General features: G+C 57.9%; 56 protein-coding genes, 2 tRNA genes and 1 other RNA gene (1 of these 59 running past the window's edge). 43 read left to right on the forward strand and 16 right to left on the reverse strand.

What is annotated here, in order from left to right; all coding sequences use genetic code 11:
• From M5R41_00005 to ettA, 4 genes are all read right to left on the reverse strand, one after another.
• The coding region (locus M5R41_00005) for a family 20 glycosylhydrolase (protein MCZ7554769.1) at positions 1-691 on the reverse strand (691 nt) is incomplete at its 3' end.
• A 1-nt stretch (position 692) separates the two neighbouring features.
• Positions 693-1,871: a carbohydrate-binding family 9-like protein gene (locus M5R41_00010; protein ID MCZ7554770.1), complete on the reverse strand. Its 1,179-nt coding sequence runs from the start codon at positions 1,869-1,871 to the stop codon at positions 693-695.
• 15 nt (positions 1,872-1,886) lie between these two features.
• Entirely contained in the window at positions 1,887-4,937 is a 3,051-nt protein-coding gene (locus tag M5R41_00015) for a GH92 family glycosyl hydrolase (GenBank protein ID MCZ7554771.1), read from the reverse strand.
• A 281-nt stretch (positions 4,938-5,218) separates the two neighbouring features.
• Positions 5,219-6,892: an energy-dependent translational throttle protein EttA gene (gene ettA / locus M5R41_00020; GenBank protein ID MCZ7554772.1), complete on the reverse strand. Its 1,674-nt coding sequence runs from the start codon at positions 6,890-6,892 to the stop codon at positions 5,219-5,221.
• 182 nt (positions 6,893-7,074) lie between these two features.
• On the opposite strand from ettA, the gene M5R41_00025 reads away from it, so the two are divergent.
• Genes M5R41_00025 through M5R41_00040 form a run of 4 tightly spaced genes read left to right on the forward strand, consistent with a single transcriptional unit; the run spans position 7,075 to position 9,833 of the window.
• A complete protein-coding gene (locus M5R41_00025; protein ID MCZ7554773.1) occupies positions 7,075-8,304 on the forward strand; it encodes an NAD(P)/FAD-dependent oxidoreductase in 1,230 nt (409 codons plus the stop codon).
• On the forward strand, positions 8,288-9,028 hold the full coding sequence (locus M5R41_00030) for a DUF1641 domain-containing protein (GenBank protein MCZ7554774.1): 741 nt from the start codon (positions 8,288-8,290) through the stop codon (positions 9,026-9,028). Before M5R41_00025 ends, M5R41_00030 begins: the two co-directional genes overlap by 17 nt.
• A complete protein-coding gene (locus M5R41_00035; protein MCZ7554775.1) occupies positions 9,028-9,345 on the forward strand; it encodes a TusE/DsrC/DsvC family sulfur relay protein in 318 nt (105 codons plus the stop codon). Before M5R41_00030 ends, M5R41_00035 begins: the two co-directional genes overlap by 1 nt.
• 20 nt (positions 9,346-9,365) lie before the next feature.
• Positions 9,366-9,833 (forward strand): DsrE/DsrF/DrsH-like family protein, encoded by a 468-nt coding sequence (locus M5R41_00040; GenBank protein MCZ7554776.1) that lies wholly within the window; start codon positions 9,366-9,368, stop codon positions 9,831-9,833.
• A gap of 272 nt (positions 9,834-10,105) precedes the next feature.
• On the opposite strand, the gene M5R41_00045 is transcribed toward M5R41_00040, so the two are convergent.
• Positions 10,106-11,683: a hypothetical protein gene (locus M5R41_00045; protein ID MCZ7554777.1), complete on the reverse strand. Its 1,578-nt coding sequence runs from the start codon at positions 11,681-11,683 to the stop codon at positions 10,106-10,108.
• 463 nt (positions 11,684-12,146) lie between these two features.
• On the opposite strand from M5R41_00045, the gene M5R41_00050 reads away from it, so the two are divergent.
• The 3 genes from M5R41_00050 (at position 12,147) to M5R41_00060 (ending at position 15,082) form a co-directional block, all read left to right on the forward strand.
• Positions 12,147-13,763 (forward strand): CotH kinase family protein, encoded by a 1,617-nt coding sequence (locus tag M5R41_00050; protein MCZ7554778.1) that lies wholly within the window; start codon positions 12,147-12,149, stop codon positions 13,761-13,763.
• 7 nt (positions 13,764-13,770) lie between these two features.
• Positions 13,771-14,430 carry a hypothetical protein gene (locus tag M5R41_00055; protein ID MCZ7554779.1) on the forward strand — a complete coding sequence of 220 codons (660 nt, stop codon included), beginning with the start codon at positions 13,771-13,773 and terminating at the stop codon, positions 14,428-14,430.
• A 190-nt stretch (positions 14,431-14,620) separates the two neighbouring features.
• On the forward strand, positions 14,621-15,082 hold the full coding sequence (locus M5R41_00060) for a VOC family protein (GenBank protein ID MCZ7554780.1): 462 nt from the start codon (positions 14,621-14,623) through the stop codon (positions 15,080-15,082).
• Positions 15,083-15,226: 144 nt separating this feature from the next.
• Here the strand turns inward: M5R41_00060 and M5R41_00065 are convergent, their stop codons facing one another.
• Positions 15,227-16,819: a DUF1501 domain-containing protein gene (locus M5R41_00065; GenBank protein ID MCZ7554781.1), complete on the reverse strand. Its 1,593-nt coding sequence runs from the start codon at positions 16,817-16,819 to the stop codon at positions 15,227-15,229.
• A gap of 32 nt (positions 16,820-16,851) precedes the next feature.
• Positions 16,852-18,444 carry a DUF1800 domain-containing protein gene (locus tag M5R41_00070; protein ID MCZ7554782.1) on the reverse strand — a complete coding sequence of 531 codons (1,593 nt, stop codon included), beginning with the start codon at positions 18,442-18,444 and terminating at the stop codon, positions 16,852-16,854.
• Between the two features lie 334 nt (positions 18,445-18,778).
• On the opposite strand from M5R41_00070, the gene M5R41_00075 reads away from it, so the two are divergent.
• From M5R41_00075 to M5R41_00185, 23 genes are all read left to right on the forward strand, one after another.
• Entirely contained in the window at positions 18,779-19,942 is a 1,164-nt protein-coding gene (locus tag M5R41_00075; GenBank protein MCZ7554783.1) for a 4-phosphoerythronate dehydrogenase, read from the forward strand.
• 82 nt (positions 19,943-20,024) lie between these two features.
• A complete protein-coding gene (locus tag M5R41_00080) occupies positions 20,025-20,267 on the forward strand; it encodes a DUF1858 domain-containing protein (GenBank protein MCZ7554784.1) in 243 nt (80 codons plus the stop codon).
• Positions 20,264-20,869: a TlpA family protein disulfide reductase gene (locus M5R41_00085; GenBank protein ID MCZ7554785.1), complete on the forward strand. Its 606-nt coding sequence runs from the start codon at positions 20,264-20,266 to the stop codon at positions 20,867-20,869. The genes M5R41_00080 and M5R41_00085 overlap by 4 nt, the downstream gene beginning before the upstream one ends.
• 218 nt (positions 20,870-21,087) lie before the next feature.
• Positions 21,088-22,059, forward strand: a complete 972-nt coding sequence (locus M5R41_00090; GenBank protein MCZ7554786.1) for a pyridoxal-phosphate dependent enzyme — start codon at positions 21,088-21,090, stop codon at positions 22,057-22,059.
• Positions 22,056-22,772, forward strand: coding sequence for a YjjG family noncanonical pyrimidine nucleotidase (locus M5R41_00095; GenBank protein ID MCZ7554787.1), 717 nt, complete (start codon positions 22,056-22,058; stop codon positions 22,770-22,772). Before M5R41_00090 ends, M5R41_00095 begins: the two co-directional genes overlap by 4 nt.
• Positions 22,759-23,526 (forward strand): SDR family NAD(P)-dependent oxidoreductase, encoded by a 768-nt coding sequence (locus M5R41_00100; GenBank protein MCZ7554788.1) that lies wholly within the window; start codon positions 22,759-22,761, stop codon positions 23,524-23,526. Before M5R41_00095 ends, M5R41_00100 begins: the two co-directional genes overlap by 14 nt.
• 164 nt (positions 23,527-23,690) lie before the next feature.
• A tRNA-Ala gene (locus M5R41_00105) sits at positions 23,691-23,763 on the forward strand.
• A 121-nt stretch (positions 23,764-23,884) separates the two neighbouring features.
• Positions 23,885-24,919, forward strand: a complete 1,035-nt coding sequence (locus M5R41_00110; GenBank protein ID MCZ7554789.1) for a Nif3-like dinuclear metal center hexameric protein — start codon at positions 23,885-23,887, stop codon at positions 24,917-24,919.
• A 19-nt stretch (positions 24,920-24,938) separates the two neighbouring features.
• Positions 24,939-25,664, forward strand: coding sequence for a C4-type zinc ribbon domain-containing protein (locus M5R41_00115; protein ID MCZ7554790.1), 726 nt, complete (start codon positions 24,939-24,941; stop codon positions 25,662-25,664).
• 10 nt (positions 25,665-25,674) lie between these two features.
• Positions 25,675-26,061: RNase P RNA component class A (gene rnpB, locus M5R41_00120), an RNA gene on the forward strand.
• 72 nt (positions 26,062-26,133) lie between these two features.
• Entirely contained in the window at positions 26,134-27,903 is a 1,770-nt protein-coding gene (gene recJ / locus M5R41_00125; GenBank protein ID MCZ7554791.1) for a single-stranded-DNA-specific exonuclease RecJ, read from the forward strand.
• 105 nt (positions 27,904-28,008) lie between these two features.
• Positions 28,009-28,752, forward strand: a complete 744-nt coding sequence (locus tag M5R41_00130) for a YebC/PmpR family DNA-binding transcriptional regulator (protein ID MCZ7554792.1) — start codon at positions 28,009-28,011, stop codon at positions 28,750-28,752.
• Positions 28,753-28,758: 6 nt separating this feature from the next.
• Positions 28,759-29,295 (forward strand): crossover junction endodeoxyribonuclease RuvC, encoded by a 537-nt coding sequence (ruvC, locus tag M5R41_00135; protein MCZ7554793.1) that lies wholly within the window; start codon positions 28,759-28,761, stop codon positions 29,293-29,295.
• A complete protein-coding gene (ruvA, locus tag M5R41_00140) occupies positions 29,292-29,882 on the forward strand; it encodes a Holliday junction branch migration protein RuvA (protein ID MCZ7554794.1) in 591 nt (196 codons plus the stop codon). Before ruvC ends, ruvA begins: the two co-directional genes overlap by 4 nt.
• An 838-nt stretch (positions 29,883-30,720) precedes the next feature.
• Complete coding sequence (locus M5R41_00145) at positions 30,721-33,102, forward strand: VWA domain-containing protein (protein MCZ7554795.1); 2,382 nt, start codon at positions 30,721-30,723, stop codon at positions 33,100-33,102.
• A gap of 15 nt (positions 33,103-33,117) precedes the next feature.
• Complete coding sequence (locus M5R41_00150) at positions 33,118-35,151, forward strand: VIT domain-containing protein (protein MCZ7554796.1); 2,034 nt, start codon at positions 33,118-33,120, stop codon at positions 35,149-35,151.
• A gap of 100 nt (positions 35,152-35,251) precedes the next feature.
• Positions 35,252-35,512 carry a hypothetical protein gene (locus M5R41_00155; protein MCZ7554797.1) on the forward strand — a complete coding sequence of 87 codons (261 nt, stop codon included), beginning with the start codon at positions 35,252-35,254 and terminating at the stop codon, positions 35,510-35,512.
• Between the two features lie 87 nt (positions 35,513-35,599).
• The gene (locus M5R41_00160; GenBank protein MCZ7554798.1) at positions 35,600-35,824 is read left to right on the forward strand and encodes a hypothetical protein; all 225 of its coding nucleotides are present in this window, start codon (positions 35,600-35,602) and stop codon (positions 35,822-35,824) included.
• Positions 35,825-36,279: 455 nt separating this feature from the next.
• Complete coding sequence (locus M5R41_00165) at positions 36,280-36,444, forward strand: tyrosine-type recombinase/integrase (GenBank protein ID MCZ7554799.1); 165 nt, start codon at positions 36,280-36,282, stop codon at positions 36,442-36,444.
• 202 nt (positions 36,445-36,646) lie between these two features.
• On the forward strand, positions 36,647-37,036 hold the full coding sequence (locus M5R41_00170; protein MCZ7554800.1) for a hypothetical protein: 390 nt from the start codon (positions 36,647-36,649) through the stop codon (positions 37,034-37,036).
• A gap of 158 nt (positions 37,037-37,194) precedes the next feature.
• Entirely contained in the window at positions 37,195-37,443 is a 249-nt protein-coding gene (locus tag M5R41_00175; protein ID MCZ7554801.1) for a T9SS type A sorting domain-containing protein, read from the forward strand.
• 522 nt (positions 37,444-37,965) lie between these two features.
• Positions 37,966-38,448, forward strand: a complete 483-nt coding sequence (locus tag M5R41_00180; protein ID MCZ7554802.1) for a hypothetical protein — start codon at positions 37,966-37,968, stop codon at positions 38,446-38,448.
• Positions 38,449-38,615: 167 nt separating this feature from the next.
• On the forward strand, positions 38,616-38,852 hold the full coding sequence (locus M5R41_00185) for a hypothetical protein (GenBank protein ID MCZ7554803.1): 237 nt from the start codon (positions 38,616-38,618) through the stop codon (positions 38,850-38,852).
• A 263-nt stretch (positions 38,853-39,115) separates the two neighbouring features.
• Here M5R41_00185 and M5R41_00190 read toward each other — a convergent pair whose 3' ends face one another.
• From M5R41_00190 to M5R41_00200, 3 genes are all read right to left on the reverse strand, one after another.
• On the reverse strand, positions 39,116-39,508 hold the full coding sequence (locus M5R41_00190) for a GNAT family N-acetyltransferase (GenBank protein MCZ7554804.1): 393 nt from the start codon (positions 39,506-39,508) through the stop codon (positions 39,116-39,118).
• Positions 39,509-39,620: 112 nt separating this feature from the next.
• Positions 39,621-39,923, reverse strand: coding sequence for a DUF1778 domain-containing protein (locus tag M5R41_00195; protein MCZ7554805.1), 303 nt, complete (start codon positions 39,921-39,923; stop codon positions 39,621-39,623).
• A 350-nt stretch (positions 39,924-40,273) separates the two neighbouring features.
• A tRNA-Val gene (locus tag M5R41_00200) sits at positions 40,274-40,351 on the reverse strand.
• Positions 40,352-40,623: 272 nt separating this feature from the next.
• Between M5R41_00200 and M5R41_00205 the strand changes: the two genes are divergently transcribed.
• The 12 genes from M5R41_00205 to M5R41_00260 all read left to right on the forward strand — a co-directional run bounded on the left by M5R41_00205 (position 40,624) and on the right by M5R41_00260 (position 52,717).
• On the forward strand, positions 40,624-40,935 hold the full coding sequence (locus M5R41_00205; GenBank protein MCZ7554806.1) for a metalloregulator ArsR/SmtB family transcription factor: 312 nt from the start codon (positions 40,624-40,626) through the stop codon (positions 40,933-40,935).
• Entirely contained in the window at positions 40,935-41,735 is an 801-nt protein-coding gene (locus M5R41_00210; GenBank protein MCZ7554807.1) for a sulfite exporter TauE/SafE family protein, read from the forward strand. The genes M5R41_00205 and M5R41_00210 overlap by 1 nt, the downstream gene beginning before the upstream one ends.
• A 27-nt stretch (positions 41,736-41,762) precedes the next feature.
• Positions 41,763-42,116 (forward strand): rhodanese-like domain-containing protein, encoded by a 354-nt coding sequence (locus tag M5R41_00215; GenBank protein MCZ7554808.1) that lies wholly within the window; start codon positions 41,763-41,765, stop codon positions 42,114-42,116.
• Positions 42,117-42,164: 48 nt separating this feature from the next.
• Entirely contained in the window at positions 42,165-43,583 is a 1,419-nt protein-coding gene (locus tag M5R41_00220) for an MBL fold metallo-hydrolase (GenBank protein MCZ7554809.1), read from the forward strand.
• A gap of 120 nt (positions 43,584-43,703) precedes the next feature.
• Entirely contained in the window at positions 43,704-44,846 is a 1,143-nt protein-coding gene (locus tag M5R41_00225) for a glycoside hydrolase family 3 protein (GenBank protein MCZ7554810.1), read from the forward strand.
• Positions 44,847-45,044: 198 nt separating this feature from the next.
• On the forward strand, positions 45,045-46,913 hold the full coding sequence (locus tag M5R41_00230) for a tetratricopeptide repeat protein (protein MCZ7554811.1): 1,869 nt from the start codon (positions 45,045-45,047) through the stop codon (positions 46,911-46,913).
• The gene (locus M5R41_00235; GenBank protein MCZ7554812.1) at positions 46,913-48,172 is read left to right on the forward strand and encodes an asparagine synthetase B; all 1,260 of its coding nucleotides are present in this window, start codon (positions 46,913-46,915) and stop codon (positions 48,170-48,172) included. The genes M5R41_00230 and M5R41_00235 overlap by 1 nt, the downstream gene beginning before the upstream one ends.
• Positions 48,173-48,748 (forward strand): tRNA-(ms[2]io[6]A)-hydroxylase, encoded by a 576-nt coding sequence (locus tag M5R41_00240; GenBank protein ID MCZ7554813.1) that lies wholly within the window; start codon positions 48,173-48,175, stop codon positions 48,746-48,748. It begins immediately after the preceding gene.
• Between the two features lie 245 nt (positions 48,749-48,993).
• Entirely contained in the window at positions 48,994-49,593 is a 600-nt protein-coding gene (locus M5R41_00245; protein MCZ7554814.1) for a hypothetical protein, read from the forward strand.
• A gap of 324 nt (positions 49,594-49,917) precedes the next feature.
• Complete coding sequence (locus M5R41_00250) at positions 49,918-51,228, forward strand: hypothetical protein (protein ID MCZ7554815.1); 1,311 nt, start codon at positions 49,918-49,920, stop codon at positions 51,226-51,228.
• A 20-nt stretch (positions 51,229-51,248) separates the two neighbouring features.
• Positions 51,249-51,872 carry a hypothetical protein gene (locus M5R41_00255; protein ID MCZ7554816.1) on the forward strand — a complete coding sequence of 208 codons (624 nt, stop codon included), beginning with the start codon at positions 51,249-51,251 and terminating at the stop codon, positions 51,870-51,872.
• A gap of 182 nt (positions 51,873-52,054) precedes the next feature.
• On the forward strand, positions 52,055-52,717 hold the full coding sequence (locus tag M5R41_00260) for a hypothetical protein (GenBank protein ID MCZ7554817.1): 663 nt from the start codon (positions 52,055-52,057) through the stop codon (positions 52,715-52,717).
• Between the two features lie 98 nt (positions 52,718-52,815).
• Here M5R41_00260 and M5R41_00265 read toward each other — a convergent pair whose 3' ends face one another.
• Positions 52,816-53,328, reverse strand: a complete 513-nt coding sequence (locus M5R41_00265; GenBank protein MCZ7554818.1) for a flavin reductase — start codon at positions 53,326-53,328, stop codon at positions 52,816-52,818.
• Positions 53,329-53,331: 3 nt separating this feature from the next.
• The gene (locus tag M5R41_00270; protein MCZ7554819.1) at positions 53,332-53,739 is read right to left on the reverse strand and encodes an iron-sulfur cluster assembly scaffold protein; all 408 of its coding nucleotides are present in this window, start codon (positions 53,737-53,739) and stop codon (positions 53,332-53,334) included.
• A 139-nt stretch (positions 53,740-53,878) separates the two neighbouring features.
• Here M5R41_00270 and sucD point away from each other — a divergent pair, with 139 nt between their 5' ends.
• A complete protein-coding gene (gene sucD / locus M5R41_00275; GenBank protein MCZ7554820.1) occupies positions 53,879-54,793 on the forward strand; it encodes a succinate--CoA ligase subunit alpha in 915 nt (304 codons plus the stop codon).
• 365 nt (positions 54,794-55,158) lie between these two features.
• On the opposite strand, the gene M5R41_00280 is transcribed toward sucD, so the two are convergent.
• The 4 genes from M5R41_00280 to M5R41_00295 all read right to left on the reverse strand — a co-directional run.
• Complete coding sequence (locus tag M5R41_00280) at positions 55,159-55,707, reverse strand: CAP domain-containing protein (GenBank protein MCZ7554821.1); 549 nt, start codon at positions 55,705-55,707, stop codon at positions 55,159-55,161.
• A 152-nt stretch (positions 55,708-55,859) separates the two neighbouring features.
• Entirely contained in the window at positions 55,860-56,336 is a 477-nt protein-coding gene (locus M5R41_00285) for a hypothetical protein (GenBank protein ID MCZ7554822.1), read from the reverse strand.
• A gap of 271 nt (positions 56,337-56,607) precedes the next feature.
• Positions 56,608-56,919: an acetyl-CoA carboxylase biotin carboxyl carrier protein subunit gene (locus M5R41_00290; GenBank protein ID MCZ7554823.1), complete on the reverse strand. Its 312-nt coding sequence runs from the start codon at positions 56,917-56,919 to the stop codon at positions 56,608-56,610.
• 2 nt (positions 56,920-56,921) lie between these two features.
• Positions 56,922-57,671, reverse strand: the end of a protein-coding gene (locus M5R41_00295) for an acyl-CoA carboxylase subunit beta (protein ID MCZ7554824.1). 795 nt of this gene lie beyond the right edge of the window; only the last 750 of its 1,545 coding nucleotides appear in the window; the start codon falls outside the window, past its right edge; it ends in the stop codon at positions 56,922-56,924.

Consider the following 57,671-nt stretch of genomic DNA (forward strand, 5'->3'; position numbering starts at 1 on the left):
CGGACGTCAACGCCGGATATTTCCGTATTTCGATGCGCCAACCCTGATCTTCGGTGAGATGCCAGTGCAGACGGTTCATCTTCAGCAAAGCGAGCATATCGATGGTGCGTTTGATGAAATCCACATCCATGAAATGCCGGCAGCAGTCCAGCAACAGTCCGCGCCAGGGGAAACGAGGAATATCCTGCACTGTAGCCGAGGGGACGGTCCATGCCTTCACGGTGTCCCGACCGGCGGGTGATTCAAAACGCGCCGGCAGGAGCTGGCGCAGCGTCATGACGGCATAGAACGCCCCGGCCTCGGAAGGCGCCGAAATGCGTATGCCGGCGGGGTATACACGCAGTGCGTATGCCTCGGGGGAGACCTCCGCGTTTGCTTCCATGCGCGAGAAGACGATGCTGCCCGGGGCCGCGCTTTCGCGAGGTGCGCGAACGACGGTTGGTCTGAAGGGCGAGACCTGCGCTATCATCCCGGCAAGAAATTCGGCGCTGCTGAGCGGTGCGTGCGCACCGGTATCCACGACGATGACCGTTTTCTCGGTGATGGAAAACGCGCCCGGTTGTATGATGGCCCTCGCCGGCCTCGGTATGAGCGGCGCTTCCGGCGGCGGTGCCGGGGTAGGACCCTGTGCAAGCGCAGCCACGGAAAGCCACAGGAGGACTATTGTACAGGAAAGAGCGTTACGCATCATATCAGCGGACGATTTTATCGAAAGCGATGGAACGTGACAGTTCGGAATCCTGTGTTATCGCGAGCAGTACCCAGGTTTTACTGTCCATACGCTCGTCGGCGAGCACGGAGTATTCGGCTTTCCATCCGTTGTGTGTCGGGGTGAGCACAGGCACCCATTCGTCTATGCGCAGGGAATCCGAGATCATCCCGAGCTCGACGAAGCTCTTCGCCCAACGCTTGTGTTTTTTAAGAAAATCTTTCTGTGCCCAATAGATGCGGTGCAGCGACATGATGTAGGGATATTGCTTGTCGGCGGTGAAATCCGCGCAGTCCTTCGTGCTGTTCACGAAGCGCACCCAGCCCCATTTCTCGGGCCTGTGCATGTCCACGACCCCTTGCGGCGACCACACCCAGTTATCTTCGCTGCTCCCCGGTACTTTTTCGTAGCGACCGCCCTTCACATCGTGCCGCCATTGGACGCGGGAAAAATTCACGCGCCAGGTCTTTCCGGCGAACGACGGTTTTTTCTCTCCGTGGCGATCGAACGCGCTCCAGGGTATAGCCACTTCCGCAGTCCATCCCCGATCGGTATCGGATGGATCGTTTAAAGTCCCCTGCACATGCACCGCGCTGAGCAATCCCTTGATGTCCCAGCTGTTGTCCGCAGGTCCGCCGTCGCGGTAGGGCTTGGGCAGGAAGAGATCCCACACCGTATTCAGGGCGTTCATCTCGAATTCGTAGTAATAATGATTTTTGCCGGAAGGGTTGATGAATATTTCGAAATCATTGTCGTGAAAGATGACGGCGTCCCGCTCGGTCAGGGTCCCCCATACATGCGGCTCGTCCATTTCGGCGAAAAAGTAAAAATAGCTGTCGTCCCACAGCATCTTGACGCGGGTGCGGAATCGCGGCTTCGCTTTGCCCTCGCCCTGGATGTCCACGAAATCCTCGGTCCACGGCGCGGTACCCCAGGCAGCTTCATCCATTTTTCCGTCAACGGTGATTTTCCCGCTCGCTTTCAGACAACAGTAAGTGTGGGGCACGATGGTATAGTAGGGCTCGTCGGGAACGGCGTTGAGCGCGACCAGGGAAATCCGCGGTGCTTGCCGGGGTGTTTCGATGCCGCCCCGCATGGGTGCGGAGTCCGCAACCAGGAATGAAGCAAGCAGGAGATGAAAAAATAATGGGAGCAGAGGCATCGTATTCTCCTGAATTTACTGTTGTGTGCTCCACAAGGACGACGGTTGCGGCCCCATGACAAAATGCAATGTACCACCACGCATGATGTCTTCGTGGCGTATCCAGGGATGCTCCAGGGGATTGCCGTTCAACGTCGCTGCCTGAATATAGACGTTTTCCGGAGTGTTGTTCTCGGCTTCGATGGTAAATACCTTGTCGTCACCCACATCGATGATCACGCGGTCAAGCACGGGACTGCCGATGTCATACACGCCGCCGCAGGGATTGACGGGATAGAAACCCATCGCGCTGAAGACGTACCAGGCGGACATCTGTCCGCAATCTTCATTTCCGATAAGTCCATCCGGTTGATCGTGATACATCTCGCGCATGATGCGGCGGACGAGGCGCTGCGTTTTCCACGGTTGCCCGGCGCGATTGTAGAGATATGCGATGTGATGGCTGGGCTCGTTGCCGTGTGCATACATGCCGATCAGGCCTGTGACGTCACCGGTTGCGCCCGTGCCCTCCAGATCCGAACTCTGCTCGAACAGCGAATCCAGCTTTGCGCAGAATTTTTCCCGTCCGCCCATCAGCCCGATCAGTCCGTCCACGTCGTGCGGAACGAACCAGGTGTACTGCCATGCGTTGCCTTCGGTGTATTCGTGCTGCTTGAGCGTGGAGAAGCGTGGATTGAACGGCGTGCGCCACGACCCGTCGAGATTCCGTCCGCGCATGAAACCGAGATCGGTATCGAACAGAGAGCGGTAGTATTGCGAGCGGTCGGTAAACCGCTGCGCGTCTGCGTGTTGACCAAGCAGGGTCGCGGTTTGTGCGATGCACCAGTCATCGTACGCATACTCAAGAGTTTTCGAAACGGACTCGTTTTCCTTATCGGCAGGAATGTATCGCGGCGTGCTCTGCGGGCGCAGCGTGAAGCGTATCGTTTCGTTTCTTCCTGCATCGTCACGTACTTCAAGGTGTGCGGCACGTTCTTCGCGCGTTGCCTTCATCGGCGTTGTGATGATGTTCAGACCCGGGTACAATGTCGATGTGGCCGTAATGCCGGCATCGCTGGTTACCGTGATCATCGTTGGCTGGCCGAGATGCTCCATGCACACGCGTGCGAACTGCAGCGGCCCGTCCTTGCCTTGCGCCGAACCGACATCGGTGGCCGCAAAGCGACGGCCGGAAAAACTGTGCTTGAACGTCATCACCCAATCCTGGCTTCCTGCGCGTTCGCCCTCGAGCCGGAGCGACAACGGCCGCCCGCTGTCGAACATGCCCTTGGGCAGTATCAGCGTCATGGTACCGAAAAGGTCGCCGAATTCGTCCACCATGTCCGCAGCAAAATGCAGGACGGCGCCGTTCCCCTGCGCGGTCACGACGGAGCTGTCCGCCGTACGCGGTGTGCGGAAAGAAAGAATCTCGCGGCCGTTCACCGACAGGGTGAAGAGATTTCCACCCTTATTGGTGGACATGCCTGCGAGCCAGGCGAGAGCGATGGCACCATCGCCGGCTTCCGCGGGCACGACCGCGCTGCGCCACACAATGGGCATTGCTTCATAAGTCGCTCGGGTCAGGAGGGCCTCATGCGCATCCGGATGGGAGGAATGATAGCCCAGGGTAGCGCCCGATTCCTCCGAAGCGAAACCGCTGATCACTGTGGTGATACCGGTCCAGTCCAGTGTGGAAAGAAGCGTGCGCCTGTTGTTGTTCGAGAGCACGGAGTCCACATCCAGTTCCGATGCCATCGAATAGAATTTCAGGCCGCCTTTCTCCTGCTCCGCGCTGGCTTTCATCGCCTTCAGCGCCTTGTTCGCGTCGATGCCTTCGATCCCTTTGAGTAAAGCATCGGCGATGACGGGCACGGAGTGATAGCCGATCATGCAATTCGTTTCGTTCGCATGCAGCGTCCACACCGGCAACTGACCGCTCTCATCGTAAAAGGCCAGCATGGATCGCACCCAATGCGTGACCAGCCCGGGGTTGAGAATGGTGAACAGCGGATGCAGCGCGCGGAAGGTGTCCCAGAGCGAAAATATCGTGTAATGCTCGTACCCCTCCGCGCTGTGCACACTGTCGTCTCCGCCGCGATAGCGTCCGTCGGTGTCGCTGTACAGCGCCGGAGCGAGCATGCAATGATAGAGCGCCGTCGTGAACGTGCGTCGCATCGCGTCGTCTTCCGCCGCGAAGCTGATTTGAGACAAAGCGTCGTCCCACTGTCGCCGCGCCTGCCAGCGCGCCTGGTCGAAGTCGTCGAAGTAGTCCGCCTCGGCGCGCAGATTTTCCAGGGCGTTTTCCACGCTCACGGACGAGATGCCGACCTTGACGAGCAGGGGATGCTGTGTCGCTGCGCGACCGAACGACAGAACCGCCAGCGCCGAGCGTCCGCTGAATTCATGCGAAGAACTGACGCGCCTGCCGTCCTCGCCATTTGTCACCGCGAGCACAGGCGCCGAAAACTGTGCCGCGAAATACACTCGCTGTAATGGCGCCCAGCCGCTGGAAACACGGTACCCCGTGAGGAGACGATCGTCAACCATCCGCATACCGCTCTCCACCGTACGGTCGTCCTGCCCGTATCCGAGGTCCACGATAATGCGTGCGGAGTCGCTTACGGGAAAGGTATAACGATGGAGCCCGCAGCGACGTGTGGTCGTGAGTTCCACAAGAATGTCATTATCCAGAAGGCGGACCTTGTAGTATCCGGGCGAGGCTTCCTCCCGATCATGAGAAAACGGCGAGCGATAGGTTCTGTCCACACTGCGCCAGGACGTCGTGGGCATGAACAGGATATCTCCGAGATCCGCGCAACCGGTACCGCTCAGATGCGTATGGCTGAAGCCGATGAGTGCCGTGTCGGAATAATGATAGCCCGAGCACCAATCCCACCCTTTTTTACCGGCATCGGGACTGAGCTGCACCATGCCGAAAGGTACAGTGGCGCCGGGATACGTGTGTCCATGCGCTCCCGTGCCGATGAAGGGATTCACGTACTCCACCGCCGACGACTGCGCGGTCAGAAAGAACGTCGGAATGCACAGGAGACTTGCTGTGATAAGGATTGGTCTGAAATATCGCATGCTCACTCGCGGATATGAAGGCCCGAAAAGCGATTTAAAATTGCGAAAATCCGTACAAATAAAATATCACTCGTCAATCTTTACGCTGGACGAAAGGCAAGGATGCGTCGGTGTGAACGGAGCAACTCTCCGTCCATCCCTCGTTCCACGCTCCTCACCTGCGTTGCTCCGATCCCGCGTTCTTACCTTTTCACCGTTTCACCATTTCACCTTTTCACGAAATCACGTCTTCAGCACGATTTTTATGCAACAGAATTCGTAAATCGTAAGTAGTAATTCGTTTACCCTCTTGTCAGGGGTTTGTACTTGATCCGATGCGGCTGATCGGCGGCGATGCCGAGGCGTTCGCGGCGGTTCTGCTCGTACATCTTGTAGTTGCCGTCGAACCACACCGCGGTACTGTCACCCTCGAAGGCGAGAATATGTGTGGCGATGCGGTCGAGGAACCAGCGGTCGTGGGAAATCACCACGGCGCAACCCGCGAAATTCTCCAGGGCGATTTCGAGTGCGCGCAGTGTGTTGACGTCCAGGTCGTTGGTCGGTTCGTCGAGCAGCAGCACGTTGGCGCCTTCCTTGAGCGTCTTGGCCAGATGGACCCGGTTGCGCTCGCCGCCGGAGAGCATGGTCACAAGCTTCTGCTGATCCGCGCCGCTGAAATTGAAGCGTCCGACGTAGGCGCGCGAATTCATCTCGCGATTGCCGAGCCGGACGATGTCATCGCCGCCGGAGATTTCCTGGAATATCGTTTTCTCGGCGTCGAGCGGCCTGCGCTGGTCCACATATCCGAGCCTGACCGTGCTCCCCACGTTGAAGCTGCCGGCGTCCGCTTCGATTTCACCGGTTATCATGCGGAACAACGTCGTCTTGCCCGCGCCGTTGGGACCGATCACTCCCACGATCCCGCCGGGGGGAAGAGAAAATGTCAAATCCTCAAACAGCAGCTTATCACCGAAGGCCTTGCTGACGCCCTGCGCTTCGATCACGACGTCGCCGAGGCGCGGACCGGCGGGGATGAAGATTTCCATCTCCTCATTGCGTTTTTCATGTTCCTCGCTGAGCATTTTCTCATAGGCCGAGATGCGTGCCTTGCTCTTCGCATGGCGGCCTTTGGGATTCATGCGCACCCATTCCAGCTCTTCGGCCAGCGCACGCTGACGCTTGGATTCCTGCTTCTCCTCCAGCGCCAGACGTTCGCGTTTCTGTTCCAGCCAGGATGAGTAGTTGCCCTTGAAGGGAATGCCCTCGCCGCGGTCGAGCTCGAGTATCCAGCCCGCCACGTTGTCGAGGAAATAGCGGTCATGCGTCACGGCGATGACGGTTCCGGGGTATTGCCCGAGATGCTGTTCCAGCCAGGCCACGGACTCGGCGTCAAGGTGGTTGGTCGGCTCGTCGAGCAGCAGCACGTCCGGATGCCGCAGTAGCAGGCGGCACAGCGCTACGCGACGGAGTTCGCCGCCGGACAGCGTGGAAATGGAGGCCTCGGGCGGGGGACAGCGCAACGCGTCCATCGCCATTTCAAGACGCGAATCAAGATCCCAGGCATCGAGCTGATCAATGCGCTCCTGCAGCTTGCCCTGTTTCTCCAAAAGGGCATCGAAATCCGCGTCGGGTTCGGCGAATTGTGCGCTGACCTCTTCGTACGCTTTGAGCAGATCCACGATTTCCTGCACGCCCTCTTCGACGATCTCTCTGACGGTTTTCGCGGGATCGAGCTGGGGCTCCTGCGGCAGATAGCCGAAAGTGATGTCTTTGTTCGAGGTTATCGTGCCGAGATAGTCGTCGTCCTCCCCGGCGATGATGCGCAGCAGTGTGGACTTGCCGGCGCCGTTGAGACCCAGTACGCCAATTTTGGCGCCGTAGAAAAACGAAAGGTAGATATCCTTCAGCACCTGCTTGTTGGGCTTGTGGATTTTCCCTACACCCACCATCGAGAAAATTATTTTATTGTCGCTCATGTACGTGAACCGTTGTTGTGAAAAATGAAAGATACGGCGGCGGACGTGATCGGTGAAAGTGCGGGTTGAGACGAGACGATCCGACGCCTCCCCCATCCCTGTCGGACATTCAGATCGGACTAGCCAGAAAACCGATTTGCTTCGTATCTTGCATTGATATCGGATGAACCGGAGTCCTGGGTATGAAAAAACTTCTCATTCTTGGAGCGGGCACGGCGGGAACGCTGATGCTGAATAAATTGCACGACCTGCTCGATCTCGATCAATGGCAGCTCACCATCGTGGATCAGTTCGAAAGTCATTACTATCAACCGGGGTTTCTCTTTATCCCCTTCGGCGTGTATACACGCAAGGACGTGGTCAAGCCCAAACGTGATTTCTTTCCGCCCGGAGCAGAGGTGATCATGTCGCGCATCGAGCGTATCGAACCGGAGCAGCGACGCGTCCTGCTCTCGAATTCGGTGGTGCTTAATTACGACGTGCTGATCATCGCAACCGGTGCCAGGATAACGCCGGCGGAAACGGAAGGCCTGCTCGGCGATCAATGGTTCAAATCCATTTTCGATTTCTATACGATCGAAGGTGCATGCGCTCTCGCGGACTTCTTCAGGCATTGGGAGGGCGGCAGGCTTGTGGTGAACGTCGCCGAAATGCCCATCAAATGTCCCGTGGCGCCGCTGGAATTTGCTTTCCTCGCGGATTGGTGGTTCACCGAGCGCGGCATGAGGAACAGCGTTGATATACATTTCGTCACTCCGCTCCCCGGCGCCTTCACCAAGCCACGCGCCTCCGCGGTGCTGGGCGACATTCTCGGAAAAAAGAACATCGGTCTGACCACGGAGTTCAACATTGGTCGCGTGGATAACGAGAAGAAAACCATTGTGTCCTGGGACGACACCGAAATTCCTTTCGACGTGCTCGTCAGCATACCTACGAATATGGGTGACGCGGCGATCGAACGGTCAGGGATGGGTGACGAGCTGAATTTCATTCCCACGAACAAAGCCACTCTGCAATCCCTGGAACATGAAAATATTTTCGTCATCGGTGATGCCACGAATCTACCGAGCTCCAAGGCCGGTTCGGTAGCGCATTTTCAGGCGGATATTCTGTGCGAGAATCTTCTGAGCTTCATCGACGAGCGTCCCATGCGCGGGCGCTTCGACGGGCACGCGAATTGCTTCATCGAATCCGGCTTCGGCAAGGGAATACTGATCGATTTCAACTACGACACGGAACCACTTCCCGGAAAATTCCCTCTGCCCGGTATCGGGCCGTTTTCTTTGCTCGAGGAAACGGAGATGAATCATTACGGCAAAATCATGTTCCGCTGGATGTACTGGAATTTCCTGCTGAAAGGCAAGGAACTGCCGATCGAATCGCATATGTCCATGTATGGCAAAAGGCTGTAAGATGGAGGACAACGAACGGCTTCAGCGACAAATCGACGAGGTCAACGGCAAGCTCGACCTCATTCTGGGGGAACTCGCGTTGCAGCGACGGCACCGCCAGGAAATGCAGGATCTTCAGGACGATCTCATGCGCGTCGCGCGCGACATGTATCACGTCACTGTGCGCGAGCTCGAGAATATTCACGATGAAGTGAGCACCGGCGATATCGCCTATCTGCTCAAGAAGCTGCTGCGCAATGTGAACAACATCACCGCGGCCTTCGAACAGATGGAAAGCATCCGCGGGTTTCTTGAGGATTTCGCTCCGGTTTCACGCCAGCTGTCGCTCGACCTTATGCGAAAGCTTCACGAAGTGGAGCAGAAGGGCTACTTCGATTTCATGCGCGAGTTGTTCGCTGTGGCCGAAAGGGTGGTGACCACCTACAATGCCGACGACGTCCGTCGACTCGGTGAGAACATTGTCACGATACTCGACACGGTCAAAAACCTGACGCAGCCGGAAATGCTGCGCGGAGTCAACAACGCCCTGAATGTGTACAGCAACCTCGACATCGTCGTCGCAGAGGATAAATCCCTCCTAAAACTTCTGCGTGAAATCAACACACCGGAAGCCCGCCGCGGCCTGGCGTTCATGATAGAATTTCTCAAAAAACTCACACCCGCCGCCGGGGACCCCTCAACGATTCTTCCACACGACAATACACCCCAACAGCAGGAGCATTGATGGAAACACGTGAATTCGCAGGGAAAGCAATCGCACTCGATGCGGACGGCCACATGGCGAATCGCGCCGAGTGGACCGAAGAAATCGCGGCCGCGATCGCAGCGGACGAAGGCATAGCGGAACTGACGCCGCGTCACTGGCTGGTGATCAATTTCATGCGTAAGGCTTTCGACGAAAAAGGCGACGCGCCGTCCATCCGCCGCCTCACCAAGGAGAGCGGTGTAGACACCAAGGAACTCTACGATCTGTTTCCGAAAGGTCCTGCGAGGAAGGCCGCGAAAATCGCCGGTCTCCCGAAACCCACAGGTTGCATTTAACTATTTCAGGAGCTCAGCACATGGCGGAACCCATTGAAAAAGTATCCATCATCGTTTCGCGCGGCTCGCTCGACGGTGTATATCCTGGCCTGATCATGGCCAACGGCGCCCGTATGGAGGGTATTGAAGCAACCTTGTTCTTTACTTTTTTTGGTCTCGACGCCATCATCAACAAGCGCATGGACAAGATCAAGGTGGCCACAGTCGGGAATCCGGGGATGCATCTGCCGACCATACTCGGCGCCATCCCGGGAATGTCGGCATTTGCCACTGCGCAGATGAAAAAGGAAATGGAAAAACTCGACATTCCCCCGGTCCGTGAGTTCATCGAGATGATTCACGATGCCGGTTGCCGTCTCTACGGCTGCAAGGCTTCCGTTGACATGTTCCATTTGACCAAAGCGGATTTTTGTCCGCAGGTCGACGATATCATTTCCGTGGGACAGTTCTACGAGATGTCTGCCGGAGCCCAGATCATCTTTACCTGATCCGAGTACGCCATTGACGCAAACATGCCGCGGGTAACACCGCGGTTTTTTTTTATCATCCGGAGACGCATGTCTGCTTTCGCCCGAACTCCTTGTTCCTCGCGCGAATCACGTAATGTAAAGCCGTACTTGAGAAGCGTGACGTTCACGTGAAAGCTTCATAGTCTCACCTGTTGGCCACAGCCGCATCCGCGCGATCCGTAGCGGACGCAGCGTTTCGTCCTGATCGGAGTCGCCATGGCGGGATCGTGGTGCCCCGTTTTTCAAACGACTCATCGCGTGCTCTGCAGTTCGTGAATTTTCCTGAACAACAGATCGCGGGCGAACTCGGTGAAACGGCCCGGCTTCCGGAAACCCGATACGAATGGCACATCCGGAACACCCACGGGTGTGTGCAGGATTTCGTAGTGACCGCGGCTATGCAGGAACACACTGCGCTGCATGTCTTCGCGCATTTCGGGGACATCGAACACCAGTTCAGCTTTATCGCCGATGGATTCCATGGTGTGGTACTGGTCATCCGTGGTAAGGAGTGCGCTTCGGACCGGTGTGCCGTCGCCATCATGCGCCTGATGGAGGGGAACGACGGTTTTCTTCAGAACGAGGTCGTTGCCAAAATCGATGGCGACCCAATCCACTTCCCAGAAGTGGCGCCCGAATTCGAGTTTTACCTCGGCATAGCCGTCGGGCGTTGGAGAGACGGGAAGCTCCAGCACATCGTGCCGCATTGCGAGCGGACCGGCAATGTTGAAGTAGTCCCGCAGTTCCCAGCTCTGGTCATTCCGCACAGAAACGGCGATCGGTATGTGCTGATCGCGCGACCAGGCGAGCAATTTTTCCGCTTCGGCCGTTTTCTGCTGTTCGACCCATGCGCCGTACGTGCTGCCGAAATGCTCGTAGAACGCACTCAGAGTATAGTCCAGCCAGAAGCAGTTCTTTGCGCGTATGAGCAGCTTTGCGCGCTGTGCGTCCGCGGGGCAGGGAAAGCGCAGGACCACGCCGTCAACCAGCGGACCATGTTTCTGAATTCTGCTGTCATAGGGCCGCCCGTCCTCGTAGCGCACGAGCCCGAGTACATCTTCACCTTCAAGACTGACGGCGGATGCAGGAGCAACGGGCTCCGCGCTCGCATGGATTTGGCCATACTTGTCGATAAACGTGCGGACGCCTTCGGGATGATCGATGACCCACAGCTCGGCAAGGTTCGTATGCTGAACCTCGCGAACCTCGTTGGTCAGTCGAACGCGGTACTGCTCGTCCACCGCGCGCAGGTGGGGCAGATGCAGGTAGTCGTCCCGTTCAATCGGGGGATATATCGCACCGCTGTAAATTTCTCCCTCGAGCCGCGTACCTGTGCTGTCGTACGCATAGACGAAGGGACAGGACTTTTTCGTTGCGAGTGCGATAGCCGAGACAAGAACCAAAAAACCAAGCAGGCCAAGAAACACGTTTGCTGCGACAGCCCCCGGTCTCGGTTCATCAAATTCCGCTTTGACTATCGCCCGCTGCGGGATGTGCAGCACCTGTTGCGTAGTGTTCAGACCGTACGATGAATCGACATGCACCCTGTAGGTGCGGGTATCGCTCATCCTCTGGTTGTCCTTGTAATACCGTGTCGTTCCGTCGACATTGCGGGTACTCACGCGGGAGAAGAGCAGCGTGTCCCCCCTGATGACCGGGTAGAAGATCGGATACTCTTGACCGCGATAGACCAGTGTCCCGCTGCCTTCGGATATGAGTGTCTCCGGATCGTACTGTACCTCCACGCGGTTATACGTGGAGCAGGCGTGCAGCAGCGCAAGCGAAAGCAGTATGCACCATGCACGCAGATTTTTGTGAGTGAAGAACATATTCGCCTCCATTCTGGCTCTGTTTCGTACCGCCGATGCGCTCCGGCGTTCACGAAATCAGATGTGTGATTCTATCGCATCAGGAGTGCGGAGGCCGCATCGTACGAGTTTGCGAAAATGCGATCTCGCCGCCTCTCGTAGTGCCTGACGGACTGAATCCAGTGAATGTATCTCGATCATGCATGACGCATGAAGAGAGCGCGGTATATTGCCCGTCACCCGGGTGCGGGGGTCAGGAGCGGGAAGATAGGGTCTGGTAATCGAACAACTTCAGTATACCTCTCGATATCGATACGGTCAATGGGTGGTAGCACCTATTTTTATATTTTTCCCTGGTGCTGACCACGCTGAATCCAGGATGACCCCCGCTTCGGTCACATCTGAAATGGTGTGCGCCAGGTAACAGATTGTGCTGCGATGTGTCAATTAACGGTAAACCGAATGTTCGACAGAAGGAAACGGTGTGTCCATCATCAACTCTCGCATTCCTCCTTTCGCAGCGGCCCTCGTGATCGCGATTTGTCCTTGTGGGAATCCGCTGCTCTCACAAACACACGAACCGCTACCCCTGCCGCACGTACGCATTGACACCCATGGCCGGACTATACCCGACGATCCGAAAATCAACGCGCGAATGGAAATCTTTGCCGTGCCTGATTCTTCGATCTCCGGTGGAATCGAGCGCGTGTACGACGGACCGATAGGCATCGAACTGCGCGGGACCTCCTCTTTGGGGTGGCCGAAAAAACAGTATGGCGTCAAAACGCGCGGTGCCGATGGCAAGAGTATCAGCGTTTCGCTCCTCGGTCTCCCGGAAGAGGAAGACTGGATTCTGAGCGCGCCCTACACAGATCGCAGCGCTTTGCGCGACGCGCTCGCCTGTACGCTGGCGCGTGACATGGGATGGTACGCAAGCCGCTTCCGTTACTGCGAACTCACGCTGAATGGCTTGTATCAGGGTGTGTATTTACTGATGGAGAAAATCAAACGCGACGGTAAACGAGTCGACATCGCAAAACTTTCGGCGCAGGACAATGATGGTGATGCCGTGACGGGCGGCTACATCCTGAAATTCGATTACATCGATGCGGACGAGGTAGGATTCTACGGTGCCGCCGATTCCCCGGGCTCCTTTCTCTACATCCATGTCTATCCCGAGGCGACGGACATCACTCCGTCGCAGCGCGGATACATTCAGGATTTCATACGGAGCTTTGAAGCGGTGATGCATTCTCCGCAGGCATCGGACGCACTCAATGGATACGCAACGTATATCGATGTCGCATCCTTCGTGGATTATCTCCTTCTCACGGAACTCACGAACAACATCGACGGCTACATCCGGAGCTGCTACATGCACAAGGACAGGGACAGCAGCGGAGGGAAGCTGACGATGGGGCCGGTGTGGGATTTCAATTATTCGATGGGGGCGGCGCATGAACGCGGCGGGCGCTTCTCCGACGGCTGGCGTATTCATCGCAATCAGGTTCCGTTCTGGTGGCATGTGCTGCTGCGCGACACGGCGTTCGTCGCCCGGCTCGGCGCCCGATGGGCGGAACTCAGGAGTACACTGTTCGACGAACATCGCCTCTTTTCCTGGATCGATTCGGTGACACAGGTCATCCGTCCCGCGTTGACCCGCGATCATGCGCTGTGGCGTTCCTTCGATACCTACATCTGGCTCGATGCCTGGCGCAGCCGCGGCATCGATGAGGAGGCGGATTTCCTGAAATCCTGGCTGCACGACAGACTGCGCTGGATAGATGCACATCTCCCCGGCATAACGCAATGGCGTCCCGCACCGGAAGTCGACGCGCTCCACCGTTTGCTTTCGGTGTACCCGCAACCGTGCGGCGATATCCTGCATTCGGAATTTACTCTTGGCATGTATGGCAATGTCTCACTTTCGGTCGTCGACCTCTTTGGTCGAAAGCGCGTGTCTGCCTCTGCGGGTATACTGGGGATCGGAGGGCATAGCGCCTCGCTGAACCTGAACGGACTTGCCACGGGTGTGTATGTGTTGCGGCTGCATGTCGGGTCGGAAATCGTCGACGCCCGCACCATTACAATAACACGATGAGGTTATTGTGAAGCTCCCGAAGCCCACGATACTTTTTCTTGTCATAGCATGCACCTTGCAGATGATGCCGGACTTGCAGGCACAGTGGATGCTGCGCCTGGATGCGGGACTGCTGCAGGGTAACGCGATCGTCGGACCGGCGTCCGCGGATCTTACCGAAGCAGCCCGCACAGGTGTACTGCTGGGCGGCGGAGTTGAAGTACCGGCTACAACGCGACTTACCGTCTCGTTGGAGGCGGCCTGGAGGGAACGGGGCGTCTACCGCTACTATCGTGAGCAGATGGTGGAGGAGCACCGCTATCGGTGTGTGGACGCTTCCGCGGTGCTGCGCTGGTCGCCGGCGGATGGTGCACTGCGTCCGCATGCGCTGCTGGGAGCGGGACTGAGCTTCATACTCGATGCCCTTGTACAGTTCGGCTTTCATGAGCACTTCAATTTCATTCAGGGAACGGACGGGATACGCACGACCGTGCCCTTCGTCGTGCTTGGAGCCGGATTGCGGTATCAGCTGCCCGGTGCTCCCACCGTGGGAGTCGAGGGCGCCTGGCAGCCCTTCTTGTCGGATATCTACAGAAATGCTGCGGCGGGCGGACATTCGTTCAAGGCGCGCGATGTGCTGGTGTCTTTCTCGATCGCGCTGCCGCTTGGTGTCGAGGATCGGGATTGAGCGGGTGCGTCGCACCGCGAGACCAGCGCGACTGCGAGAGATCGCCCTCCTCCTCCGAAACTCCACGATCATGCCCTACAACCGCTGTCCGTCCACCTTTGTCCGGCCGCCTAGCTCCACAGCATTGAATTCCGTTGATGCGCTGCGTACTTTTTCCTGTTGAATTCCACTCACCCGAAAGGAACACGCAATGACTTCATACATCCCCGAAGGCTGGGGCACGATGTCGCCCTACCTCGTCATGAAAAACGCCGCCGCGGCCATCGATTTCTATGTCGCCGCCTTCGACGCGGAGATACTCTCCCGCATGAACATGCCGGATGGCGGTGTGGGGCACGCCGAACTACAAATCGGTAATTCGAAATTCATGCTCGCGGACGAATTCCCGGATCAGGGATATCTGGGTCCGGAATCCATCGGCGGGACGCCGGTGAGTTTTATGCTGTACGTGCAGAATGTGGATGCCGTGTTCGCGCGCGCCGTCGCCGCCGGAGCCACGGCGCTGCGTCCGGTGGAGGATCAGTTCTACGGCGACCGCGTCGGTTCGGTGAAGGACCCTGCCGGTCACATCTGGTCCATCGCCACGCATATCGAGGATGTGCCCTCGGATGAAATTGACCGGCGATTCAGGGAGATGATGAGCGGGCAGTGAATATGATGCAATGACAAGGATTGCCTCACCGAGCTCCGGAGGCTGAGGGTATCCGCCGAGCCGGTTCGTAGAGTGGCTGCAAAAAAATCGGCGCGGGGTATGTACCCGCGCCGATTCTGATATCCTGCTGCGTAGTATGGTGAGTTACTTCACCACCACCAGACTCCGTGTCTCCACGGCGTTCGAGGTTTGCAGGCGATAGAGATAGGTGCCAGCGGGCAACTGCGAAGCGACGAATTGCGCTTCATGAACACCCGGCGGCAGGGCGCCGTCCACGAGGGTTTTCACAAGCCGCCCCTGAATGTTGTACACGGACAGCTTTGTCTGCCCGCCCGGCACGCTGAAACGGATATTCGTCACAGCACCCGCGGTGAGCGACACGGGATTCGGGTAATTCTGCTCCAGCGCGAATCCCGCCGGCACACCGCCGCGGCTTACGCTCACGGGTGCCTGCACGAACAGCGGCAGGGTTTCCCATTCGCCCTTCAAAATCAGAGCGCTGTCCGAACGCCGCACACCGAACCACTGTTCGAGCACGCTGGCGTAGGTTTGCTTGAAATCATACTGCTGCTTGATGTCGCCGTTGCGGTCCAGATCCGAGAGATTGGGGTTGTCGCCGTAGATACCACCGTGGACCTCCGGTCCGACGAACAACATCGGCGCAGCGGTGCCGTGGTCGGTCCCCGCAGTACCGTTCGCATCCACGCGGCGACCGAACTCGGAAATCGTCATCACCGCTACGCGGTCCTGCACACCGAAGAGCTTCAGATCGTCGAAGAAGGCGGCGATGGCGTTCGAAAGATTGCCCAGCAACTGTGTATGCCGCGGAGTGCTGCCGCTGTCCTGCTGCGCGTGCGTGTCGTAACCCTTCTGCGACACAACGTAAATCGGTGTTTCCAGTCCGCCCGCGATGAGGCGCGCCACGATTTTCAGGCGCTCGGCCACATCGTTGCCGGTCGGATAGACGTTGTTGTTCGTTACCGTGTTCGCGGCATCGCGGACGGGACGCGCGTACTGATTCGCCTCGAGTGCGATGTTGCGGATGTATTCCAACTCGAGCCCCGCGGGAGTGCTTGTATCCGGCGGATCGCCGCCACTGATGTCCGTGCCGGAGATGATGCGGTAGAAGGTCTCGGGATCGTAAATGGCCATGCTCATGCCCATGGCGTGACCCTGCATCATCAGCGACGTTGTGGTGCCGATTTCGATGGCGAGCGGATGCTCGGGTGTGACCGACGGATCGGGATAGCCGGGGAAGCGATGGTCGAGATAGCGGCCGAGCCAGCCGTCTTCCAGAAAGGTGTTCTGATCCACGGGGGAATTGTTGTTGCTTCCGGTGAACCAAATGTCCGTTGAACGGAAATGCGAACGATTGGGATTTGCGTAACCCACATTCTGTACCACGGCAACCTGGCCGTCTTTGTACAGGCGATCAATACCGGTGAGCGCGGGATGGAAGCCCAGCGTGTCGTTGATACGCAGGGAATTGGTGATTGCCAGACTCCCGCGCGCATTGTGGTACAGGCTGTCTTCAAAAGGGACAATGGTGTTCAGTCCGTCGTTGCCGCCATCGAGTTGTATGACGACGAGTACACGCCCGGTGCCGGCGGACATCGCCGCACGGGCAAGCGAAGGTGCGTTTGCATAGGCCTTGACCGCGAAGGGGTCGAACATGCCGATGGTGCTGGTCACCACGCCGGCCGCGATGCCGGTTTTGACGAAGTCTCTGCGTTTCATAACTGTGTCCTCGATTCGTTGTGGTGATGGCTTCAGCAGAGTTGCGACTCGCTCAGGCGCAGGATGGCCTTGAGCAAATCCTTGATGTGTCCGTCCGCGCCGGGAAGGTTGATATTCCACTCATATTCCGGCGCTCCGGCGAGCAGTTTGTCGAGCAGAATTTCGAATTGATTCGTGCTCAGTTTGAGCGGCACCATGTAGGCCAGCAGATCGGATATCATCTGTCGCGCGTTGTTCGGATCGGACAGGGTGGAAACAAAGGCAACCGGGTCAACGCTGAATTTCGGGGTGGGGCGCATGGTGCCGAGTACGAGCTCGTCCGCCACCGACCAGCGGCTCGCGAGACGGCTGGCACTGATCCAGTTGCGATACCCGGGCCAACCCTTGACGTTGGGAGCTTCGAGGAGTTGCAAGCCGAGCGCGGTGCACACCTGATAGATGTAGCGCACGTTCGTCGTGGAAATATTCATCTGCCGGATACTGCCGATGTAATACTCCATGGGCGACGTTACGTGCGCACCGATGTTGGCGGTTTCGAAGAAATGCTCGCTCTTGAGCAGTGTTTCGAGAACCGGACGGATCACCCAGTTGTTTGCGATGAGAATGTCCGCAAGCTGTGTGATGATGGTTTCATCGGCGATTTCATACACGAATTCGCGATACAGTTTGCGACAGATGAACCCCGCCACTTCACGCGGATGCTCTTCGAAAATGATATCCACGATGTCCGCATACCCCCAATTTCCTGTGCGGCCCATGAAGGTTTTGTCCGTGCTGTCGTAACGGTTGGCGATGAAGGCGGCTTCGCTCTGATGGTACTTTTTGGTGCCGACGGGACTGGTGCCGGTTTCTTTCAGTGTCCATCCGGTGAGTGCGCGTGCGGCCTGCTTGATGTCCTCTTCGGTATAACCGTTGCCTTCGCCAAGTGTGTGGAGTTCCATCAACTCGCGCGCATAATTTTCGTTCGGGCGCTGCCGCGTGTTGTACCACCCATCGAGATAGATCAGCATGGCCGGGGAAATGGTCACGTCCTTGACCATTTGTTTGAAATTCCCGAGCATGTTCTTTCTGAACAAATCGATGAACCAGTAGTTGAATTGCGGCTGCCGTACGGTGGTGGATTCCGTGGCCCAATGATCGTGCCAGAACAGCGTTATTTTTTCCCGGATGGAGCGGTCCTGATTCAGGAGCAGTCCCGTCCACCAGTCGCGCATCTCCGCCATGCGTTCGTTGTTCGTTCTGTCGTTGTTGGTGTTGTCGTACCAGTACTCCTCAGTGACCCAGCTGCCCGGTGGGTTCGGTGCGGCTGTGTCGGCGAGCAGGAGGTCCACCATCTGCGCCGGGGTCTTGGTAAGAGCGAAGTCGATGTCGCTCCGCGTCGCACCGAACATGGTTCTGCGCAGGAGGTATCCGGCGCGCTGGCGGTCCCAGGGCTTTTCCGGAGAAGGGGTGTACGGGGTAAGGCCCGCCGTGACAAGACGGGGCAGGGCAAGCGGCTCCGGCAGACCCTTGAGACTGGCGTCGCGTTCGGCGAGCACGCGCGCGTGGACGCGTGCGGCATCGGCGTGCGCCGCCATCCCGCCGCCGGTGCGGCTCTGTGATGGGACACTGGCACGAGGTTCCATAGTGGCTTCCTGATTATTCTGAAATGGCGGCAGGCAATTAATAGCAGACATGATATGTCCGAAAACGGAAATAGTCAAGTGGCTGCATTTGCCAGGTGCGGAACGGTCAAGGTGCGGAGTGGGGTTCGGGGAAAAAAGATGGACAGCGGTACGCTCGAAAATGTTACATCCGTCCTCTCGGCATTCCTCGCGGCACACGCTGCGGCAAAGCCGACGCGGATGCGCACGGGACGGTGCCGCGTGCATCAATAGTAGTTCCCGCCAACGACGCGGGCGCTATTCTCTGAAATCATCGTTACCTTGCATCAGGAAAAACCGACAGGAGTACACCCCCATGCGCATCGCCGCCGACATCAACATTCCATGCATTGAAATAGCCCTCGACGGGGTGGGTGAACTCCGCCGCTTCGACTCCCGCAATCCGGATGAACTGCGTGCTGCGCTCCGCGGCGCGGATGCTCTGCTCTGCCGCTCCACGATCCGTGTCAATGAGGAACTGCTCCGCGACAGTAATGTGCGCTTCGTCGCTACCGCGACGTCCGGAGTGGAGCATCTCGACATCGCGGCGCTGGAAGCCAGAGGAATTACCGTCGCGTCCGCCGCGGGAAGCAACGCGCGTTCCGTGGCTGATTGGCTTACCGCATCGCTCTTTTTCCTTCGAAGTGATTCGTTGCTCATGTTCGAAGGAGCAAGCATCGGCATCGTGGGCGTGGGCCACGTCGGGAAGGCGGTGTACCATGCGGCCAAAGCCCTCGGACTCTCCGTCGTCCTCAATGACCCGCCGAGGGAACAGCGAGGCGAAAAACCCATACCGGGCGAAAATATCGTGTTTTCCTCGTTCGACCGCGCGCTCGACTGCGACATCCTGACCCTGCACGTGCCTCTCGAACGCGGCGGTCCCTTCCCCACGTATCAGATGATGGATATGGCGCAATTCAACCGATTGGGCGACGGCGGCATCTTTATCAATGCCGCACGCGGTGACGTCATGCGTTCCGACGCAGCCCTGCTCTACGCCGACGGGGGAGACATTATCGTGCTGGACGTCTATCCGAATGAACCCGACATCAATCCGGCCTTTCTCAAACAGGGACACATCGTGACCGCGCATATCGCCGGCCACTCCTACGACGCCAAACTCCTCGGCACCCAAATGGTGTACGACGCTCTGTTTGCCTGGATGGGACGCGTCCCGCGCTGGAGGCATGAGGCCCATCTTCCCGACCTGCAACCGGTATCGTTCAGCGGCCGCGATGCCTTCAGTCCTTTCGACGAAGTGTATGACGTCACGCGGCAGATTTACGACATCTTCGATGATTACTCACCGATGTTCGGTATGTACTTCGAGGCACCCGAACACCGCGTTGCGTATTTCGAACGCATCCGCGCCGAGTATCGCGTCCGCAGGGAGTTCCACCGCGCCACGGTGAAAGCCGGCAGTCTGTCGCGCGATGCCTGCGATATACTCGGAGAACTCGGCTTCCGTATCGAGCCGTAGCGCGCACTCCGTCGCTCCGGGCACGCCGCCCGCAACCTTTCCTCCTCCTCGTGCATCCAACGGGTATGTAACGGAGGAACGTATGTCTCTCGAAATAACACACGACACGATAATCGAAGATCTGGTAAGCGCATATCCCAAATCCGTGGTCTACCTCATGGATCACGGCATTCGCTGTCTGCGTTGTGGTGAACCGATCTGGGGTACGCTTGCCTCGGCCATGGAGGAGAAAAACATTCCGGTCGAACGCCAACACGAACTCGTGCAGGGACTTCGGGACTACCTCCTCCAGGCCAGCTCTCAAGACACAGGAAAAGACGCATGAAAAACGTACAAAAAAAGCGCCCATCCTCTTCGCAGAAATCGTCCGGAGGGATAAGCCCCTTCGCCTGGGTGATCACCGGCTTCGCGGTGGTGATCGTCGCGATACTCGTCATCGATAAATTACACGAAGCGGAACCCACGACCATACAGCGGCCCGCGGCTGGTGTACAGCAGGGGCAGCAGGGAGGCATGGGCTCCGCGCCGGCCTTTGAACTCCCGGATATTCGTGGCAAGAAAAAATCGCTCGATGCCTACAAGGGCAAGGTCGTCATGCTGAATTTCTGGGCGACATGGTGCGGACCCTGCAAGCAGGAAATTCCCGATTTCATCGAATTGCAAAAAGAGTACCGGGACCAGGGTTTCGAAATTGTCGGTCTCTCGCTCGATCAGCCCGGACAGGAAGACGTTGTCAAACGCTTCGTCAGGGAAAAGGGCATCAACTATGACGTGCTCTTCGACAATGGCTCTGTCGCTCAGGCCTACGGCGGTGTCCGCAGCATCCCCACCACCTTTCTGATCAACAGGGACGGCGAAATCGTCAGCTCCAAAGTCGGCCTGCAGCCCAAATCCGCCTGGGCCACCGCGATCGAAGCACTGTTATAGCCTGTCCGCCCCAAGCGCATGTGAGTCGCTGAGACGGGATGAACCGTGATCGTGAAGAGGTAAAGGGTGAAGGGTAAAGAGTAAAGAGTAAAGGGATCCTTTTCGTAACCATTTCACCTTTTCACCCTTTCACCCTTTCACCATCCCCCCCGCGATTTGTTCACATCTCTCTCGTCGCTACATTTCCTTCCGAAGCAGATACAACATCCGGGAGCGGTATGGAAGAATTGCTCACACGTGAAGACCTTGAAGCGGCAGCGGAGCGCATCCGTCCCTTCGTTCATCGCACTCCCGTACTGACCTGCTCCGCTATCGATGCGCTGTGTGACGCGTCGCTGTTTTTTAAATGCGAAAACTTCCAGAAAGTGGGTGCTTTCAAGTTTCGCGGAGCGACCAATGCCGTGCGTACACTCGGTGATGCGGAGGCGCGGCACGGTGTCGCCACGCATTCTTCGGGCAATCACGCTGCCGCACTGGCGCTTGCCGCGCGCATGCGGGGAATTCCGGCGTACATTGTCATGCCCGAAAATGCCCCGGCGATAAAGAAGGCCGCCGTCGCGGGCTACGGAGCGCATATCACCTACTGCGCGCCGACCTTGCAGGCCCGCGAGGAAACGCTCGGAGAAGTATTGGCCGCAACCGGCGCGGCAGAAGTCCATCCGTACAACGACCTTCGTGTCATTGCCGGACAGTCCACCGCCGCGTGCGAACTGCTGGAGGACGTTCCGCAGCTCGACACCGTCATGACGCCCGTCGGGGGTGGCGGCCTGCTCAGCGGGAGCGCACTCGCGGCCTTTCATTTTTCCCCTGCCTCCTCCGTGATTGCCGCGGAGCCGGAGGGCGCCGACGACGCGGCCCGAAGCTTCCGGGCCGGGCATATCATTCCCTCCGTGCAGCCGAAGACCATTGCAGACGGTCTGCTCACGTCGCTCGGATCCCATACCTTTGCGATCATTTCCCGCTATGTCCGTGATATCGTCACCGTGGACGACAAGGCCATTATCGCGGCCATGCGCCTGGTGTGGGAGCGCATGAAAATCGTCATCGAGCCGTCTGCCGCTGTACCGCTCGCAGCTGTTCTGCAGGGTATGGTCGACACAGCCGGCAAACGTATTGGCATCATTTTCTCAGGCGGCAACTGCGATCTCGATCACCTGCCCTGGGCGGACAAGCGCGCAGGGGCACTATGACGTCTGCATACGACGCCCTGTTTCTGGATGCGGACGACACCATCCTCGACTATCCCGCCGCGGAGCGCGCGGCCTTTACCGCCACCGTCGCCGCCTTTGGACTGCCTGCCGGCGATCTCTGCTATCACGCTTACCGGAAGCACAACTCGGCCGTATGGAGCGCGTTCGAACAGGGAGGTATCAGCGCGGACGCCTTGAAAGTGGAGCGCTTTCGTCGCCTGCTGGAGGAGTGCGGTGTTCATGACGGAGATCCCGCGGCGATGAGCGCGCACTACCTCGAGGTGCTGGCGGAGCAGACGCACATGCTACCCGGAGCCGAACCTGCCCTCCGGGTGCTCGCACAGAACTGGCCGCTCGTGCTCGTGACAAACGGACTCAGTGCAGTGCAGCGACGCCGCTTTGCACTTTCCGGAATAGACCGGCACTTCCGCATGATCCTGATTTCGGAAGAACTGGGGATTGCCAAACCCGATCCGGCCATTTTCGCACCCGCAATGGATGCCCTCGGACTCGATGTCTCACGCGTCCTGTTCATCGGCGACAGCGTCAGCAGCGATATGCCTGCCGCCGCCAATGCCGGAATGGACTTCTGTTGGATCAACCCCGACCGGCTCGATCATCCGGAGAGTTTTTCTCCCCGATATATCATCGGCTCCCTTGCGGATCTTCCCGACCTTTTACAGCGGCAGGCGGTGACAAATGACAAAGGATAAAAACATCCTCATTATTGGTGCCTCGCGCGGCATCGGCGCCGCGGTGCTGGAAGAGTATGCGCGCAGCGGTGCGCATATCTACGCCGCCTCACGTGATACGGCGGCGCTGGATGCCGTCGCGGAACGAAGCGGCACGCAAGGTACTGCGATGCGGACGGCCGCCTGCGACGTCGCGCAACCCGATCAGATCCGGAAAGTCGTGGAAATGGGGAAGGACTTCCTCGGCCGCATCGACGTATTTCTGTACAACGCGGGTGTGGGAGGTCCCGCCTGGATGCGGAATTTCAGCGCCCAGGATACGGAGCGGGTGTTCGCGGTCAACTTTCACGGTCTCGCGGTGGCGCTCGAATGCGCCATTCCGTTGCTGCGCGAACAGGGAGGGGGTGTGTTCGCAGGTGTCGGCAGCCTGGCGGACGTACGCGGGTATCCAGGGACGGCGGCGTATTGCGCGTCGAAAGCCGCGGCGGCCATTCTCCTCGAATCCGCACGCGTGGAGCTGCGTCCCCTCGGAATTCACGTGCTCACCGTGCGTCCCGGTTTCGTGCGCACTGCGATGACGGCGATGAATGAATTTCACATGCCCTTCATGCTTGAACCCGAACGCGCGGCCCGTATCATCATCCGCGGCATCGCCCGCCGCAAAAGCGTCATTCAGTTCCCCTGGCAGATCGCGCTTGCCACCCGTATTATCCGCATCCTGCCGAATGCCTTGTTCGACATGACGGCACGAAAAGCCCGTACGGGGAAGTCGTGAATCGTGAATCGTGAAACGTGAATCGTGAATCGTGAATCGTGAATCGTGAATCGTGAATCGTGAAACGTGAATCGTGAATCGTTAAACGTTTAACGTTTAACGTTTAACGTTTAACGGCACATCCATTTGCTTCTCACGCCGTTTTTCCCTACATTAAATTCTCCGGGGCAGTAGCTCAGTTGGGAGAGCGCTACATTCGCATTGTAGAGGTCGAGGGTTCGACTCCCTTCTGCTCCACAACACTGGTTGAACGTTCTGGTTGATCAAAAGTGAAAACACTCCGCATACTTACGGGATCACGAAAGACACCAGCGCCGGACACAACACTGTAAGTGCATCACACTGGTGCACTTTTTTTATGCAATCCGTCGCTGACATCCTCAACACACTGCTGCGCTGGGCTCCGTCCGAGCTCGCCTGGGAGAAGGACAACATCGGCCTCCTTGTGGGATCGCCACGGGCCAGGGTGACACGCGTCCTTGTCTGCCTTGACATCACCGAACATGTGATCGCCGAAGCCGTTGATCGGGGCGCGGACCTCATCGTGGCGCATCATCCCGTGATCTTCCGTCCCCTCTACGCCCTTCGCACCGATAATCCGCAGGGACGCATGCTCGGCGCGCTGTTGCGCAACGGAATCGCCGTTATCGCGATGCATACCAACGCCGACGCCGCGCCGAACGGACTGAATCATGCTCTCGCCGCCCGGCTGGATCTCGTGAATCAGCGTCCGCTCGAGCCCGCACGCGACCAGATGCGGCGCGTCGAGTTCCGTCTCACGGCGGAGCAGGCAGATGCGGATATGCTCGGTAGACTTCTGAAGGACGAGGACATCGAATCCTGGTATACGCAGCACACCCTGGAGGGAACGTTGTTGCTCGTCGTGGACGGGCAAAAAAATGCCGTCAGCCGTGTGCGCGATCTCGTGAACGAGGCATTCGGCGCTGCCGTGCTCTCGCAGCGTAGCTTTGTGCAGGAACGTACGCACCCCGCGGCCGGAATCGGGATCGTCGGCGACCTTCCCGCAGCGATGGAGGCGGATACCTTTCTGGAGTTTGTCAAGCAGCGTCTCGGGTGTGAACGACTGCGCGTCACGCCTGCCATTCAGGGAGCGCAGATTCAGCGTGTAGCCGTGTGCGGCGGGGCGGGATCGTCCTACGTGCGCGCGGCCATCGCCTCAGGAGCACAGTGCTTCGTCACCGGCGACCTCACGCATCATACCTTTCTGGACTATGGCGGAGACATACTTCTCGTGGATGCGGGGCATTTCGAGACGGAGCAGGTGTTCGTGGAACTTTGCGCCAAAGTTCTCGAATCCGCCTCTTTCCAAGACAGTGAAAAAATCTCTATCTTACAAGTTAGAACCAATACGAATCCCGTGCGGTTCGTGTAAATGAACAACAGGAGTCCCCTTGAAAAGCAAGCTTCAATCCTTGTATCTTCTGCAGATTCTCGATACGGAACTTGATGAATTGCGCGAATTGCGCGGCGATCTTCCCGACACCGTCAATCAGATGGAAGAGCAGCTTCGCTTTGTGGAACAACGTATCGAAGAATGCGATGCCGCACTGAAGAAAGGGGCCGTTGACCGCGCGATGAAGGAGCAGGTTTCTCTCGAACTCATCGCCAAGATCGAAAAGTATCGCGGACAGCAGCTCGAAGTGCACAATAACAAGGAATATGATGCGCTGACGCGCGAAATGGAAGTCGCGGAAAATACCATTTCCACCTACGAGGCCGAAATCGAGGCGTATGCCGACCAGGCCGAACAGATCAAAGCCAGCAAGATACAGTTCGAAGGGCAGCGGGAAGTTCTGCTCAAGGAACTCGAAGACAAACGGGAGGAGCTTCGTGAAATCCTCTCGACGACAGCCCAGGAGGAAGAACTGCTGGTAGGCCAGCGCGAAACTGCGCTTGCGAACATCACCGACGACGATTTCGTGCAGTACTCCCGTATCCGTGGTGCGAAAAACGGCAAGGCCGTCGCGCCCATCCGCCGCGGCTCGTGCAGCGGCTGTTATAATATTGTTCCCCCGCAGCGCATCCTGGAAATCAAGAAAAACGACAGGATGTTCATCTGCGAGCATTGCGGCCGCATTCTCGTCTCCGAAGAGATTGCGACCGATACCAAACGCTGAGAGCGGGTCTCATGTCCGTCGGGCAGTCGCCTCTGCTTCGGCAGGGGAGGAAAGTCCGAACTCCGCAGGGCAGGGTGCCGGATAACGTCCGGGCGTCGAAAGGCGACGGAAAGTGCAACAGAAAACATTCCGCCCCGATCCGTCGGGGTAAGGTTGAAATGGTGCGGTAAGAGCGCACCGGCAGTCTGGTAACAGGCTGGCCTGGCAAACCCCACCCGGAGCAAGACCATGTAGGAGTATCGTCTCAGGAGCTGCGTTGCCCGCGCAGTGTCCGCTTCGGCGAACCGGTACTCGGGTAGGTCGCACGAATCCCGCGGTAACGCTGGATCCAGATAGATGGCTGCCTCGTCCCGCCTGGCGGGATAGACAGAATTCGGCTTACAGACGGGCGTGAGACCCCTGATATTAGAAATGAAATTTGAAGAGTTGAGAAAATGTGTATAAATCATATTAAAAAAAGGAACAATTCATGGACGCCAGATGGAGTATCAGGCCCCCCGGGGAACCTGACAAGGTCCGTCGGCTGGTTGAGGAAATTCATGTACCAGAAGTCATCGCATCGATCCTGATTTCTCGAGGGATCGAGGATTACGAGTCCGCAAAGGCGTTTTTCCGCCCTTCCCTCGACCAGCTCCACAACCCCTTCCTCATGCACGACATGGAGAAGGCGGTGCAGCGCGTTGTCGCCGCTCGGGACAAGCAGGAAAATATCCTGGTCTACGGCGATTATGACGTGGATGGGACCAACAGCGCAAGTCTTCTCTTCCTCTTCCTTCGCCGTATCGGTTGTAAAGTCGAGGTCTACATCCCCGACCGCATGAGCGAGGGCTACGGCATTTCCGAAGCGGGTATTGATTACGCGGCGGGCATCGGTACGTCGCTGCTCATTTCCATTGACTGCGGTATCACCGCCGTCACGCAGGTGGAATACGCCAAAACCCGCGAAATAGACGTGATCATCTGCGATCACCACGAACCGGGCCCCGAAATACCCGATGCCTATGCGGTGCTCGATCCGCTCAAACCGAAGGACAGCTACCCCTTCAAGTACCTGTCCGGTGCCGGAGTCGGCTTCAAGCTCATTCAGGGGCTCGCCGAATATTTCTCCGACAGAGAACTGCCCTACGAGTATCTCGATTTCGTCGCCATCGCGGCGGCAGCTGATATCGTGCCCATGGTCGGGGAAAACCGCATCCTCGTGTACTACGGGCTCAAGATTATCAACGAATCACCGCGCGCGGGCATTAAGGCGCTGATGGAGTCGTCCAACCTGCGCTACGGCAATCTCACCGCCCAGCAAATAGTGTTCGTGATGGCGCCGCGCATCAATGCCGTGGGACGCCTCGGGGATGCGACGCGTGCGGTGGAACTGCTGACCTGCGACGAGGAGGGACGCGCGCGCGAATGCGCTCTCATCCTTGAAGAGGAGAACCGCAACCGGCGCGTCATTGATGAAGAAACCTTCAATCATGCGTCACTGGTGGCGGAGCAGTATCTCGACGGCGACGAACGGCGCCCGATCGTCCTGCACGGAGGCGAGTGGCACCCGGGCGTGATCGGCATCGTCGCGTCGCGCCTGGTGGAAAAATTCTACCGGCCCACCGTGCTGCTGACCACGATAGATGGCGTCGCCAAGGGTTCGGCCCGCAGCATTCTGAATTTCAACATTTATGAGGCGCTGCGCCGCTGCGAGCATCTGTTGCTGCAGTTCGGCGGCCATAAGTACGCGGCCGGCCTCGCGCTGGAGATCAGCAAGATCGAGGAATTCCGCGCCTGCTTCAATGCCGTGGCGGAGGAAATGCTGGACGACGACATGCTGACGCATGAAATCGTCGCCGATGCCATGATACGCCTTGCTGATATCACGCCGCGCTTTTTCCGCATTCTCAAACAGTTCGCACCGTTCGGACCGGGCAACATGCGTCCGATTTTCTTTTCCAACGGTGTGGAGGTGTTCGGCTCACCGCGCGTGGTGGGGCGCGACCATCTCAAACTCAAGGTGCGGCAGGACGCCATCGTCTTCGATTGTATCGGATTCGGTCTGGGTTCGAAACTCGGCGGGATCAAGGATACCGGTGCGCTGGTGGATATCCTTTTCACCATTGAGGAAAATTCCTGGAACGGCAACGTTTTCCCGCAGCTCAAGCTGCGCGACATACGGCCGGCGAATACGGAACGTACGCAAAGCGAAATACTTGAACGCGCTCGCGCCATGTACGCGAACGACGGGGTCGCCTGAGGTCGCGACAGCGGGTCGGGTCCTCGCACGATATTCCGTGTCGGTGCGCGGTGCAATGGTTACAATGATACACGTACACAATACAGAGCAATTCTGGAGGATTTCATGTCTGGTCACTCGAAATGGGCCACCATCAAGCGGGCCAAGGGCGCGAAAGATGCCGCACGCGGCAAGCTCTTCGGTCGCATCATCAAGGAAATAACGATTGCCGCGCGCGATGGCGGCGGCGATCCCGACGGCAATCCGCGCCTGCGCCTGGCCATAGACAAGGCGAAGGGCTCGAATATGCCGCAGGACAATATCAAGCGCGCCATTCAGCGCGGCACGGGCGAACTCGAAGGAATGAGTTTCGACGAGATCACCTACGAGGGCTACGGTCCCGGCGGTATCGCCTTTATCGTGGAAACGATTACCGACAACAAAAACCGCACCGTCGCGGAAATCCGCCACCTGTTCTCCAAGAACAACGGCAACCTGGCCGAAAACGGCGCCGTGTCCTGGAAATTCAGCCGCAAAGGCGTCGTCACCATTCCGAAAAAGTACGCCGAGGATGATCTGATGATGATCGCTCTCGACGCCGGAGCGGAGGACATGACCGTGGAAGACGACAGCTTCGAAATCGTCTGCGATCCCGCAAGCTTTGAAGCGGTGAAGACCGCGCTGGAAAGCAACAGCATCGAAATCACCGAAGCCGAAGTGCAGATGGTGCCGCAAAACACCACCAAGGTCGAAGGCAAGGACGCCGAAGGTGTGCTCCGCCTGGTCGAAGCACTCGAAGACCACGACGACGTGCAGAACGTCTACGCCGATTTCGATATCGACGCGGACGTCATGGCATCCATGCAATAGCGAGCCATGCTCATTCTCGGGGTCGATCCGGGTTCGCTGGTCACCGGCTATGGTGTCATCGATGCAAAGGGACGGAAATTCCGTCGTCTGACATCGGGCGTTATCACCATGAAACCCACCGACACCGTACCGATCCGTTTGCGCACCGTATACGACGCGCTGATCGGCATCATCGACACCTGGCATCCCGACGAATTCTGCATCGAGACCGCTTTTTACGGAAAGAACGTCCAATCCACGCTCAAGCTCGGCCACGTCCGCGGCGTGGCCCTGCTTGCCGCTGTGCATCGCGAGCTTGCGATATCGGAGTACTCTCCGCGCGAAGTGAAACGCGCTGTGACCGGATCCGGCGCCGCGGCCAAGCAGCAGGTCGAGTACATGATCAAGGTGCTTCTCAACATCAGCGAAGATTTCAGGCGCTCTGACGAAGCCGACGGCCTGGCACTCGCCGTGTGTCATGCCATGCATTTGCGCACCCCTCGCAGCGGCGGCAACACCTGGGAGGCTTTTATCCGTGAACATCCCGACAGGGTGAAACGATGATAGAATTTCTTCACGGCACATTGGTGGCGAAAGAGCCCGTGTCCGTCGTCATAGACGTGCATGGCATCGGCTTTAGCGTCAGTATTTCGCTTTCCACCTACGACGCCCTTCCCGCTCCCGGGCAGGAGTTGCGCCTGCTCACGCATCTGCACGTGCGCGAAGACGCCATGCAGCTTTTCGGGTTTTCCAATGTCGAAGAGCGCGCGTTATTCCTTCAGCTACAGACCATCAGCGGTATAGGTGCCCGCACCGCGCTGGGCATACTTTCCGGCATCAGTCCCTCCGAACTCCGCAGCCGCGTGCTTTCGGGCGATGTTCCCGCACTCACGCGCATACCCGGCATAGGGAAAAAAACCGCCGAGCGCATCATCGTCGAACTCCGCGACACCTTCTCCCGCAGCTCTTCCGGCCTTTCTGTGGACGGCGGCGCCGCGATGTCCCTCCGCGACGAAGCCCTCCTGGCCCTGCAAGCCCTCGGTTACGCCCGCCAGAACGCCGAAAAGGCCGTCGCCGAAGTGCTGCGCGGCGGATCCGCCACCACCCCCGGCGAAGTGGTGAAGCAGGCGCTGAAAGTGCTGAATGTCTGAAAGTCGTTGATTTATAAGCAGTTAAAATTTTTTCATAAACTCTTGCTTTAAGAAAATCGCTTATGTATATTGTATCTGCATTCACTGTTTCCGTGAGCCGGCCCTAGTCACCTCCTCAGCTTTGGCCGGCTCTTTTTTTGTCCCGCCGTTCCAGTAATCATACAGTATAATATTTAGTACGCCATATTAATCCGCTTCGATCTCTCTGAAACGGCGCAATGAGCATAGCGTTGAGGACAGCTCCTGACTTCGTCAGCGCGGCGCACTGGCACGGATGACCATATCGTTTGCTGGAAATAGCGAAGCCCCTGTCTCGAATCGCCCCGGCATCATGATCTTCAGCACAACAAACTACAGGATTTCAGGCATCGCAGACTCTCTCTGCGTCTTTGCGCCGGGCCCGGAGCGTGGCTTCGCCGGGCCCTGAGCGAAGCCGATGGGACGCTCAGCCACGGTCGAAGGGTTGCGTCTTTGCGTTAATTCACCTTCCCAAGGTACAAAGCGGGCGTTTTATGATCCTCCAACATCAATGAGTCCCGCGTACATCCGCTCCCATCGGTTTCCATCCGCGCACGTATCCTGAAGAATGTGGGCGATTCATGAACCTCCCACATTCGGTGGCAAAGATGGTGTTTTATGAACCACCTATATCAATGAGCCCCGCGTACATCCGCTCCCATTCGTGTCCATCCGCGCACCTGTCCCGGCGCTTGCTCGGCGCCCGCTCATAGCGGTTATGACCGTCACCAACGCGCGATAGAAATTTTTTTTCCCCGCGAGGGAATGTTTTGCCGTTTCATGTGTCATCCATGGTAACCGTACTTCACCGGAGGGCTGCATGAAATTTCTGAGCGCTTGCATCGTACTGCTGGGACTGCTGATCTGCGATCTGTCGGCGCAGAACAAGGCGGTGTTCGATATTGATGACGAAACAACCTTTCAGGACGCGGGCCAGGGAAACGACGCGCTGCGCAAAGGCACCGGCGCGACGACGGACAGGGCCGCGTTGGGTAATGCCTTCACCGCGGCGACGCTGCTGCGTGGGGCGTATTTCACCTTCGGCACGACGGGCGGCAGCTCCGGCTCGCGCCTGGACGACAACTGCCAGCTTACCTACGGGCATCCCTATGCGCTGACTTCTTTCGTCGAGTTTTTCTGGGACGGCGTGTGGCGGAAAGCCGATGTCTTTTTCTCGGGTGACGAGCAGCGCATCGTTCCGGGACAGGACAGCCTACGGCTGGAGCTTCTCAAATCCGGCGTCTGTCACCTGAGCGTCCTCATTCGCCATTCGGCGCAGGACGGTACGCTGAGCATCGAGGCGCAACTGCGGAATCTCGATACCGCGCCGCATCAGGGTGCGCTGGCGATACAGCTCGATCCTGCCCCGGGGTCGTTGGGGCGACGCGGGGTCTTCCTCGCCGGCATTCCCGTGCAGCGCGATACGCTTCTCACCGCAGCCGAACTTTCCGCCGGCCTCTTGCTGTACGAACGCGCGCAGGCGGATGCCAGCGGACTGAAAGCCGCTGTTTCCTGGCCGATGACGGCACCGGATCAGTTGCGCATAGCGAACTGGCAGCCGGCGCTCGGACCGGTGTTCAATCCGGCGGATCCGCGTCCGCGGCAACTCTTCGATGTCGTACTCCGCGCGGAATGGCGGAGCGCCACGCTGCAAGCGTCCGACGCGGTCGATGCCGCGCTCGCGCTCTCCCTGCCGCAACCGGATTTTCCGGCCGGGGCTTTCATGCGTTTCGATCTGCCCACCGCGCTGGAACTGGACAAGGGCGCGCTGTTTCCGAGGGAATTCCCCGTGATGGTCGAAACGTACAATGGTGATACCGCGCCGTTCGACAATGCGAAACTGCGCATCGTCAGCGCGTCGGATATCCTTGCGCCCACAACCTCGCTGTGGGGTGTTGCCGCGGCCGCGAAGGACTTCGGCTATACCAGGGCGACGTTCAGAAGCAACGAGATCTACGAGGAGGAAGTCGTGCCCGTCACCTTCTATTGCGACATGGGAGGAGCTACGCTGGACAGCGTCACGCGCAACGTGTACATTCCCGCGGTGGCGCTCGCGGACACGGGGCTGATCATCGCCGTGGACACGGTGGACACCGGACTTCTGCCGGTGATGACGATGTATTTCGGAATCAACGACGCATGGACGAATGTGCCCGTCACCGCCGTGCGCAAGGAACACGTCTGGCTGTGGGAAAACGGCAACCGCATCCGCGATTTTATTCTGGAGAAGGATGCCAGAAGCGGCGTCAATGCGGTGGATGTCGTGTTCGCGCTGGATGTGACCGGCAGCATGTCGGGTGAAATCGCCGCGGTGCGCGACAACATCCACGCCTTCACCAATGAACTGACGGAGAAGGGCATCAGCTTCCGACTTGGTCTGGTCACCTTTTACGACACGATCGGGGATGTTCTTCCTCTGACGCCCGACGTCTCCGTCTTCCAGAGTTGGGTGGCGAAGCAGGTGGCGAGCGGCGGCGGCGATGCGCCCGAGAATTCGCTCGAAGCTCTCCGCCAGGCCACGCTTATGGACTTCCGCCCTCAAGCCCATCGCCTCATTGTCTGGATCACCGATGAAGACTATCACGAAGGCAATGTGGTGACGCCGCTCACGGTCAAGCAGGTGCTGGAAATGCTCCTGAACAAGGCCATCACCGTGCATGCCATCGGCGCAGTGCATCGCAAGCAGCGTTACGACCGCATCACGGAGCCGACCGGCGGCCTCTTCTTCGATATCAACGGAAATTTCCGTGATATTCTGCTCGATATTTCGCGCTTCAACGTCAGTACGCTGTATCAGCTGCGCTATGTATCCCCGCTTCCGGACACCACCGCACGGCGTGTGGATATCGAAGTGCATTTCGCCGGGAAGGGAGGAGCCGCTTCCTGGCAATCGCCGTCGCCCCCGCAGGTGGCAGCGGAAGGTGTTCTCGAATGCTATCCCAACCCCTTCAATCCCGCCGTGACCCTGCTGCTCCGCAATGCCGCCGGCAGCAGCGGTTGGCTGTCCGTCATGGACGGCAACGGCCGGGAGGTGGAGCGCTTCGCTGTGGACGGCCTGCGCGACGAGTACCGCTTCGTCTGGGACGTGCGTGACCGCGGCGCCGCGCCGCGCGCGTCCGGCGTGTATTTCATCCATACGCAATTGCGACGGGAAGGCGGCCCCTGGGTGCGCGGTACCGCCAGCGTCGTGTACACCAAATAGAGGAAGGAGGACATCATGCGACATCTCATTCATTGCGCTGTTCTGTTGCTGCTGTTCACCGCGACGCTCGCGGCGGACGGCCTGCTTGTGTCTTCGACGCCCTCGTACCCGTCCACGCTGCTCCGCAACCGTATGACGCGGGTGACGGTGCACATCTCCGGTCTCGTGGCCGAAACAGTGGTGGATCAGGAATTCGTCAACGATTGGTCAAAAACCACGGACGCCGTGTATGCGTTTCCCATGCCCGCGGACGCGCGTCCCACCGCCCTGTACTATTGGAGGCATGACACGCTGTTTCAGGCCGTTCTGCGTGTGCAGGAGCAGGTGATCACTCCCGGCACCGGCGAGGGCGACGTGCCCGCAGCCATCAATTCCTACATAGGAAAAAACGGCCTCAAAATCGAGCTAAAGGGTATCGAGCCCTGGACGGTACAGCGGGTGGAACTGCACTATCTCTCCCTCTGCGATTTCAGCGCCGGTGAAGGAAGCTACAGCTATCCCCTGGCCTCGGGTAACTTCATCCGGCATCCGTTGGAGCTGGTGGAATTCCGGCTGACGCTCGACGCGGGTGCTCCGGTGGAGGACTACGTTCTTCACTGTGAGGGTGAGCTGAACGAGGAGCGTCCGCACCCGGACACGCTGCGCTTGCACGGCAGTGCGTCAAAGTCGTACATCACCTCGGATATCACCTTCTCCTGGCGCACACGCGCGGATACGCTGGCGGTGGAATTCTTTTCCGACAAAGCGGACACCGCAGACGGGTATTATGCGCTGCTGGTTCGTCCGCCGGATGTGCCGCCCGCGAGCGGTGTCACGCGTCGGAATGTGGTGTTCTGTCTCGAGCGCTCCTCCCGCATGTACGGCATCGCGCTGGAGCAGAGCAAGAATGCGCTGCTGCGAGCGATGGACGGATTGAGCAGGAGCGACGCATTCAATATCGTCGCTTTCGAGAGCAGCATGTCCTCCGCCTTCCCGGCACTGGTGACGGCCGACTCCGCCAACAAGGACATCGCCCGCGCGTTTGTCTCCGCACTCACAGCGCGCGGCGGCAGCCAGTTGGAGCAGGCCATGGCCGTCTCCATGGGAATGCTCACCGACGGCAGCGCGCGTAATTTCCTCATCGCCATCGGTACCGGACGCGCCGCGCTGACACCCGAAGACGTATCGGCGATGAATACCGCCCGCGCAAGTGTGATAATGATAGGCATGGGCACGGATGCGGACCGCTCGCGTCTCGAGCTGATCGCCGCGCGCAACGGCGGGTATGCGCGTATTCTGCCGGTGAGCGCGGCCATGGGTCCGGAGATGGAGCGCGTCCTGCGTTCCTTCGACCGCCTCGTGTTGCGCGACGTCATAGTGGAATATCCCGAGATCAATATTTACGGCATACAGCCCGCTCCGCATCCGTCCATCTTTGCGGGCATGCCCGTGCTCACGGCCGGCCGGTATCGCAACGCCGGACCCTCGTCCATGACGCTCGCGGGAGAGGGCCCGCTGGGTTTCCGCGATTATACTTTCCGTGTGCAGTTCGCGGAGGCGGAGCATCGCGGACTTGCCGCTAAAATCTGGGCAAAGCTCATGATAGACGCGATGGAAAGGGAGATTGATGTGTACGGACCGCGGCAAACACTCAAGGACAGTCTCATCGCGGTCAGTCTCGCTTCCGGCATACGTTGCCGCTACACCGCGTACATCGCGGATTATGTGAACGTCGTCGCCGGTCTCGAAGACGAGGACGGGCCACCGCCGCTCCCTGGCGAGACCACGCGCATCATCGGCAATTATCCCAATCCTTTCAATCCCGCGACCGTCATTCAGGTCTACATCGCTGCGGATCGCGGCGCGGGCGAGCCGCTGTTCCTGGCCATTTACGACATGCTCGGGCGTCTCGTCCGTCTCATAGATCTTTCGCGGTACGCACCCGGTCTGCACACGGTGCACTTCGACGGCCGCGACGCGCGGGGTAACGCGCTGCCCAGCGGCAGTTACACCCTTGTGCTCAGCGGTACTCGTGTGTACGGCAGCCGCACCATGCTTCTGCTGAAATAGTCCGGAGGAGGAGGAGAGTCCTCCATGGTTACGGCGTCCCGTCCACGCGGCGGGGCGCCGTTTGTTCATGACGAGGGTGGGGACAAAAGGAGGTATGCCGGTGACATACGCTGTCAGCAAAAGGGCTGCCGCAGGACCTGTCGGGAAGCGATGGGTGCCCGGCGGCTGTACTGTCGCATCGGGTCGGCAGCTCCCTGTGGCGGGGCGGGGCAGCGTTCACACCGCTCTCATCACCGGTCTTCCACCGCACAACGAAGGATATCCTGTCGCGTGCCCGTGCGGCAGGTCCGCATCGCTACGCCCTCTGAATTACGGCGTACCGAATTACGGCGTACTCTCCTCCGATATTGATATCGGATGAAAATCACGTATATTACAGCGTACCCTCACGCGCGGCGTAGCACACCGCATTCCTTCCATCGCAAAAAAAAAGAAGCGAGAAGAAACCATGGCAGCAACACGACGTGCCAAATACGTGTTTGTGGAAATCACGGACGACCGGGGGCAGGTGTACGAGATCACACTCGACTACATCACCTGGGGCAACATGAAGAGGGAAGAGCGCTTGCAGACGCTCTCCGCCAAAATCAAAAAAGGCGCCAATCTCAGTTCCTATCAGTTCAAATACATTTTCAAGCAGGAACCCGTCGTCCCGAAAAAAGGTCGGAAATAAGCGGAGTCCCTCGTCATCCACTCTCCGGTGAAGCGACGCGGCATTCCGCGCTCCGTATCCCGCGCCGGCCAGTCCTCCCGCCTGCACGCCCGCAGGCCCGTGCGCGCGGAAGGCATCTGTAGCCGTACACGCCCAATGGCGTGACGTTCGCCTTCGCATGCGCCCCCGGCCGCTCTCCCGTCCCGGACTGCCCCATGTTCCGTTTGGTACACGCGGTGCAAACCGCAGGATAGCCGTGGCTGTGAAAACAGAATCCCCCGTAACAAGCAGTTGCGGGGGACTTTCCTGTGGACGCAGTAGGATTTGAACCTACGACCTCACGCGTGTGAAGCGTGCGCTCTGCCGCTGTAAGTGCTCTGATCACAACAACGTAGGGTTGCTCGGATGGCCGCTACCGGTAACACGGCCATTACCTACGCGCTGTACACGGCGCTTGATTCCCTGAAACCATCCACTTGCACTCCCTTCGCCACACGTTCGCTCCGTGGCTTGTACAGGGCGGCGTATCACTGTTTCAGGTAGGACGCCTCCTTGGACACACGGACTCCAAGACCACCGAGTTATACGCCCACCTGCAGCCGGAAACGATGCATGATGTGATGGGGCGGAACAATTTGTAGCTCGAGCGTTTATGCAGGACAAAACAGACATAACATATCCGATATACCTTGATACCAACACCCCTTATTCGTATTATGACACAAGAATCTCATATCCGCACTCAGCTTCGTTCAATACTCAGTCAGTGTCCAATGAACCAACCATGTATTCAAGTTGATACTGGCGCTTGTGGAATACCCAAACATCAAAGCAGGTAAAACCATGAAAAAAATCACTCTCGTACTGCTTGGTAGCTGTCTTGCAATCATTTTTATGATCGGATGCTCGACCACGAACTACATTGGTGCGAATATCACCAAACCGACGATGCTCAATGGTACCTCAGCATTGAGTCAGAAATCCACTGTCATCAAGAGCTTTGCCATCGAGGAATACTCGTCGTGGTATTTCTGGGGTTTACACATTGCACGAGATGCTGACCTAAATACGACAATCACTGACGAAATTGCAGCTGTCGACGGTGATGCTGTAATCAACCTCAAGATTCAACAAACATTAACCGTTAAAGATTATTTTCTCAGTCTGTTTACCTTCGGAATCTGGACTCGACGCACCTCGTTCATCACCGGCGATGTGATAAAATACAACTAAAGGCAGGCCAATTCGTCCCGGTTGCTTATTTCCAGTTGTTCGTAACTGCTCTACCATTCGGAAGGGCCTTTCCTGTAACAGCATAACCGATGTTGCTATCGCCCCTGCGGTAAAGTCATATTTGCCGCAGGGAGCTGCAGAGATCATCGCCGTAGATTTTGCCCCGCAAGGGAAGCGGAGTTCGAAAAACAACGTTCGAATTCTACCAGTCCGGGCGGGATGTGGTCAGCGTGCTGGTCACCGATCTGCTCGGCAGAGTTGTCATCACCGCCGTCGACAACGCGGAGTTTCCGGCAGGCACGCATGTGCTCCCGCTGTATGTCGCGGATCTTCCGACGGGCATCTATCTGCTGCAGCTGCGCGGCGGAGGCGATGTGCGAACGCGGAGGATACTGGTGCTGCGATGACGCAGCCGATCTGTCTTACGAAAAAGGAGACTCGTTGTCATCAGGACGTCAGCACGGGAGTCGCTGCCTGCCAAGAGTGATGCCCGGCTCCGCTGTGCTTTCCCATACCAGGTCAGTCGAAGAGCCCTCGCACGAGGGCTTTTCGATGAGGCCTCCGGGAATCTGCTCCCCTGAGACTGCGCGATGGACAGCACACAGCGTCACAGGTTACCATGACGAGGGACGTGTGCATCCTGTTTCAGCCGGAAATGATCGATGAGTGCAGGGGAGATAGAGACCGTAAAATGCTGGCGAATGTCGATCAGGAAAGATCTTGATTTTAATTATTTTCTCGTTGCTATTGCATCTCGCTCAGCTGCGTTGTATAATTGGGAGTCAAAATATCCCAATTCAGAGCAATCCGGGCAACGGCCTTCACTGTGGTCCTACCCGGGGCATCTACAAGGCCACAGGCGGCTACGTGCTTTTTGCAGCCATGCAGCCACTTGGGAATCCATGTACCCATTTTTACAGGAGACTCACATGTCTATCATACACAAAAGCATTTCTTTCGCGGCCGGTATTGCGTTGTTCGCATTAGTGCTCGGTTTTTCCGCCAGTGCTCAGAGCATGGGAAAAAGCGCGAAGATACCCTACGGTATCACCATCAACTTCTGCAACTTTGAATTGATCGAAACGACAGGCAACCTGAACATCGTCTCCAGCTTTGAGCAGGACGAGAATGGCTGCATCAAAGCGAAGTTCCATCTCAACACGCAGAACGTCCGTGGAGTGGGTCTCGACACGGGCGACGAGTACCGCATTATCGATATCAGTAACCAGAAGGTATCGGACGTCACCCTCTGCGAAGGTTGTACGATAGACATTGATTTTGTGGGGACCTGGAGGGTGATCGCGAAGGACGGTACGTCCTACATTGTGCACCAGGTCGCCACAGTGCGCATCGATATCTGCACCAATGAGTTCAGCATCACGAACAAGCATCTTTCGGTTGATTGCATATAACAGGAACGACATTCCTTCCCGCGGAAACATCAGGCGTCCCTTTCGGGGGACGCTTTTTGTATTTACGCGTCAACACACGCCAGGCAGGTCGTCGCAGCTTCGGTTTATTATGGATACGCGTGGTGATATGTACAGACGTGCAAGGGTCAGAAGTCTGGGATGCTCGGATGTCGAAGCTGAAATGGTATCTCCTGCTCATCGCGCCCGCCCTGCTCACCACCCGGGGCGCCCGGGGGCAGGTGGGATCGCCGCATTCCGGGCTCCCGATGAATTTCAATACCGCCGTCACGCAGTGCGCGCATTCCCTCGCGTCCGCAACTCGATTCCGTGCGCACGGGATACGGCATTCGCAGCATCATCAACCTTGCCAAGGACGCACTGCCGCGTGGCCGTTGCGGGCGTAGACCCCTGCGAGGCCTACCGCGAAGCCCGTCGTTTCGGCTTCAATCCCCGGCTCGCGAAACTCCGCGCGTGGATCGGCTGCGAGGAGGGAGAGGAGAAAAGGAAGTGAGCGTACCTAAGGCGCTGCGCGACCCGGCAACCGCTGTTTCGCGATGATGGAATGAGCAGCGCGCCCGGAGCGAAGGGAAGCACGGAGCTTTGCTGCCGGGTAAAGAAAAAACCCCCGGAACCGACAGGTGCCGAGGGTTACAGTCAGTGGATTCCGTTACAGCAAGTCCTGAAAAGCAGCGTTCGCGGTACTGATCGGAAGGTAAAGGTGATCGACGTCATCTTCAAGACTGCTGAACCCGAACCGCATATAAAATCTCCTCGCGTGTTCATCTATCGCATCAACTTCCAGCGCGTAGACGCCGATGTCTGCCGACAGCCGTGCGATGCGGCGGACCGCATCCACCAAAAGGTACAGACCAAAGTGCCTCCCTTGGTGAGCGGCGGAAACCGCCAATCTGCCTATCCTCGCCGTCGGGACAGGGTGTCGAGGCAGTCTCTTCCTGAGATTCTCCGGAAGATGGCGAAGATCTATGTGAGACATGCTTATCGTGTAGTACCCCAGGATTCCGGTCTCATCCCGGAAGTGCAGAACCCGGGTGCCGCTCACGTTCTGTTCCCTATGTCGTAGCGCGCGCTCATGCAGAAATGCGTTCAGCGACGCCACACCGCAATCGAAAGCACCGCGATCGAACGTCCTCGCCAGCTTCGAAATACGGAGTTCAGAATCCATCTGAATCCGTAATGTTCTTCAGGTATTCCCGCACCGCTGATTTCAGCGCTTTGTTCGGTTTTGGGGGATTCTCGAGAAGGGCTATGAATTTCTCGGCATCCGTCCGCGACAGTACTGTCGTCTGATGTTCCCGAATCACCGCATGGGCAGCCGGCAGGCTGTTCGCGAGCAGGAAGCTCGTAAGAGAATGGCCGGAGACGGCGGCGGCCTCCTCGAGCAGACTTTTCTGCTCCGGATCGAGCCGGATATCTATCCGAAGCTTTCTGGTACGTATTGATGTGGCGGGTTTCATTGTTCTTTCCTGAAAGGGTGTAGCGTAATACCTGCACATTGCCGTGCCGCGCGGACGGAGTGCGATTCAACTCCGGGCCTCACGTTCGTACGGAAAAATTCCGTACAGATTACGGCTTTAAGGATAATGTACAGCAGCAGTCCGTACAATGCAAGGCCAATCCAGTATGCCCGGAATTCATGATCCGCAGAAGCAGGCGAAATTCTCCTGAGGTTGACCGTTCCCGTACTTACAGCCAGAGTGGTCGGGAGGCAATTCGTGCGGATGCAATATTTCGATCCGATTCCAAAAGCACGCAATACATCAGGTAAAACGAATAAACCCCCGCGATGCGGGGGTTTACCGTTGTTTGGTGGACGCAGTAGGATTTGAACCTACGACCTCACGCGTGTGAAGCGTGCGCTCTGGACCAGCTGAGCTATGCGTCCGTAGAGCATTGCAATATAGGCCGGTTTTCGCGGAAACGCAAATCGCGGATGTGGTGAAAAGGGGAGAAGGTGAAAAGGGGAAAAGGTGAAAAGGTGAAAAACGTACCATATTACTCCTTTTCACCTTTTCACGATCCCCCCACCTTTTCACCTTTTTTCCTTTTCACCTTTTCACGATCCCTCCACCTTTTCACGATCCTCCCCGGGAACTATCCCGCTCCTCTCTGTGGTTATACAAACATGTACATATACATCTATCTACATGTGTGACTATGACCTCAATTGCGATACATCAGGAAGAACAGGCAGTGCTGGATAATGCGGCCTCTATGCTGCGGGCCGTGGCGCATCCGGCGCGTATGGCCATTATCGAAATGCTGGACTTCGGCCGCCGGCTGAATGTCACGGAACTGTTCGAAGCCCTGGGCATGGAACAGGCGGTGATGTCGCATCACCTCGCACTGCTGCGGGACCGCAATGTGCTGCGGCAGGAACGCGAAGGCAAGCATGTGTTCTACTCATTGCGCCATCCGCGGCTGGTGGAAATCGTCCGCTGCGTCCGCGATTGCTGTACGGAGAACTGATGGCGGAAACAGCCGGCTTCGTGGCCGCAATAGCCATCGGCCTCTCTCTGGGCATCATCGGCGGAGGCGGATCCATTCTCACCGTGCCCGTGCTGGTGTATCTCTTCGGTACCGCGCCGACACCCGCCACCGCGTATTCGCTGTTCGTGGTCGGCGTGACGGCGCTTGTGGGAGCGGTCGCTTCCATGCGGCAGGAGCTGGTCAGCTATCGCACAGCGCTGGTGTTCGGTATTCCGTCCATTCTCGCGGTGTACGCCACGCGCAGCATACTGGTACCGGCCATTCCGACGGAGTTGTTCTCGCTCGGCGCTGTGACCGTGACGCGCGATCTGCTGCTCATGCTGCTCTTCGCCGTACTCATGCTCGCCGCGTCGGTGTCCATGATACGCAAAAGCGCCGTGGCAGAGGTCGGCGGAGAGGTCGTGTACAACTATCCCGTCATCCTGCTGGAAGGATTGCTCGTGGGCGTGCTCACGGGCCTGGTGGGCGCGGGCGGCGGCTTTCTCATCATTCCGGCGCTGGTGCTGTTCGCGCGTCTGCCGATGAAACTGGCGGTCGGTACCTCGCTGCTTATCATCGCGGCAAAATCGCTCATCGGTTTTACCGGCGATCTCGGCCGCATGCCGGTGGATTGGAGTTTTCTCCTTCTCTTCACCGCGCTCGCCATCGCGGGCATTCTTCTCGGCAACCGCATCGCGCGGCGTATCAGCGCCGAACGGCTCAAGCCGGCCTTCGGCTGGTTCACGCTTGTCATGGGTACGGGCATACTCGTTCGCGAACTCTTTTTCAACGCATTCTGATCAACAACCATTTTCAAGGACACAGCAATGTTCAACGATATACTCAACGTTCTCCGCGGCAATAAAACCGCGATCAACAACGTCAGCGGCGAGGAATTTCAACGCCTGATGCGGGAAGAAGACAACGCCCTCATCCTCGATGTGCGCACACCCGGTGAATTCGCCATGGGGCATATCCCCGATGCGCGCAATATTGACATCTCCGGAAGAAATTTCTCCTCCGCCGTGGATGCGCTGGACCGCGACGCCACCGTGCTGCTGTACTGCCGCAGCGGCAGCCGCAGCTATCACGCGGGTGCCATGATGGCGCGCATGGGCTTCGGCAAGGTGTACAATCTTGCCGAAGGTCTCTTCGACTGGGACGCCGAACTCGTCCGCTGACACACACACGATTACGACAACACGATACAATGTACAGGAGTAAAGACTATGTTTTTCCAGCATATCTATGAGCGCGGACTCGCCCAGGCGAGCTATCTTGTCGGCTGCCAGGCCACCGGCGAAGCCATCGTCATCGATCCCCGCCGCGATATCGACGAGTATCTCGAACTCGCCGAAAAGCACAGGCTGCGTATCACACATATTACCGAGACGCATATCCACGCGGACTTTCTGAGCGGTTCCCGCGAACTCGCCGCGGCCACGGGCGCGACCATGTACCTTTCCGATGAAGGCGGCGCGGATTGGCAGTATCAGTTCGAGCATGTCGGTCTGCGCGACGGGGATGTCATTTCCGTCGGCAATCTCCGCCTGCAGGTCATGCACACGCCGGGACATACGCCGGAGCACATCTCCTTTCTGCTCACCGACACACCCGCCGGTGATGTGCCGGTCATGATATTCACCGGAGATTTCGTTTTCGTCGGCGATGTCGGCCGCCCGGATTTGCTGGAGAAAGCGGCGGGCATACAGGGCACGCGCATACAAGGCGCGCGCGACATGTTCCATTCGCTCAAACGTTTCAAGGCCCTGCCGGATCACGTGCAGGTATGGCCGGCGCACGGCGCGGGTTCGGCCTGCGGCAAGGCGTTGGGCGCCGTTCCCAGTTCCACCGTGGGTTACGAGAAGCTCGTCAACTGGGCCCTGCGCATTGACGACGAGGAAACCTTCGTCAACGAATTGCTGGAGGGTCAGCCCGAGCCGCCGAAGTATTTCGCGATGATGAAGAAACTCAACAAGGTCGGTCCCGCCGTACTCGGAGGACTTCCGCATCCCGCGCGTTTCACCATAGCGCAATTCGATCAGGCCGTGAAGCAGAACGTCACCATCGTGGATACGCGCGACAAACTGTCCTTTGCCGGCGGTCACTATCCGGGCAGCATCAATATTCAGGACAATACGGCATTCAGCACCTGGGCGGGGTGGATGCTCAACTATGAGACGCCGTTCCTGCTCGTCGCCGCCGAGAGCCGTATCACGGAACTGACCAAAGCGCTCATACGCATCGGTCTCGACAACATCGCGGGCTATGTCACGGACATGGACCGCCTGGGCGACGCGGGCTATCCCATTCGCGTGCTCGAGCAGATCACCGTAGACGAACTGAACGAGAAGCGCGAACGCTATCACGTGCTCGACGTGCGCGGCGAAACCGAGCATCTGGCCGGCCACATTCCCGGCGCGCTGCATGTGCATGCCGGGTATCTCGCGGATACGCTCGAACAGTTGCCGCGCGACGAAATGCTCGCGGTGCATTGCGTTTCGGGCGACCGTTCGAGCATTGCCTCCAGCTACCTTCTTTCGAAGGGCTTTACCAACGTCCGCAACCTCACCTGCGGCTTCAACGGCTGGAAACAGCGCGGTTATGAAATCGTGCACGGCAGGGTTCCCGACGCGCAGACGGTGTAACGGCCGACCTTCCCATGCAACGGCCTCCCGCGCTTTGGTGGGGGGCCGTTTCCGTATTGCGGCGATGGGGATTCGTGCCCATCTTATATGTTGATTTGTTTCAATCTCCGGTCATTTCTCATGTCGCCGCTTTTCCTCCGCACCTTGCTCTTTTTCTGTATCACGTTGACCCTGTCTGCACCGGACACGAGGTCGCAATCCGCGGCCGAGGCCGGCGGTGACAGTCTGGACGTCAAACTGGGGCAAATGCTCATGGTTGGTTTTCGGGGCATCACCGCTTCACCCGGTAGTCCCATCATGAACGATATCGAGCGCCTGCATCTTGGCGGGGTGATACTGTTCGATTTCGACGTGGAGCAGAAGAAATACGGGCGCAATATCGTTTCGCCGCAGCAGTTGCGCTATCTCACGGAAGCGTTGAAGGAGCAGGCAGCGCTGCCGCTGCTCGTCGCAGTGGATCAGGAAGGAGGTTTGGTCGCACGGCTCAAGCAAAAGGCGGGTTTCCCCCGCAATGTGTCGCAGGCCGATCTGGGGGAAATGGACAACGATGACAGCACGCTGTACTACGCCGGCGTCACGGCCCGCTCGCTCGCGGTTGTCGGCGTGAACCAGAATTTCGCGCCCGTGCTCGACGTCAATATCAACAAAAACAATCCGGTGATCGGCAAGCTCGGCCGGAGTTTTTCCTCCGATCCGGCTATCGTGGCGAAGCACGGCGCACTGATGGTGCGCGCGCATCGCGAGGCGCGCGTGCTTACCGCCGTCAAGCATTTCCCTGGCCACGGCAGTTCGCGCAGCGATTCCCATCTGGGGCTCGTGGATGTCAGCGATACCTGGAGCAGAAAGGAACTGCAACCGTTTCAGGATCTCATACGCCAGGGCCTCTGCGACATGGTGATGACGGCGCACATTTTCAACAGCAAGCTCGACCCGGACTGGCCCGCAACCCTGTCGCAGAAAACCATCACCGGTCTGCTCCGCGGTGAGATGAAATTCGATGGTGTGGTGATTTCCGACGACATGAACATGAAGGCCATTTCGGATCATTACGGACTCGAGACGGCGGTACGGCAGGCGGTGAACGCCGGCGTGGATATTCTTCTCTTCGGGAATAACGGCTATGAATTCGTACCGGATCTCCCGTCCCGCGCTCATGCCGCTCTCAAGGCGCTGGTGCTGAAAGGCGACATACCGCGGGAACGCATAGAACAATCCTATGCGCGCATCATGGAACTCAAGAAGCGGCTGAAGCCCGCACCCTGAGCTCCGGCGACAGCGGAGGGTGGGACAGTACCCGGACGGCTGCACGGGAGGGGAAGCGCGGCGCATCCCGCCGCGTTCACGAAATGCTTTGTGTGACAGAGCGTCGCCGCCCCGCAACGGGGGGAAATCCCCGGTACTCATTGCGAGACCGCGGCAAATCCGCTATACTTGATGCTATGCAAACGATTGGTTGTAACGATGTACAGATATAGACTTTTCCTCCTTGCGATCACACTGCTTCATTTGAGCGGGGGCGGAGCATTTGCCCAACTGAGCGACGAGGTGAACACACTGCGCCTCGCGCAGACCTATGAACAGGGCGGCAAACATGAGGAAGCCCTGCGCTACTACCAGCGCCTCCTCGCCGAGCGGCCCTCGAACTCCGCGTATTTCGATGGAGTACGACGCACGCTGACGACGCTCAAGCGCTACGACGAAGCCCTGAGCGCCCTGAATGACCGCCTGCGCGTGTTTCCGAACGAAGAGCAACTCTATGTGCACCGCGGCGGACTGTACATGCTGCGGGACAGAAAAGACAGCGCGCGTGCCGACTGGGATAAAGCGATTTCCATAAACCCGAAAAATTCGCAGGTGTACAGTCTTATCGCGGACCATTGCCTCAATGCGCGTCTGTACGACGAAGCGGTGAACTATCTGCGCAGCGGCCGCAAGGCGCTCAACGCGCCGCAGTTGTTCACCTTCGAGATCGCGCGCGCCTGCGCGATGAACATGAACATTGATTGCTCGATGGACGAGTATCTGCAATACCTGCGCACCGTGCCGCAGGCGCTGTATCAGATTCAGCAGCATATCTCCATGTTTTCCGACATTCCCGACGCTTTCGAAACCGCTGTGCGCCGCTGCCGCGCGGCGGTGAAGGAGCATTCCGGTGATATCACCCTGCGCTTCCTGCTCTCGTGGATGTATCAGGAACGCAAGGATTACGCGATGGCCCTGGATGTGATCAAGGATATTGACAAACTGAACAATGCCGGAGGCATGGAAATCCTGCGCTTCGCCGGCAGAGCGTACGACGACGGCGCCTTCCGCGTCGCGGCGGACGCCTACAAACACATCACCGAAGAGTATCGCAACGCCAATTTTCTGCCGCAGGTGGATTACCAGTATGCGCGTTGCATCGAGGCCTTGCAGGAACAGGCCGCATTGCCGGAAGATCTATTACCCGCGTCCGGCACTCGCTATCCGAGCACGGAGGCGGTGGCCTCGTATCAGGGCGCGATAGCGCTGTATGAGGAAGTGGCGCGCAAATGGGCGGGACAACCGGTGGCGAGCGAAAGTCTGTACCGCATCGGCTATATCAAGTTCCGTCATTTCGGCGATAATGACGGTGCGCTGGAAATCCTCCGCGGAATTTCCGCGGCCCGTCGCACGGTGTTCGGCAAAGCCGACGCCGATGTGCTCATCGGCGATATACTCATTGCCAAGGGGGATCTCGACGGAGCCCTCACACAATACACCTCCGTGCTGCAGTCGCCACAACTGGAGAGAAGCAGCAGGAACAGCGTCTGGTTCAAGATCGCCGAGGTGCATTTTTTCAAGGGCGAATTCGATACGGCGCTTGTGGAACTCGGACCGCTCACCGAGGACGTGCAGGTGGATATCGCCAACGATGCTCTGGAACTCAGTGCTCTCATGCAGCAGTATCGCATGCCGGGGGAAGTGCCGCTGCAACGTTTCGCGCGCGCCCGTCTCGCCGAACGGCAGAACAAGTTCGCCGAGGCCGAAGCCCTGTTGGCCGACATCATCGAGCAATACTCGTCGAACGACATCGTGGATCTTGCCTATCTGGAACGCGCGGAGGTGCTCGGGACGATGCAGCGTTTCGATGATGCCGCCGCGATGTACCGCGATTTCCTCGCAAAACGGGACGAGAGTTTTCTCCGCGACCGGGGACTGTACCTGCTCGCGGAAATCACCGAATTGCGGCTCAACGACACCGCCACCGCGCTGACGCTGTACCAGCAACTGCTGGACGCGCACCCCTACTCGCAATTTGCCCCGCAGGCGCGGGCGCATATCGTTCGACTTCGCAAAGGAAATTCCTGATGACACGTACCTTCATCATACTCGTATTTCTGCTTTCGTTCGGACGCGCGCAGGCGCAGCAGAGCATACTGATTCCCATGGACCTGCAGCAAACCGATCACCTCAAGGCCTACGGGCTCGTGTACTGGGTGCTGACCCGCAGCGTGGATGTGAACTGGCTGCTCAATTATCGCGGCGGCAGCTTCCTCATGGTGCATTATCCCTTTATCGAGCAGGAATGCCGTATCCGCGGTATTACGTTCTCCTCCATTGACGGATCCGCCGCCGCGCAAATCATCGCCGAAGTGGAGGGACCGGATTCCAACACCGAACTGGTTCGGCTTGAAAAAGCGCCGAAAATCGCCGTGTACGTTCCGCCCAATTTCCAGCCCTGGGACGATGCCGTGACGCTTGCCATGGAATATGCGGAAGTGCCCTACGACAAGGTCTGGGACGAGGATGTTCTCAAAGGCAAACTGGCCGAATATGACTGGCTGCATTTGCATCACGAGGATTTCACCGGACAGTACGGCAAGTTTTACGGGCAGTTCGCGACGTTTCCGTGGTACATCCAGCAGGTCGCCATCAACGAGTCCATGGCAAAGCGCCTCGGTTTCGGCAAGGTGAGCGAAATGAAAAAGGCGGTGGCTCGCGCCATCCGGGATTATGTTGGCGGTGGGGGCTTCATGTTCGCGATGTGCTCCGCCACGGACACCTTCGACATCGCATTGTCCGCGCACGGCACGGACATCTGCGATATCATGTTCGACGGAGACGCGCCGGACGCGGACTGCCAGGCACAGCTGGATTATTCGCAGACCTTCGCCTTCACCGATTTCAAGCTCGTGATGAATCCGTATGAGTACGAGTTCAGCGATATCGATATGACGCCCGCCCTCGGAGGGAATCCGAATACGGACTATTTTACCCTGTTTTCATTTTCAGCGAAGTACGACCCCGTCCCCACCATGCTGACGCAGAACCATGTGAATGTCGTCCAGGGCTTCCTCGGCCAGACCACGGCGTTTCGCAAGGAGCTGGTCAAGAAATACGTCACCATTCTCGGAGAGAAAGACGGCGCCGGCGAAGTGAAGTATCTGCACGGCAACTACGGCCGCGGCACCTTCACCTGGTTCGGCGGGCATGATCCGGAAGATTATCAGCACAGGGTGGGGGATCCGCCGACGGATCTGTCTCTGCATAAAAGCAGTCCCGGCTACCGGCTCATTCTCAACAATATTCTCTTTCCCGCTGCAAAGAAAAAACAGCAGAAAACCTGAATGCTCAATCTGCAATGCGACAGCAATCCCGAATGGGTGCGCGCTGCCATCGACGATCTCGATGTGCTGCTGAGCGATCATGTGCACTGCGAGAAAAAGGCCGCGGCCGCCGCGCTCAGTTTTATCAACCGCTATCCCGGACGTACAGCGCTGGTCAGCGCGATGACCGTGCACGCGCGGGAAGAACTCGAGCATTTTGATCGCGTGCACGATGTTCTTCGAGGGCGGCAATCCGTCCTGCTGCACGATACACCCGATCCTTACGTAAACCGGCTCCTGGCGTTGATCCGCAAAGGGGAGCCGCAGCGCGAGCTGGACTCTCTGATCTGCGCGGCGCTGATCGAGGCGCGCTCCTGCGAGCGCTTTCAGTTGCTCATCGACGCCTTGCCGCCGTGCGAGGAGCGCCGTCTTTTCGAGGAACTGATGCCGTCCGAAGCCCGTCATTACGCCATGTTCATGGAACACGCCCGTACCGCCGCCGGCGCGGCCGAGACGGACCGACGCCTCGGTGAACTTGCGACGCTTGAAGCGGACATCGTTCGGGCCTTGCCCAACGAAGCGCGTATGCACGGGTAGCGGGTAGCGGAGAGCGGAGAGCGGAGAGCAGAGAGCGGAGAGCGGAGAGGAGAGAGCGGAGAGCGGAGAGCAGAGAGCAGAGAGCGGAGAGCGGAGAGCAGAGAGCGGAGAGCGGAGAGCGGAGAGAATGTCCGAAGAAGATACATAATTACGAATAACAGCCTGGCTCCGATATGCGCGGGACGATGGTAGCAGGAAACAGTGACCAATGCGGGTCGTTGCAGAAGCGTTCGTCACGCAGAAACGTGCTCTCTGCTTTTCGCTCTCTGCTGTTCATTGCCATTCTGGTATCGACGGGACAGTATGCGATGGTCGGGCAGTTCCGTGAGATCCCACCGCCGATGCTGAGCGCGGCGACCGACAGTCTACCCATGCCGACGGATGTTGATGTACAACCGTCGACGGGAGAAAAGCTGCTGTGGCTTGCCGGGGCGTCAGCGGCGTTCTCGCTCTTCGATTATATCGGATTCAATATGGCGCGCACGGACGACGGTTCGCTCAAACTGTACCGCGTCATGCAGGTGCTGGTGCAGGCGGGGCTCACCTGGTTGTTGCACGAAATGGCGGGACTCGGCACCGCGGTGGCCTTCAACGTCGTGTGGTGGACCTGGGGTATGGACGCGCTGTATTATGTGTACACGGACATGTTCAACGCGGGCGGCCACTGGGAGAGACGCGGTGCCTTCGAGCGGGCCATTCTCGGAAATCAGTGTACCTGGGCATGGTGGACACCGCTGGGGATTTCGCGCGGCATGGACAACAAGCGTCCCATCGCTGGCGACGCCCTGATGGCGCAGATGGCGCTGGGTGCTGCCGCGGCGATCACGATCACCGTGACGTTCTGATTGCATTTCGGAAATACGCGTATTTATCTTTTACACCATCAATGCTCTTGCACGCGGGCACGCTACGACGGTATTTCGTATCACCTGCGCGCACGGGCCCTGCCGCTGTACCTCAGGGTTGCGCCTCGGCGCTGCGTTGCTGTGCGTCTCTGCGCACCCGGGAGTACAGGCGAGAAAATCTGAACCGGCCTTGCGCACGGCCTTTGCAGACTGTATTTTATCGGGAACGTAATTCAGACAAATTGTATCCGTAAACGATGCCCGTGTTCAGGGCTGCATTCGCCTCGTTGAAAGGATGTCGTATGAATATTGAAAGGATGTCGTATGAATAGTTTCCGGTTTCTGCTTGCGCTCCTCCTGTTGGCGTTCGTCGGTCATTCGGTGAACGCGCAGATTGGTGTTTTGAAGGTCAAAAGCCTCGATCAGTCAACCCCCAAGCTGGGTGACGCCGCCGTACCGTTACGGCTTCAGGATATGGACCGCGATGGTACGCCCGAACTTGTCCTGCGCGGGCAAGGAACCTATTCCGCAGAGCTGAGCGGCGGGAATGGCACATGGGAACTCGATTATGTCTGGGCGGGCATGAGTGATCCGCGCTACCTCGGCGCATTGCGCATGACGGAGACCAGTGGTCCCGCAACCCATGGCGCGTTCATCGATGCCACCGGTTTTTACCTGTGCATGCTGAACAACAAGAATCCCGAACTGACGCGATACGAAGTGGTCACATCGGAGAATATGGAGTTTTTCACCATGCGTCGTCTCGGCTCCGGGCACGAGGTGGCGGTGATCGCGAACGGCGAAAACCTCTATGTCATCGGCGCGACTGATCGTTTCCGCTCCCCGTCTGCCGCGGTGAAAAAACAAAGCGCTGCGACAGCTTCTCAGCTCGTGCAAAAATACACGGGTGCCGTCGGAGAGATGTTGGGTTACGATCCGCGAATGTTCCCCACCGAGGGAGCGTTTGATTACGACGGTGACGGTATTGACGAGTTGCCGTTACTCAACCGCGATACGAACGGGATACCGACGGGACTCTCGATACTTGGCGGAGATTCCTTCGATGAAGTCTGGAGCTGGAAATTCCCCCCTGCATACCTCGAACGCATCACCATGGGTTTTCATGGTTTCGCGGATGTGGATGATGATGGCATGAAGGAATTCTACTGCGGCGACAACATCATCGTGTCCCGGGACGGTAGCGTGCGTGAAGTTCGGGACAGATTCCGTATTCTGCACCTCCTCGACGTGGATGGAGACGGCGTCGTCGATATCGTCGGGCGGGATGAAGCGGAAAACAGAATCATCGCACTGGGGAAAGGCACGTCAACGGCCGTGCACGCTCTGCCTGTACCCGGCCTCGCCACACTCCACGCACCGTATCCGAATCCCGGCCGGAGCGGCAGTATGCTCTCGTTTACTCTGGCACATCCCGCACCCGTCAATCTTTCGCTGCACGACGCACTCGGACGTCGCGTACGGACCATCGCAACGGGTGTGTATGATCGGGGACGACATTATCTGGATTTCCCTGCATTGAATGACGCCGGGACGGAACTCGCCGCGGGAAGCTATACACTGATGCTATCCGTCGGGAGCGAAGTACTCCGCCGGGGTTTCATCATTACGCGCTGAACAGGAAGGAGATGATTACCATGATACAGTACCGGACGTTTTCCATCGCATCAGTTTGCACACTGTCGCTCCTCGCGGGCACCCTCGTATTCTTTTCCGGCACAACCGCCCATGCCCAGCCGCTTCGGGTGGAACGCAGCATCAATGGTGTGCCCGACAATCCCTTTTCCTTCCTTGCCGCATCCATGCGGGAACAAGACCGGCTCGATTTCAACGGAGACGGTTACCCCGACCGCGTCTTCATCTCTTCGGATCCGGCCACAGGCGATGTCATGCGTATCGTGGACGGTATGGTGCCAACGCGGGAGTGGATCATGCGGCTGGACGGCGATCCCGATTATCCGATAATTGTCGGCCGTCATTCACTGGTCGGTTTTTACAATCTGGATGGAGTGGTGTCGAATGAGAATCCCAAGGAATTGGTGTTTGCGTATCGGGTATTCCGGCCGCAGGCGTATCTCACGTATAGATTGGAGGACGTGATGGTCACCGGGTACAATGCGACGAACCCCACCGTACGGCCGCAGCCTCTCGGTATCATCGCCATCCTTATCGGTATCGTCGATAGCGATCGTGATGGAAAAGACGAAGTCCTGACCTTCGATCCGGACAGGAAGGTGACGGAAATCTGGGGCGTCGAATAGTTTCGCCATTGGCTGTAATTTCGGGCCGGGTGCGATGAATGCGCCCGGCCTGATTGTTTCAGGGAGCGATGAGGATGTCGAACGCGGGCCGCTGCAACGATTGCAATTTCTGTGTTGTTTGTCTTTTCCCTGTATTTTATCCATGTTGCAACTGCGTCTCATGTGTGCACCAGAGGATAACGATGATCGATGCCGCGAATCTCCGCTTTCGCAGAACCGGCGTCACCCGAAGCGCTCCGGATTCGGGTGGATGGAGGAACATGCTCTCTACCGTTGTGTTCCTGTGCGTCTTGTGCGGAAGCGCCGTGCAGGCGCAGGATATGCCGTTCGTTACAGGTGTTCAAGGGTCATCCGGGATGGACTCATTGCGGAGTGAAGCTCTCGCGACATCGACACCCGACGCTACGGAGAAGTTGCTGTGGCTTACCGGGGCAACGCTTTCCTATGCCATGTTCGACTATGTAGGCTTCAATCTCGTGCGCGATAACAGCTCCGCACTCCCATTCTTTCGGGTGATTCAGGCGCTCGTTCAGGCGGGCATCACCTGGATTTTGTATGAGAAACTCGGGCTGCCGACAGCTACGGCATTCAATCTTGTATGGTGGACGTGGGGTACGGACGCGATGTTTTACGGGTACACGGAACTCTTTAACGTTGGAGGAAGCTGGAAAGGCCGCGGGGTGTTCCGGTCGGACATACTGGATAACAATTGCAAATGGGCGTCCTGGACGCCGGTAGGGATGCTACGCGGAATGGATTCGTCCAGACCCATCGCAGGAGACACTCTCCTTGCACAATTTCTTGTCGGAGCGGCGGCGGCGGTAACGATCACTGTCACATTCTGAGGCGGCAAACGATCAGTTCCGGAGGAGGCGGGAGCTGGGATGGGTGTGACAGAAACATGCAACACGCACGTGTCGTCTATCTGAAGCCAATCGCGATGCTAACCCTCGCTCATCGCCACGATCTCTCCCACAATCCAGCGATGATAGTCCCGTTTGGGATAGTTCGCGTCCAGCGCGGGATCGCTGAAGCGCGAAGGTTCTATGTCGTGATGATAGAGGATGCGGCACTCCACGATAAAATCCGCCTCCTCGAAAACGGGTGCCCCGACGACGGATGCCGCGACGGGAGTCAGCCCTGACGCGGCGATTTTATCACCATCCCTGCCGCTTCTGCTGCCGAGCAAGGACAAGGCATCTCGAAACATTTCAGGAAATGCGCAGAGCGTGAACGTCGGATAGCGTGTGATAAAATCAAAGGTGTGGCGGGTTGGTCGGACCACCACTTCTGCGATGGGCTTGTTCCACATGATGCCGAAGCCGCCCCAGGACACCGTCATGGTGTTGTACCGTTCCTCTGAGAAATCACCGGCGGTGAGCAGAAGCCAGCGATTGTTCCAGAGCGAGAAAATGTCACGTGAGAACGTGAAGGGATCGATGCGTTTCAGCGGCATGGATCAGGCCACGGCTGATTGAGTGCGATACTGGGCGATCGCTTTTCGCAGGGTGTTTCGAGATGCTTCCGCACACTCGTATTTGTTCAGCGGTATCGCGCCGAGAAAACCTACGATGTCGGCCACATCCAGCCGCTCCGCGTCGTCAATATGCATGCCGATGATCAACTCGGTCAACCCTGAAGCGGAGGCCTGAAGACCCGCGCAGCCCGCGTACTGAAACGCAGCGTCCCGGATAACGTCATCTTCAATACGCAGCCAGAGCTCAAGCACGTCGCCGCAAGTGGCCTGATGCCGCGTCTGCGTGGAGGCGTGTTCAAGAACGCCGAGGTGCAGTTCGCGGTCGAGTACGTCGACCGCCTTCGGTGCGTACCCGAGCGCGAGGAGAAATTCTTTCCGTTGTTCGTCCATGTTCGTCTCGTTGGAGCTGTGTACATCCTGCTCTTTTCGTGCTCTTTTCGCGCGGCGCGGTTGTTTCCTGCCGCGTGATGTGCTAGCTTTGTAAATGTAGCTGTTTTTCAGGAAAAATTGGTACTCGCGGAGCAAGAGCATGAGCGTACTTATTGACAAGAAAAGCCGAGTCATCGTACAGGGATTCACGGGATCGGAAGGCACCTTTCACGCGCAACAGATGATCGACTACGGAACGAAGGTCGTCGGCGGAGTGACTCCGGGGAAGGGAGGCACCGAGCATCTCGGACTGCCCGTATTCAATACCGTCAAGGAAGCGGTGCAGAAGGTGAAAGCCGATGTCTCCGTCATTTTCGTACCGCCGGCAGGAGCCGCGGATGCGATCATGGAAGCCGCGGATGCGGGCATCGCGCTTATCGTGTGCATTACGGAAGGTATCCCGACCCGCGATATGGTGCGCGCGTTTGAGTTTGTACAAAGCAAGGGTGTGCGTCTCATCGGACCGAATTGTCCGGGAATCATTTCACCGGGAAAAGCCAAGGTCGGTATCATGCCCGGCTTTATTCACAAAAAAGGCCATGTCGGTGTCGTATCGCGCAGCGGAACGCTTACCTATGAAGCGGTCAAGCAGCTCACCGATCTCGGCATCGGCCAGTCCACCTGTATCGGTATCGGCGGCGATCCCGTCATTGGTACACAATTTATCGACGCCCTCAAGCTGTTCAACGATGATCCCGAAACCGACGCCGTGGTCATGATCGGAGAGATCGGCGGCACGGCGGAAGAAGAAGGCGCCGCGTATGTCAAAAAATCCATGACCAAGCCCGTGATCGGCTTCATCGCCGGCCGCACCGCTCCGCCGGGACGACGCATGGGCCATGCCGGCGCAATCATCGCCGGAGGCAAGGGCACCGCAGCAGAGAAAATGAAAGCCATGAAACGCGCGGGTATCCATGTCGTGGAAAATCCCGCCGTGATCGGTGTCACCGTCGCAAAAGCGCTGGGCCTTGAATCGCTCGGACAAACCCGTCCGCACGCTTCGGAAAAAGCATAAAGCTGAAAGTTGAGAATTGACGTCCCGTTTGATCGGGCAGGGTAGAATCGAAAGATTCTACCTTTTTTTGTCAGACCTGGGCGGGATATCGCGTGTCCTGAAGAGGTGATGGCTGTACATGCCGGTCCCTTCGGCTTGGTAGAGCGTCCCTTCGGCTCCGCACAGGGACAGTCGAAGCCATGCTCAGGGACTGTACGCAGCGGGACCGTATGTCAGCCCCGACATGGACCATCATCCAACAGAGGCTGCTTGCGGGTGGGCACGCTCAGACGGCTCGATCAACGAATCCCTCCGCCGCAGACCGATTAACGATTTCCGATGCGAGTCTCGTCACCACCCACCAGCATCCTTGCAATGACCGATGTTCACCGTGATTTCACGAACATTTGCGTGAAATACAGCACACCGCTGCTGTTGCGCGCGACGCCGACGCCGGTAAGATCATAGTCGCCTTCGATATTCGCGGTGTGGGGACCGCTGTTCAGCCAACTGCTCACGGCCTGAGCGGCCGGGTCGGTGAAACCATAATTCGTCGAAACATTTTCCGCCGCCGCTCTGATCGGAATGCTCTGTGATACGGCGCTGTACCGCTGGTCAAAGCCGGCATGCCCGAACGACACCGTGCCCGCAGCCATATTCGCACTGTGTGAGCGAACCTCCCGCGTGATCACGTCCGCCTGCACGAGCGCGGTCAGTCCCTTGGTAACCCTGTGCTGATTGATAAGCAGCACGATCCGTGCTTCGATTTCCGCAACCGCGATTTGCGGTCCCGGGTCGACAGGCGGATCCTCATCGGAGCAGGAGAGAAGAATGCAACACAGCACCGTGAGCAGGAGAATGCGCCGCGACAGACCGCGTCGGTCGTGCGGCTTCACCGCGAGGGTGACAGCAGCCGGAGAGCTTCGATACATCATGAGGTCGGATCCAGGTGATACAGCGCGCCGGAAACAGAAACGACGCTATACCGACAACTTACGACATTGCGCGATAACATCTGCACACGCACGGCACAGGCATCTCCGGTGCCCGCGTCGTACGATCAGCCGCGAAGTATCGTCCACATCTGTCAATGCAGGTGCTGCTCGATGGAAGAGAGAGTGAGCAATTCATTACCGCTCTGAATTTGCGCATTGAAGCAGCCGACTCTGCTGCACAGGCCGATACAGTTGCCGAAGTCCGCGTTTGCGGTCAGAAATATGGCGATGAGATCGGCTTCACAGCCGCATTGCCCGAATACCGGAAGCGTAACACCGCACTCGGGGCAGAGCAGGGTGAATATATCACCTTTTTCGAGCCGTACGCCGAGAGAAATCCGTGATTTGTCCCCATAGACAGGGCTCAAGGCAACCAGCCCGTCCTCATGGTCTTTCCTGACCCGCAGGAAGATTCCGTTGAACTGGTTGAATTGCGCTCGTTCGTTGATCAGATTGTGCCCTTGCTGGCAGTAACATTCCTGTACGACCAGGACATGCTTGCTTTCGCGGTAATCGGCGGGGAGTGGCGTTGGAAAAATCATCATCCCCTTCTTGTCGAAGATGCTCATGGCGGCCTCCGTTCCGATGGTGAAAGTTGTCGCATAGGGAAACTAGCGCGGAGGGACGCCAATAGCAAATAAAAAAAAGAAGGGCCGCCTGTTACACAGGCGACCCCTCAGGAGGAGGAGGGAGGATTCAATATAGCCAATCCGTTGTCAGAATCCAAATTTTTTTCGACATTTTTTTTCTCCGGTGAAAAAAATGCTGTTTCTGATCAACATTGGCCATTTTTCCGTGTATGGTCTATAGTACCGTCATCGCGGCGCGAGGGCCTTCAGCCTACTCGAACTCGATCAGCAGTTGATGTTTTTGGACACGATCGCCCTGCCGGACGAGAATCCGCTTGACGACGCCGTCACTGGGTGCCGAGACGGAGTTTTTCATTTTCATGGCTTCAAGAATCAGAAGCGTGTCGCCCCATTTCACCCGCTGCCCCTGCGTCACGATGACGTCCACTACGACGCCGGGTATGAACGAAAGCAACTGCCTGGGATCCGGAACCACATAGGGCTTACGCCGCTCGAATTTCAGGGTATGCCGTGTTTCGTAGCGTGTGTCGTCTATTGTCAGTGTTTTCAGTTCGTCGCTCATGGCTAAAACGGCGGGATGCCGTGTTTTTTGGTGGGACGGAGTTCTTGTTTGTTGCGCGAGATTTCAATCGCATGTATCAGGTATTCGCGGGTCTCGGCTGGACTGATCACGGCGTCGACGTGTCCGTTCGCGGCCGCAATGTACGGGTTGGCGAACTTGTCCGTGTATTCCTGCACTTTCTGCCTGCGCATTTCATCGGGATCCGTCGCGGCGGCGATTTCACCGCGGAAGATGATATTGGCTGCGCCTTCCGGACCCATGACGGCGATTTCTGCCGTAGGCCAGGCAAAGACGAAATCCGCCCCGAGATGGCGTGAGCACATGGCGATGTATCCGCCGCCGTAGGCCTTACGGATGATCACCGTCGTTTTCGGGACAGTTGCTTCGCTGTAGGCGTAGAGAATTTTCGCTCCGTGTCTGATAACGCCGGCATGTTCCTGATCCACCCCGGGAAGATAGCCGGGAAGATCGACAAAGGTGATGAGAGGGATATTGAACGCGTCGCAAAAACGAATGAAACGCCCTGCCTTGTCCGAGGAATCCACATCGAGCACTCCCGCCAATACCAATGGCTGGTTTGCGACAATTCCCACGGTATCGCCGTTCATGCGGGCGAAGCCGACCACGATATTCGCAGCCCAGTGCTCCTGCACTTCAAAGAAGTCGGAATCGTCGCACACGGAACGAATGAGGTCGCGAACGTCGTAGGCCTTGCGCTGATCTGTCGGTACTATGGTTTCGACGTTATAGTC

The sequence above is a fragment of the Bacteroidia bacterium genome, assembly GCA_027493955.1.
Lineage (GTDB): Bacteria > Bacteroidota > Ignavibacteria > SZUA-365 > SZUA-365 > JAOSJT01.

Bases quoted from the DNA above. Each gene is read 5' to 3' on its own strand.
- M5R41_00010 (MCZ7554770.1), bottom strand. From the start codon at position 1,871: ATGCCTCTGCTCCCATTATTTTTTCATCTCCTGCTTGCTTCATTCCTG.
- M5R41_00015 (MCZ7554771.1), bottom strand. From the start codon at position 4,937: ATGCGATATTTCAGACCAATCCTTATCACAGCAAGTCTCCTGTGCATT.
- ettA (MCZ7554772.1), bottom strand. From the start codon at position 6,892: ATGAGCGACAATAAAATAATTTTCTCGATGGTGGGTGTAGGGAAAATC.
- M5R41_00025 (MCZ7554773.1), top strand. From the start codon at position 7,075: ATGAAAAAACTTCTCATTCTTGGAGCGGGCACGGCGGGAACGCTGATG.
- M5R41_00030 (MCZ7554774.1), top strand. From the start codon at position 8,288: ATGGCAAAAGGCTGTAAGATGGAGGACAACGAACGGCTTCAGCGACAA.
- M5R41_00035 (MCZ7554775.1), top strand. From the start codon at position 9,028: ATGGAAACACGTGAATTCGCAGGGAAAGCAATCGCACTCGATGCGGAC.
- M5R41_00040 (MCZ7554776.1), top strand. From the start codon at position 9,366: ATGGCGGAACCCATTGAAAAAGTATCCATCATCGTTTCGCGCGGCTCG.
- M5R41_00045 (MCZ7554777.1), bottom strand. From the start codon at position 11,683: ATGTTCTTCACTCACAAAAATCTGCGTGCATGGTGCATACTGCTTTCG.
- M5R41_00060 (MCZ7554780.1), top strand. From the start codon at position 14,621: ATGACTTCATACATCCCCGAAGGCTGGGGCACGATGTCGCCCTACCTC.
- M5R41_00065 (MCZ7554781.1), bottom strand. From the start codon at position 16,819: ATGAAACGCAGAGACTTCGTCAAAACCGGCATCGCGGCCGGCGTGGTG.
- M5R41_00070 (MCZ7554782.1), bottom strand. From the start codon at position 18,444: ATGGAACCTCGTGCCAGTGTCCCATCACAGAGCCGCACCGGCGGCGGG.
- M5R41_00075 (MCZ7554783.1), top strand. From the start codon at position 18,779: ATGCGCATCGCCGCCGACATCAACATTCCATGCATTGAAATAGCCCTC.
- M5R41_00080 (MCZ7554784.1), top strand. From the start codon at position 20,025: ATGTCTCTCGAAATAACACACGACACGATAATCGAAGATCTGGTAAGC.
- M5R41_00085 (MCZ7554785.1), top strand. From the start codon at position 20,264: ATGAAAAACGTACAAAAAAAGCGCCCATCCTCTTCGCAGAAATCGTCC.
- M5R41_00090 (MCZ7554786.1), top strand. From the start codon at position 21,088: ATGGAAGAATTGCTCACACGTGAAGACCTTGAAGCGGCAGCGGAGCGC.
- M5R41_00095 (MCZ7554787.1), top strand. From the start codon at position 22,056: ATGACGTCTGCATACGACGCCCTGTTTCTGGATGCGGACGACACCATC.
- M5R41_00100 (MCZ7554788.1), top strand. From the start codon at position 22,759: ATGACAAAGGATAAAAACATCCTCATTATTGGTGCCTCGCGCGGCATC.
- M5R41_00110 (MCZ7554789.1), top strand. From the start codon at position 23,885: ATGCAATCCGTCGCTGACATCCTCAACACACTGCTGCGCTGGGCTCCG.
- recJ (MCZ7554791.1), top strand. From the start codon at position 26,134: ATGGACGCCAGATGGAGTATCAGGCCCCCCGGGGAACCTGACAAGGTC.
- M5R41_00130 (MCZ7554792.1), top strand. From the start codon at position 28,009: ATGTCTGGTCACTCGAAATGGGCCACCATCAAGCGGGCCAAGGGCGCG.
- ruvC (MCZ7554793.1), top strand. From the start codon at position 28,759: ATGCTCATTCTCGGGGTCGATCCGGGTTCGCTGGTCACCGGCTATGGT.
- ruvA (MCZ7554794.1), top strand. From the start codon at position 29,292: ATGATAGAATTTCTTCACGGCACATTGGTGGCGAAAGAGCCCGTGTCC.
- M5R41_00145 (MCZ7554795.1), top strand. From the start codon at position 30,721: ATGAAATTTCTGAGCGCTTGCATCGTACTGCTGGGACTGCTGATCTGC.
- M5R41_00150 (MCZ7554796.1), top strand. From the start codon at position 33,118: ATGCGACATCTCATTCATTGCGCTGTTCTGTTGCTGCTGTTCACCGCG.
- M5R41_00160 (MCZ7554798.1), top strand. From the start codon at position 35,600: ATGGCAGCAACACGACGTGCCAAATACGTGTTTGTGGAAATCACGGAC.
- M5R41_00170 (MCZ7554800.1), top strand. From the start codon at position 36,647: ATGAAAAAAATCACTCTCGTACTGCTTGGTAGCTGTCTTGCAATCATT.
- M5R41_00180 (MCZ7554802.1), top strand. From the start codon at position 37,966: ATGTCTATCATACACAAAAGCATTTCTTTCGCGGCCGGTATTGCGTTG.
- M5R41_00185 (MCZ7554803.1), top strand. From the start codon at position 38,616: ATGTCGAAGCTGAAATGGTATCTCCTGCTCATCGCGCCCGCCCTGCTC.
- M5R41_00195 (MCZ7554805.1), bottom strand. From the start codon at position 39,923: ATGAAACCCGCCACATCAATACGTACCAGAAAGCTTCGGATAGATATC.
- M5R41_00205 (MCZ7554806.1), top strand. From the start codon at position 40,624: ATGACCTCAATTGCGATACATCAGGAAGAACAGGCAGTGCTGGATAAT.
- M5R41_00210 (MCZ7554807.1), top strand. From the start codon at position 40,935: ATGGCGGAAACAGCCGGCTTCGTGGCCGCAATAGCCATCGGCCTCTCT.
- M5R41_00215 (MCZ7554808.1), top strand. From the start codon at position 41,763: ATGTTCAACGATATACTCAACGTTCTCCGCGGCAATAAAACCGCGATC.
- M5R41_00220 (MCZ7554809.1), top strand. From the start codon at position 42,165: ATGTTTTTCCAGCATATCTATGAGCGCGGACTCGCCCAGGCGAGCTAT.
- M5R41_00225 (MCZ7554810.1), top strand. From the start codon at position 43,704: ATGTCGCCGCTTTTCCTCCGCACCTTGCTCTTTTTCTGTATCACGTTG.
- M5R41_00230 (MCZ7554811.1), top strand. From the start codon at position 45,045: ATGTACAGATATAGACTTTTCCTCCTTGCGATCACACTGCTTCATTTG.
- M5R41_00235 (MCZ7554812.1), top strand. From the start codon at position 46,913: ATGACACGTACCTTCATCATACTCGTATTTCTGCTTTCGTTCGGACGC.
- M5R41_00240 (MCZ7554813.1), top strand. From the start codon at position 48,173: ATGCTCAATCTGCAATGCGACAGCAATCCCGAATGGGTGCGCGCTGCC.
- M5R41_00250 (MCZ7554815.1), top strand. From the start codon at position 49,918: ATGAATAGTTTCCGGTTTCTGCTTGCGCTCCTCCTGTTGGCGTTCGTC.
- M5R41_00255 (MCZ7554816.1), top strand. From the start codon at position 51,249: ATGATACAGTACCGGACGTTTTCCATCGCATCAGTTTGCACACTGTCG.
- M5R41_00260 (MCZ7554817.1), top strand. From the start codon at position 52,055: ATGATCGATGCCGCGAATCTCCGCTTTCGCAGAACCGGCGTCACCCGA.
- M5R41_00265 (MCZ7554818.1), bottom strand. From the start codon at position 53,328: ATGCCGCTGAAACGCATCGATCCCTTCACGTTCTCACGTGACATTTTC.
- M5R41_00270 (MCZ7554819.1), bottom strand. From the start codon at position 53,739: ATGGACGAACAACGGAAAGAATTTCTCCTCGCGCTCGGGTACGCACCG.
- sucD (MCZ7554820.1), top strand. From the start codon at position 53,879: ATGAGCGTACTTATTGACAAGAAAAGCCGAGTCATCGTACAGGGATTC.
- M5R41_00280 (MCZ7554821.1), bottom strand. From the start codon at position 55,707: ATGATGTATCGAAGCTCTCCGGCTGCTGTCACCCTCGCGGTGAAGCCG.
- M5R41_00285 (MCZ7554822.1), bottom strand. From the start codon at position 56,336: ATGAGCATCTTCGACAAGAAGGGGATGATGATTTTTCCAACGCCACTC.
- M5R41_00290 (MCZ7554823.1), bottom strand. From the start codon at position 56,919: ATGAGCGACGAACTGAAAACACTGACAATAGACGACACACGCTACGAA.